The sequence below is a fragment of the Okeania sp. SIO1H4 genome, from assembly GCF_010672695.1.
GTDB classification, from domain to species: domain Bacteria; phylum Cyanobacteriota; class Cyanobacteriia; order Cyanobacteriales; family Microcoleaceae; genus Okeania; species Okeania hirsuta.
On sequence record NZ_JAAHGB010000042.1, the window covers coordinates 1 to 41,675 of the forward strand.

Below are 41,675 nucleotides of genomic sequence, written 5' to 3' on the forward strand. Positions count from 1 at the left end.
AGAAATTTAACTTTTAAATCCAGTTTTTTTTCCAATTTTCTTGTTCGAGTGGGTCAGACTCCCCATGTTGAGGTGGAGGAACACGTAACCGATCGGGTCATTTGTTTGAGATCTTCCCATCCTCGATGCCGACTTACCTGTTTTCCGGTCAGTTCACTTAACCAATCGGCTACTTTACGACCGTTCCACAATCCACCATCTGGTGATTTTTCACAGAGAACTTGCCACAGTTGGGCTTGCTGTAAATCTGTTAATATTGCCTCCTGCCCTTGGTTGTGACGGCGCCCGTCTCCCAAACTTTTTGTGCCCCATTTGTTGTAGCGTTTGACTAACTGATAAATCCAAGTTCTACTGTAACCAGTGACATGGGCCACTTATCATGGTGTTTTTCCTGTCACCAATAACCAAATTATTTGGTAATGGGTACCTTCGGTGACATTTGTCGCCTGGCGATCATGAACCAGTAACTCTTGAGCACTTAGGTAGTTGGCGATCGCAATCCTTTTGGCCATCAACTTTGAATACCTCTACTGTAATGATTTTGGCTTTATTATAAGTTATCATCCGAACATGATATTAGTGATAGCAAAGAATATTGTGAAATTCAATGAAATACAAACCATCATGCTACAGTTATTTGACAAAAGCTGAAAGTTGAGCCTGAGAGTAATATAGCAATTTTATCTGAAATACAAGTAATTATGGGTGTTGCTGAAACGCGTGTATGATATTAATCTTAATTATTTAGGAGTCAGGAGTCAGGAGTCAGGAGGGAAGAAAGAAGAAGAAAGAGTAGTAGAAGGAGAAAGTTTTTTGTTGACACTCTTATCCGTTAGCGTAGCTCCCCCAGAAGAGGGGGAACAGGACATCATATTTATTTCTTTTTTACTTAAGTCAAAGACTCTAAGTAATCCTGCACCTGACTACGACGCTTGGGTTGGCGCAGTTTCTGTAGAGCTTTTGCTTCAATTTGACGGACTCGTTCCCGAGATAGTTTCAAAGAACGACCAATTTCTGATAAAGAGTAAGGATTACCATCTCCTAAACCATAACGCATTGAAATTACCGACTTTTCTCTTTGAGTTAAATCTTCTAGTAGTCCTTTTAATGCTTGTACTAAAGATTCTCGCATCAACATTTCTTCTGGAGAAGCATCTTCAGTTTCTAGGAGTTCTCCTAACTCAGTATCCTTATCACTACCGACTTTAGTTTCCAGAGAAATTGAACGTGGAACTTTCAGTAACACTTCTCTTACTTGAGTTGGTGTCATTTTTAGTTCTTGGGCAATGTCCTCAAGTTTTGCTATACGTCCTTTTTCTTGAGAAATTTTTCGTTGTGCTTTTTTAATTTTGTTTAACTTTTCGGTAATATGGACAGGTAAGCGAATTGTACGACTTTGAGTAGCGATCGCTCTTGTAATTCCTTGACGAATCCACCAGTAAGCATAAGTGCTGAATCGATACCCTCGTCTTGGGTCAAATTTTTCAACTGCCCTTTCTAAACCCAAAGTTCCTTCTTGGATTAAATCTAAAAGCTCTAGACCACGATTCTGGTACTTTTTTGCTACTGACACTACTAAACGCAAGTTAGCATTAATCATGTGGTCTTTGGCTTTAATACCATTACTTTGAGCTTGCTCCAGTTCTTTGACAGTTAAACCTGCTAATTCTGCCCAACGAAGTTTTCCGGCAGTCAGAGCAGGTTTTAGTTCTACTACAGGTATATCTGCTGCTTTTGCCCACCGTTCTAAAGATGGCCTATGTCCTAACTGAGCTGTCAGACGATTACGAATCTCAATCAACTGAACATAACACTGAATTACGCCTTCTTCTTCTTTAGCTGATTCATTGAGTAACTCCCATAACTCTACATAGCGCTTGACTTTTTGAGCTTCAGAGACTTCTTGATCTCTTTCTAGTAAGTCAACTCGACCAATTTCTTGGAGATACAAACGTACTAAATCAGTTGTGCTACGATTAGTGCTTTTTTGAGCATTCTCTGTTTCTCCATCTTCCATTTCTAATTCATTGGTTTCTGGTTTATCAATGATTTGCTCTATATCTTCAGAAATATTAGTCTGTAAATTATTGTCTTGCAGTTTTTCTTCAGATTCTTCAGTGTAACGATAAGTAGCTGACATAGCGATCATCTCAGTTGCTCCAAGTGACAAAAGGCTGTACTTAGTGGACAGTCTATGGATAAAATGCCTTATTCTGAGGAATATTGGCATTTGCTCTAGATTTTGTTTCCTGATGAGTATTGACAATTATAGACTGAATGAACTTAGGCAATCGCTTATATTAAATATTACGTTAAATATATTAGCGATGACCTTAAGAGTACATTTGCCTGTGTGTTTTTGCTCCAGGTAACTTTTCTAGGCTTGATTTTTAGTATACGGAGACTTCTGCTATAGAAAGGTGACTATAGTCAGAAGTTATATTAATGTTCATCACTATTACTGGTTGTTTCCGATCACTTCGGGAAGTTTCTGACTTTGGAAGTTAAATTCTTATAGATCGTTATTTTTATTTTTTGCTGGTTACACTTTACTCTTGACTCAGCTTAATTTTTATAAAGCTTGTAACTTAATTTATGTGTAGTGTACTCAATATAGTTACTAATCAATTTCTAGCTATTAAGTTAGTTCAGACACAATAATAGGTGATCGGTATCACATTTTAGCAGTGATCATTTTTGCTATCAGGGGTGATGGGTGATGTACTTTAGAAGTGATTATAGCTTTCCTGAGTAGCAAAAATGAGGCAAAATCTAAAGTCTACTCCTTACTTTTAGCCTTTGGATGATTTTTCATTAATTCTTTTACCTGTTCAGCATGATATGAGCTACGAGTCAAGGGGGAAGCAACAACTTGTAAAAAACCCAATGAATAGCCTATTTCTCTCCATCGATCAAACTGTTCTGGCTTGACAAAACTAGATACTGGTAGGTGCTTAGGACTTGGTTGCAAGTATTGTCCAATAGTTAAAATGTCACAGTCAACGCTCCGTAAGTCCTCCATTACTGTTTGGACTTCTACTTCAGTTTCTCCCAGACCTACCATAATACCAGATTTTGTGTATACTTCTGGGGCAAATTCTCGCGATCGCCTGAAGAGTTCTAATGTACGATGATAGTCACCTTGAGGGCGAACTCTACGATACAGTCGCTTAACAGTTTCGGTATTATGATTAAGTACTTCTGGCTTTGTTTGAAGAATTATTTCCAGAGCTTGCCAATTACCACATAAGTCTGGTATTAGGACTTCTATGCTTGTTTGAGGTGAAATTTCTCTAACTTGGGAAATACATTTGGCAAATTGAGTAGCGCCCCCATCTTTCAAGTCATCTCTATTAACAGAGGTAATAACTACATGATTGAGCTTTAACCTTTTAACTGCTTCTGCCAGTCGCTCTGGTTCAGTCGTATCTAAAGGCTGAGGCTTTTTCTCAAAATCTATATCGCAGTAGGGACAAGCACGGGTACAAGCAGGTCCCATAATTAGGAAAGTTGCTGTACCAGCATTAAAACACTCACCTATATTTGGACAGGAAGCCTCTTCGCAGACCGTATTGAGATTCAAGTCTCGCAAAATTTCCTTGACATTACCAACTCTTTGCCATTGAGGGGCTTTTACTCGTAACCAGTTCGGCTTAACTACCACTTCTTCCTCTGCTGTGATTTTTACCTTAAGTTTAGTTTAACAAATGTCGCATAATAGCCACAAGAGGTTTAAGTAAGTTTTTCGGTAAATTCCTGAGTTTAGGAAGTAGCGAAAGATTGACAATCAAGTTTATATAAATAGGTATAAATCATTGTATAATAATATGTAACCCCAACCTTCTAAGACCACACTACAATAACAAAAGTAAGCCTGTTTTTATTCCTAATCCTGTTCAAGTTCCTACTGTGTCAAATAAATCTACAAATATTAAAACAAAAATAATGGTGATTAGCTCCCAGATGTTAGTTTTTATGGCTCTTCTAGACTAAATATGAAAAATTACTAGCAAAAATGCCAACGACTGTAAAGTTCTTTTTCTAAAGTTGTCAAAGTTAGTTAACCCATAACCTCTCCTTTTAATTAACTTGATTTTTTGATTAATTCCTTCTACTGTTCCTTGGGTTGTCCGGTGATCAAAATATCCTAAAATCTCATCAATCCATCTTCTGATTGTTTGACAACTTTTCGGAAAATCTTTATAACATGATTGAGTCTATTCCACCATCTTCCACAAAGCTTCATTGCCTGTTATTTGACTTTCAAATATGTCTCTTTTCTTCTGTTTTTTGTGATACATAGACATTCATTTATGAGCGACTTTTTCCACTTCCTTTAACTTCTCTTTCTCTGTTTAATTCAGCTTCTATTTTTTATTTAATAAGGGATACTTAATCAAGGTTATTCCTGGTATTTTTAGCTCTCTTTGTTTTTGATTTTTAAACTTTTGTGCCTCGATTTTTTCTATTTTTATTCTGGTATCTAACTCTTCATTTATTTGTTTCATTACATGAAACCTATCCACTACTATTTGTGCATTGGGTATTCATTCTTCCACTACACTTTTATATGGCTTCCATAAATCTATGCTCACTTCTTCTATTTGGTTTAATCTCTCTGAACCCAAGCTCCGCAAGTATTCTCCTATGACTTCCTTATTTCTTTTCTCCAATAATCCTATGGGTTTTTTCAATTCTAAGTCTACTCAAACTGCTGGATAATTCTTCCCTCCTTTTAAATCAGTTATTTCATCAATACCCAACCTGTTTAACTTTGAAGGTTTTTCCTTTAATAAATCCTCTCCTAATTCTTTAAGTATGGTTTCTATTTCTGCTGGAGTCATTCTATTTCTTTTTCCAGTATTAATGACATCCGTTTCCCATGGTTCTGTCACGACTTTTTGAGCTAATCTTTTCCTATAAGTTCTTCTTTTTTTGACAAAGTTTAATTCCTAACTAAAAACTTTTTTACAGTTTTTACATCTAAATTGACGGCGATTAACAAGTAGAAAAACATCAAAGCTACTCAAGGAAATATCTCTGACTCTATATCGATGAGATTGATGGATTTTATCTGTAGTCTTTTGACAATGAGGACAAGTTGTAGTTTGGACTTTATTTTCTCATTCAATCAGTAATTCATTTTCAGTAATAAAATGATAATTAGTTGCTTTAAAGCCTTCAAATTTAATGATTTGAGTGATCAAAAAGAGAAGGGAGTTAGATGGCATATTATTAAAATTTCATTTTTGTTGCTCAAATTCAATACATTTAATAGCATTAACATCTGTCATTAGTCAATATTTAGCAAGGGTTTGAGTATACTTGACTTTAAAATTACTAAGGAAAATGTAATTTTTTTATTCTTAAATTGTCATAACTACTCTAGAAGAGCCATTTTTATTATGCTTTCTAAACCAATAAATGCTTGACCAAATAAGTGTGTTGGCAACTGAGGAAAGCTAGCAATTCCTTGAGGTAAAGGTGAAATTCCTAATATCCAACTTAGTAATGCAGTTGCTAAAATTCCCCATAATAATGATCCAGTAATCCTGCGAGCTATGAATCCAGAAGTAATAATAATTCCAGCGATGGCTACTAATGTTTCTGGTTGATTTAGATTCCCTAAAGTTGTAGTTGTAGTTTCATCATAGACAATAATTTTGGTGTTTATTAGAGCTATATAAGCAATAAATAAGCCAATACCAACTGTTGTAGCTTGTTTAATACATTCAGGAATAGCATTAACTATTTGATTGCGAATTTTACTAATAGTTAAACAAATAAAAATTAAGCCTTCTATCAACACAGCAGCCAAGGCAATTTGCCAAGAAATTCCTAACTTCAACACTACTGAAAAAGCAAAATAAGCGTTTAACCCCATGCCTGGTGCTAAGGCAAATGGATAATTACCGTATATTCCCATAATTAGAGTAGCTAATGCTGCTGATATTGCTGTAGCAATTACTAATTCTCCAAATAAATCGCCGGAGCTCTGCAAAAAAATTGCTTTAGATAATATGTCAGGATTTACTACTAAAATATATGCCATTGTCACAAAGGTAGTTATTCCTGCTACACTCTCTGTGCGAAAGTTAGTTTTGAGCTGGTTAAATTGAAAAAATTTAGCAATAATTACTAATTTATTTAACTGGCCATTTTCTGGAGTCATGTTGCTACCTAACAATTGAGAATTTGGCTAGAGAAAGTATCTTTATTTGTATCTTTTGTCAAGTAAAAAAAGTTTTTTTCTACAATTCTAAATACCGTTTCTATTAACTGAGAATACTTTAATAGATAACTGTTTCAGTCTTTTGCAAAAAGTATTATACATACACTATATTTAGCAATATTTAGCAATTTTTGATTGATTTTTGCAAAAATACATAAATATTCGCTTCATTATCATTACTTTTTCAAATTTTATCCTTCATCATAAAAAAAATTGATTTTGTTAAAACCATGCTGTATAATTATTTATATATTTCTAATTTATTTAGAATTGTTGCAGCAATTTTTTGTCGATAGATTCTAGGCATTAGTAAGCCTTCGTTAACGAAGTCAGAAGTCAGATATGGGAGCTATCAGATTGGTAAAGTCCAGAAGTTATTTTTGTAAGGGGGATTGTGATCAACCTTCTAAAAAAAATTCGCCTTAAAAGGCAGGGTTTTAGACCAAATTATTTTGATAAATCAGTAATTTTTTTTGATTTTTTTCACATTCCTTGCCATAAAAATTGTTTTTTAAAATTCATATATCAAAAAAATATTGAATTATAGGTTGTTTTAAGAAGGCTTATGCAAAATAAGATTTTTCTGTAATTTCTATCTAACACATCAGCGTTGCAGAGCAAAGGAATTTTAAACTTATAGTTATAGGGTGCATCACAGATTCTTAAGTCCTATTTGATTTTCATAGCTAAACATTTAAAATGACTAAAGAACTAAAACCTTTTTAGTGTTTCTACAAAATAGGACTAATATGTAAGTTTTTTTTCTGGCTTATACAAAATTTAAAGGTAAATTTAACATGACAAGTCAACTGGAATTACTACCCCAAAATTCAGCAAAAAAATCTACAACTTTCTCTTTAATAGCATTATTAATAGGATTATTAGCTGTATCCTTAGCCGCAATTTTTATTCGATTAAGCGAACGAGAATTAGGACCTGCTAGCACAGTATTAGATCGTTTTATTATCTCTGGTTTTGTATTGTATTTTTGGAGTAATTTCCAAGCTCAAAAAAATAAATCATCAACTAATAAAAATGAACAATATTCAACTTATACATTTAGTGATTGGACTTGGTTATTAGCTGGTGGTTTTACTTTTGCTCCTAGTTTACTTCTTTGGGCATGGTCTTTAACTCAAACTAATGTAGCGAACTCAACTATACTTCATAATATGATTCCCATCTTTACTGCTCTGGGAGGATGGATATTTTTAAGTCTTCGTTTTGACCGTAGATTTTTAATAGGAATGGCAATAACTATAGTCGGAGCAATTACCATTGGAGCAGATGATATACAAGTAGATTTAGAACATTTTACTGGCGACTTAGCAGCATTTGCATCTGCAATTTTATTTGGTGCTTACTACTTATTAATTGAAAAACTTCGCTCCAAATTTTCTGCAACAACTATCTTATTATGGACTTGTATAAGTGGTAGTTTATTTACTCTTCCTATTGCTTTATTCACGGAAGATCATATTTTACCTTTTTCTTGGGAAGGATGGTTATCAATTATTGGTTTAGCAGTAATTGCCCAAGTTTTAGGTCATGGGTTTGTTACTTATAGTCTCAAAACTTTTTCCTCTGGTTTTGTTGCTTTATGCTTTTTATTGGAACCTGTAATTACTGCTTTAATTGCTTGGGGATTATTCTCGGAACAACTTACTATAATTAGTTGGATAGGATTTTCTATAGTTTTATTAGGATTATATTTAGCTCAATCAAGTCCTTCAATTCAGAAAGCTAGTAATTGAAATAGCGGTCAGCGTTCAGCTATTAGCTATCAGCTTCTCAAGGTTTATAGTAAAGGATTAAAACTCCTATTAACACGCACCACTATATTTGAAAAATTAGTGGGGTGAGAGACCTAAACTCCTGGATTTTTAGCTGATAGCTAAATGCTGTTTGCGGAGTATTCCATAAGGAAAAGCTAATAGATAGTTAACAGATATCTGGTGAAAAATAACGTAGGGATGTTCAATGGAACGTCCCTACAAAGGTTGAAGAAAAAGTTGATTTATTTGGTGTTTGTGGAGATTTATAGTACATACATACTAATCCGTGCAAGATTTGTGAGAAAAACTGTAGGGGTTTGGTCTCCAAACCCAAGCTAAAATGGGATTTGGTAACCAAACCCCTAGAACAAAATGTTACAACCTATTTAAGATTGCTACAGCATATTCCAAGTATATGAAGTACAAATATTAATTATAAAACCTTTGTAGCACAGACATCTTGCCTATGATAGCTCTACCAAACCCTATCTGGAAATCCCCTGTAAATCAATAAATTTGTGATTTTAAATAATTAAATTAATCCCACTGTTAAATAAATCTTCAATAGTTTGTTTATCTCTAATAATGACTCCTAGTTCATCTCTATATGTTAAATTGGGGTCTGCTCTAAATGATAAAAAGTTAAAGCTGGTTACTATGGCAAATTTATCATCACAAATAATTTGTTTACGATGACTATTTTCAGTTTTGTCAAATAGGAGATTTTTGTGATTTGCCTTTAAATTCTCTAATTGTTTAATAGACTTATCATCATTTTGAGAATTTGAACCTTTAATTCCATAGATTATATAAACTTTTACTTTTCGTCTGAGGGTAGCTTCTAAATTTGATAAAAATTCTTTGTCTACTACATTTACTTTAATCGAAGGTGAAACTATCATTAATCTATTTTTTGCTTCTGTTAAAGCTTTAACTAAATATTCACGAATTTGATAAGTATGAACTACCTCTGAAATTCTAGTTTTATTTTGAACTTACTTGAGTTCTTTCTGAAGCTTTTTTTTCTTGTTTGACTGAATTATTTTTAGTTTCTACAAAATTATCAGGGTAATCAATAGAGTCAATTTTTGTAGTTAACTTTTCTACAGTTTGAATATCATCATCTTGAATATTAGGAATAACTTTGTTGACCGAATCTTGAGGTGGTTTCTCTTCTTCCATTTATTGAAAAATTGGCTCAAGTATTTTTTTCCCTTCAGCATACAATTGTTCTATAGTCTTCCGATATTCTGGTTGAATAAAACCTCTAGAAAAAATCTCATATTAAATTTCGCGATCGCTAGGATTACTTTTATACAAAACTAGCAAAACTTCATGGTATTGAGGATATATTTTTTCTATGTTATTAACTTGTACTAATTCTATGGGATTAGGATTATTGGGATCGGAATTTTGTAAAAGTTTTTCAATATCTGGGTAGTAATCAACTAAATCCTCTATATGACCTTTCCTTGGTTTTTTGATAATTTTATTTATCGCACTATTTTTATGAATTTTACTGTCAAAAATTTTCAGAGAAAAGGAGTTGGTTAATTTTCCATTTAGAGTGTCTAGATAAAAAGTCTGAGTTTCAGAAATAGGAGCTAAAATTGTTTGTTGTGCTAAAACATTCAAACCTGCTGCTGTTAACTTTAAGTTTTCTTCTTTTTTGACTAAATCTCGGGAAATTAATTCTGATAATACCTTTTCTATTTGAGAACTTTTCATACCAAGAAAACTCGAAAAACAAATAGGTAGATAAAATCAAACATAAATTTACTGTAGGGGTTTGCTAACTAAATCCCTTAACATTTATTTTTCCTACATTAGTTAATATAGACTGCAAAAAAAGTTAATTCTGACCCTAATCTTCAATTAATATAGTGTTTCTCAAACTTGTGAGGTATACCAAAAACATCCCATGTTCAGTGCGATCGCTTAAATTTAATAGCTGCTACTCCCTCGTAGGTCTGAGAAACGCTATATACTCAATTCTCTTCTTGTTAAATCAACGATACCAGTAATAGTTGCTTGCTTATCTGCCTAAGCTTTTTTCTTCTAGGGTTTTAGTGTGGAGTAAATGGATAAAGGAAAAATTTGTTCCTGTTTATTGGGACAACCAGGATTGGATACATCAGGTTCGACTCCACTACAAGCTTCAACAACCTGGACAATCTCAGGACCTTGATTTACTGAACTATAGGTTTGCTCAGGAGCTTCTGAAACTCTTTGCGCTGTATAATACACTTGAGGATCATTTGTTTCATCAGTAACGAGAATCGGACCAAGAACCCCGAGCGGTGTCCCACCAACAATATTTTGTAACGTAATAGTTAGCAATTTATCTTCTGTGAGAGCTTGTCCTTCTGCAAAGAAAAGAATACATTCAAAAGGTATATTTCCTACATTACGCAAGTAATGTTGACTCGCTGGGGATAGAGGTTTAATTGAGTAAAGTTACCCATAAACTATCCTAACCAATTTTTCATTCCACTCCTTATTTATAGCAATGAGCGCTGGTATATTTACAAATTGCAGGAGGGGCAAAATAGCTAAAAGTCTTATATTATCAGCAATTTATTCCCCCAGATGAGCTGTTGCCTGTTGCCTGTTGCCTGCGCACAGCGCTATAACTTCTGTAAATTTATGAAATTATGATAATTTTCTTGATTATCACCCAGAATACTTTCTAATAATTTTGACTCTCCATCTATCCAAATTGAAATTATTGACTTTTCTTTAACACCTAATAACAAAACAAATTTCTAGGTGGTGCTGCATTTTAATTATAGGGAATTTTTATTATTTTAGTTATGTTTCCTGATAGAAACATCTTGCTCCCTTGCTAGAAATTATTCATCTCTATTTACCATTATTTCTAAATATCTTTGAAGCGATCGCCACCCTATCATCCTAATCTAAATAACCTTTAAATTACCGTTAAATTAAGGTTTAAAGCATCTCCTTGGCTGGACTACGGCCTGTCGTCCTACAGGTATAAAAAAATAAAAAAATTTCCTTTTAAACAATCCTTATATTAAAGAAGAGGTAATTATTAATTATTAATTATTAATTGTTAACAATTTAACCTTGATTAAATTCTTCAATAATCCAATGAAAAGTTTCTATTACTTGCCGTAATGCTGCATCATCTTGTAATGTGGATAAACGTAGACTAGGCGCTCTAAATTCTTCTAAATTTTCTGGTAGAGCTAGACCGATCGAACTAAGTTTAGCTCTTAATTCCAACCATTTAGTGTTGTGATTAAATGGAGGTTGACCACTATATTTATTCGAGTAAATTTCTAGATGACCTGAAATATCAATACTAAATAACTCTAGACTCTTTTTTCCAGGTTGATTAACTATTGTAGTAAAACCACCATAAACATCTCCTGTCCCCCATTGAATTGAGGTTATGGGTTCTTGTTTTTTTGCCCATTCATGAATTTTTCTGAGTATTGCTGCCTCATCAGCACCCCATCTAGTTTGAAATTCTTGAAAGAAAGATACTTCGTCCCACCTTCTTCTTTCACGGGTTGTGCTTGATTTTTTCAGTTGTGCTTCAGTCGTTTGACCAATTACTCTTGGAACTAAAGTTCTTAAACCTTCTTGACTAACATACTGTTTAATTTCTAATGCTAAAACTTCTACTGGATCTATCTGCTCGTTCAGAAATTCTACTACTCTTCGTAATTCTGCCGGAATATTATCTGCCACAAATACTAAACGAATTTTATTTGCTTGTAAATTCGTTTTCACTTTTTGCCAAAACTTTTCTTCGTCAGCATCTAGACCCAGAAATTTTTCAAATACTTGTTCTGGATCGCGACCATGTTCCCGACAGTTGACTTCAAACTGAGCAATAATTGATTCCAGAGGCCAATAAACTCCTACATTAGCAGCATAATCAATCATTTGACCTACTACTTGTTGGCGAATTTCTTCTTCGTAAGCACCTTTAACTATTACTAACGTCGGAATTGCTTCTTGGTCAAGAAATAAATGAGATAATGCCCATTGTTGTGTGATATCTTCCTCTGTTGATATTGCTATTTCCCGTGATATTAATAACCATCTTCTGGGAGTAGCTCTGTCTATATCATCTCCTGCAATTAGGTTAGGATAAGTTTCTATAAATTCTTGTAGTTGATCTTCAGACTCATAAGCTTGTTCTGTCATTTCCACAAGTTGATCGTTGTCACGAATTAGGTAAATACCTCCGCCCATGAATATACCTCTATTTTTAAGTCAAAATTCCCAGTCAAAAGCAATATAACTTTTAATTTTTATCTATAGCGCTTTGCGCAGGCAACAGGCAACAGGCAACAGCTCATTTGGGGGAATAAAAAACCTATTTTATCAGACTTTTAGCTATTGGGTAGTTCCTGCAATTTGTAAATATACCAGCGCGTACTGCTATAAAAGTTATTCTAAGTATTGAAAATAGTACAGCTAATTTTTTTTATAGCAGTCGAAGGAAAGGTAAGAACATATCAAAAGCTGAAAACTCAGACAAAGTCAGATTTTTCCTTATGCCTTATGCCTTCTGCTATACTACTTAATTAATTTTTGTTAATAACTGTCTTGAAAATGTAAACTTTGATATTTAAAACTAATTTTGAAATTTTCAAAAAATTAATTTTAAACAATTGCTAATCTCTACATTTCTATAAATTCATTATTGATTCATTTATCACTCCTGTAAATACTTTTTCTGCTGGTCCAGTCATATAAACTTTTTGGTCTGTGGTTGACCATTCAATCTCCAAACAACCTCCAGGTAGTTCAACTGTAACTTTGTTCTCGCTTCTTTGAGTTAAAACCCCTGCCACTACTGATGCACAAGCACCCGTACCACAAGCTAATGTTGCACCCGCACCTCTTTCCCATACTCGCATTTTCACATAATTTGGGCTAATAACTTGAATAAATTCTGTATTAGTGCGTTCTGGAAATACGGAGTGATGCTCAAATTGAGGACCTACTATTTCTAGAGCTATATCAGCAACATTCTCTACAAAAGTTACACAGTGTGGGTTCCCCATATTTACACAGGTAACAGACCAAGACTTTCCTGCCACTTCTAAAGTTTGATTAACAATTTTCTCATCAGCATTACCTAGAGTTGTGGGTATTTCCGATGCCAATAGTTTTGGCTGTCCCATATCAACTTTTACTTGGCCATCAGGTTGTAATTCGATTCCGAGCAGACCTGCACCAGTATAAATTTTATATTTAGTTTTATTATCATTATCTATTTCAGCAATAAATTTAGCTAAACATCTAATCCCATTACCGCACATTTCTGACTCTGAACCATCAGAGTTAAATATCCGCATGGTATAATCTGCTTGCTCTTGTCTAGGCAGAGCAAAAATCACACCATTTGCACCAATACCAAAATTGCGATCGCACAATTTTATCGCCTGTTCTGGTGTTACTATAGGTTGCGGGAGGTGGCGATTATCTATCAAAATAAAATCGTTGCCCAGGCCATGATACTTGGTGAATGATACTGTCATGATGATGCTCCAGTAATTAAGTTGAAATTTACTTTTAAATGAAAAGATTACGTGGGAAATATATTGAATAATTATTATGTCTGATTTTGATACCAGTTTACCCAGTGTTCGCCAGATTCAAACTTATATCACAGAGAAGAAAGAAGTAGAGCTAAAACTAATTACTAACGACCTCCATGTAGGAAAAGTTTTCTGGCAAGACCCAAATTGTATTTGCCTCTTAGACCAGTATGATTTACCAATTATAATTTGGCGACAAGCTATTGTTTATCTCAAACCAAAAAACTAATCCTAATTTTTTCATCGAAGTTTTTCTACCTTATTATTTTAATTTAATCAGAAATAGACAATTCCAGAAAAGAGGGAGTAGGCAGTAGGGAGTAGGGAGCATAGATAAATCATCAAATCAATTATTTATCTACGATAATTAATTTTATTTTTTATTATTTGAGATGTCTAATAGAAAATTCCAGAATAATGATGTAACTACAAAATTTGTGGCAAAGTCACATAAGACAAATATAGCACTACCCGCAAATCAGAAGTTATAAGTCATCTCTAACGCTAGTTTGAATATTGAGGAATGTTCTAAACTTTGATTCGACTATAACTATTAGACATAGGAGTAGAAATTACACTTATAGATTATTTTTTGTGTATTTTTTCATAAATTTTCTTCCCTGTTGCCTATTCTATTGCCTACTTTTGCAAAAAGTCGATTCTTTTTCACCAGATGTCTATTGCTAAATTTCTGTAGTTTCATTCACTACTGTAGTTAACTTTTGTTTTTTAGGATATCCCTGAGTCTGCGGAATTTTCATTTGCCTTACTTGACTTAGTTAATGGAAACCACCACAGATCAACAACCGATCGCCCACTTGTAACTTCGTATTTCCTTGAGGCCATCGGATAAATTTCCCTTCTCGTCGAATTGCTTGAATTTCTACCCCATACTGACGACGTAAATTTGCTTGAGATATTTTTTTGCCCGTATAAGGACTAGACTCACCTAAGATTAACCATTGACAAGAGGTACTTTCTTTTGGCACAGCAATTTCTCCTTTTGCCAACTTATCAAAACTCTCTAATTCTGAAGGTTCCCCTACTAACAAAAGTCGATCACCAATATCTAATATTGCCTGACCTCCTGGATAGTCAATTTCTTCTCCTTGGGATCTTGTAACATCTTTTTATCACCCCCAATTATTCGTAACATTCTTTTTTTAAATGGGTATAATACCTAAAACCTACGACCTAAAACCTTCTTTAAATAGATTTCTCCTGAGATGATAGGATATTTTTAATTTGAACCTGCAAATATAATAATTTAGTCTTTAATTAATCGCAAAAATTTTAACTAAAAAAACTAATGTTTTGGTCTATCAAAATTAAACAGTTTATCCCTAGCTTAATTTTAGCTATAGTTACAACAATACTGGTAATAGCTAGCCCTGGATTCAGCCAAACTGTACAAATAACTCCTACTAACCCACAACTTGGAGATACTTTATCAGTTGTAATTCCGGAATCAATTAGAGGAGCAACTCCTACAGTTAGTATGGATGGAAAAACCTATCCTTTTTTCTCAATTGGACAAAATAAATTGAGGGCATTATTACCAACTACTCCTTTAGACCGACCAGGTACACGACAGCTTCAAATTAACACTGAAGCAGGTGTGCAGAATGTAAATGTAAATCTGCAAAGTCGCTCCTTTCCCACTCAATCTATTTGGTTGCCTCCTGGCAAAGATTCTCTCAAAGGAACAGACTTAGAATTTGACAGAGTGGGAGCATTTAAAAAACTTGTCACTCCAGAGAAATTTTGGAATGGTCCATTTATTCGACCTAACCAAGGTCCTGTAAGTACAATTTATGGGGTGCGACGGTATTATAATGGAGAGTTTGCTGAGAACTATTATCATCGTGGGGTAGATTATGCAGATTATAATGGCTCTCCCGTAGTAGCTCCTGCTGCTGGTCGTGTCGCTCTAGTGGGATTAGAATCTCAGGGTTTTGAAATTCATGGTAATACTGTTGGTATCGATCATGGTCAAGGGGTAACGAGCATTTTTATTCATTTGAGTCGTATCAATGTTAAAGAAGGTGATTTTGTCAAAGCTGGCCAGTTAATTGGTGCTGTAGGATCTACGGGGGCATCTACAGGTCCTCATCTACATTGGGGACTATATGTATCTGGTCAAGCTGTCGATCCTGTTCCTTGGCGATACGAAGGTATTGAATAAAACTTTTCTAATTAACACATCAAGACTCAGAAATTTTTTTCCACCGACTTACTTATATGTGATTTTTAAGTTTTTCTCTGAAAAGTAAGATGATAGTTGATCTTGACTTTGATTAACTTATAATTTTAATCTGATAAATATGTAGAAACCTTATTTAAAAATTATTTTCAGTAAACTTAGAATAAAACTTATGAGCATAGAAAAAATTGTTGAACAAGCTTTACAAGATGGTTATTTAACACCTTCTATGGAAGCAGAGGTAGGATTAATTTGTAACACGGCTTCTGAATTATCAATTGAGGAATATATGGCTCTTGATCGTTTAATGGGAGCTTTATTAACAGGAGAAGTTGTTGTTTTACCTCGTAAACAATTTATTAATGTTATGGAAGAACTAGTGCTGTCTGAGGCTATCGCACGAGTGACAGAGATTGAGGCCACTAGCGAAAAAACCCTTGATGTGGGAGATATTGCAGCTTATGCTTTAAATAGACTTCCTCCTTTATATGCTACTACAGAGGAGGGCGCTCAGTTTCAAAGGTCTAAAGCTAAAGATGAACTTCAAAATCTAATTTCTCAGCAGATAAATGAAGCTATTGCTCAAAATATAGATAGACAACCAATTAATTCTACACCTTTTGGTAGTTATCCTGATGTTGGTTCACAACTTAGTGAATTACTTAAATCTTATGCTCCACATTATGAACAATAATCTGATTTATAATTAAATTATCCTGACTAGATAGGTACATTAGGCTTGTTTGTTCTAAGAATAAAAAAATTATATAAACAAAAAAAATATTTATATTAGTAATTATGAAGTATTCTAAATTATTATTTGCTAGGTAAATATGTAGTTTTTTTTACATCAAAAATTGACAATTCTATATCATTATTTATTTTGTTTATGAACAAAGTGGACTAAATTTTAGAAATACCACCTATGAAATAATTAGAGTAGAGATGTTTGAAAACATCTTCTACTCAACAAATAAAATTGAAATAATAGCAAGGAGAATGTTTTGTATATCAGTACATAGTATCTTAGAAAATGAAAATACAGTCAAAATACTAAATATTCAATAATTCAATCTTTAGGTATTTATTATTAATTACTATTTTTTGAAGTATTACTAGGAGAAGTAGGTATATTTCCTTCTTCTAAGCTACGACGTTTATCTCTTTTTTTCCTCGCTGCCATCAGAGAATCTTCCATAGCATTACGAGCTTGAATTATTCTCTCTAAATTGCTACGATACATTTCGATATCTTTTAATAATTTTTCTTCTGGCAAGTTTAAAGCCTGGGAAATTTTCTTGATCGCTTCTGTACGCTGCGGTTGTTCCTTAACTAACTCTGTATCTGCTATTTCTAGTAAAGTGAATAAACCTATAGCAAATAAGCGATTATACTTAAATTTATAACCATCTGAAATAGCTCTTAAATTATCTTGCAAATGTTGAGCATCATCTCTATCTGCTGATAAGCAAATCCACGATATCATATCCTGTCCAGACATTTGGCTCGCTAAATCTTCTAATCCTTTAGCATCTGCACGGTATTTATCTGAGTCCTCTTCTTGTGCTTGAATCAGAGCATTAAAAATAGAAATTTTGTCCTGTTCAGGAGAGTATCCCTCCATAAAACGGTCAAAAGCTGTAACTATACCCAAAGCATAAAATGGATTATAGCTATAATCAGCATTGACGGAAATCAGGTGCATTTCCACTAACAGCTCTTCAACAACTCGATTGTATATGGAGTTAATTGGACGGGTGTGAGAATTATAAAAAGCTTTCTTAGTATCTGAGACAGTACGAATATTATTCACCTAGTGTTCTAATTCTATAATCCCATCCCTGTCAGATGTTGATTTCCTACTAGGCCAGCTTGAAAGCACATAGTACTGGAAAAGCAGGGTGGGTTTGACTTTATGAAATACCTACAGTAATAACTAAAATTTGACATATTCTCCGGCGGTCAGGCGCGAAGATTCTCCTGAGACCACAATTCTTGGCTTGCTGACGCAAGGCTACGTCAACAATGAGTTCACTTAAATCAGATACCTTGAGATACCTAATCCAGAGATAGTTCTCTTCCCAAGGGTTTGCTCTATTTCAATACCCTGTGGACTTATGCCCTACGGTACAGTTCAAACCTTAAAAAAAACTTTGGTTTTCTGGTACTTGTTGCTTAGAGCTTTTCCATGTACAAGCATTACTGTACAAAACTCCATAAATCTAGTTTTCAAGGTTAAGTCAGCTACTGATTTAAGTAGCTAGGCTTTTAGAGTGGTTAGATACTTTCCACTTTTTATAGAATAACACAAATTCGCCCTGAAAGTAGGAGGCTTTAAACCAAATTTTTCGGTAAAAAATAAAATTAAAATAGTTAACTTAGTTCTTACTGGTTTAATTGATCGTGACTGTATGGCACAGTTGAATATTCTATCAACTTAAGGGCCAAGTACTAATTATTTTAATCTTCTCGAAAACTACTACACAAATATTAGGCCAACTACCTTGTCTTTCCTATTAGTCCTATTAGGAATTGTGGTGACACAACCTGGTATAAACAAGGTAATTGTTTTCCATCACAAATTTGCTTGTAGCATATTGTGTATATATAGACTACATATATTTTACAACTTTGCTACAGTCAATGCTTTAAAAGTTGTCGCTTCCAACCTTTAAATTATGATAATTTAGTTAAAAATAGCACAAGTAAGGATTAAACATAAAACTATAATTAATTTTCTTTGATTTTAAAGTTGAAAATAGCCTTCAGCCTTCAAGATTACGGAATACTCTAAAACAATTGCAACTTAGAGTCTATTTTACCAAGCCTCCATAGCAATTTCAGTAGATAGTTTTTACTTACTGTTCATTTTATGTTTCACAAAATGCTAACCACTACATAGCTAGAAGCTATTTAAATTAATACTTGAGGTAATCTGTATAATTATTTTAATCAAAATTAAAAATCAATATGAACTTTTCTCCAGAGTTAATATCTTTAGCTAGATATCTTGCTGGCGAATTTGATAATTCTACCCAGGCGATCGCAGACCCCGCATGGTATGTTCAGCTTCGACTATGGCACAGACCTGTCCCTATTACTCTGTTTCCAGAACCTAGCATTGCTTTATTTGCCGAGCAAGCAAATATTCTCAAATTAGACCAACCATATCGACCTAGAGTTATGCAACTTCGACAATTATCAGATAGTCCCACATCCTCAGATAGTTCCACATCCTTACAAATTCAGTACTATTTACCAAAAGATGTGCCTTCTATTCTCGGGTCGGGGAAAAACCCAGAAATTCTTAAACAGCTTAAACCTAGCCAAATGAAGTTTTTACCTGGTTGCACTCTAGAAGTGATCAATCACAACCATGGCCAAGATAATGAATATTTTCAAGGTATTCTACCTCCTGATGCAGTTTGTGGCTTTACCTATCAAAGTCAATATTACCAAGTTGAACTAGGTTTTGAAGTTAACGCTCAAGAGTTTCTTAGTTATGACAAAGGTATAGATCCGCAAACAGGTAAAGGTACTTGGGGGGCTTTATTGGGGCAATATAAATTTATGAAAAGTCGTAGCTTTAGTTCAGAACTGATGTTATAAGTAGTGCAGTAATATTCTAATTTCTCAAAAAAGGCCACCAGTTTTTAATGATTGGCAGCCATTCAGATTATTAAGCTTAACTCTGAGTTCAACTTAAATATATATTTAACCAAATAACAAATCCATACCCACTGAATTTGCATTAATTGCAAGTAAGGTAGACCATAAGGCAAAAATAATACATTCTAAATAAGTGCAATTAAAATTCTGATTGGGGATTTTGAACTGATGCCAAGCTAGAACAAATTAATGTCTGCATTTAGTCATCAACAAAAAGTCAGTTTCTACAAAAACTATGATAACTTTTACTGACACCAATTCTAGAAGATTCAGTGGATTTACCATAAAACTTTTTGTTAAACAAAATTGTCAGCCTTTAATCCAAGGAAAATTCACCAATAGTTCTAAATAATAATGGTAAATAGGACTGAAAAACCCAACATACCCTTACTAAAATAATGACAATTTATGATGACTAATTGACAATCATCTTGTCAGCTATATACTTTTACTGTATTGTGACTGGTCTTGGTAATCCCATTTCAATCTAATTTGAATTTATTAAAGAAGTACTCTGCTGGACAGTTTGTTTAGATATAAAATTGATTAAGTTCTGCTTAAACTCAACACTGTTTAAGCTCTATTCCCTTCACGGACATCACGATAATCAAGAGCTTCTTGTTCTGTTTCAAAAATCTCAAACACAGAATCCATCATAGTTACTTCAAATACCAGTTTAGCTTCTGGATGAACACTACAAATTCGGAAACTACCCTTAACTTTGTCAGCATCTCGCATCCCTGCTACCAGAGATGTAAGTCCAGAACTATCAATAAAGTTAACCTGACCTAAATTGACCACTACATGACGACTTAGTTTGGATATACATTCCTGCAACTTGAGGCGAAACTGCCAAGCTGTTGTGATATCCAAGCGTCCAGTTGGTGCTAGGACGATTACTGTTGTGCCGTCCTGAGTTGTGTGGGTTTTTTGCTCAATATGAATCACTGACCCTTCCCTCGGGATGATATAAACTATGGTGTTTGCCCATATAACTGTAGTTTAACTCAGATAAATTAATGATTTGGTTTCCAGTTAGCCCAATCATGAGGCTTTAAAAATACTTCATATAGTTCAGCTTCTGGTGTATTGGGTTCTGGACTGTAGCCATATTCCCAACGAACCAAAGGTGGCAAAGACATCAAGATTGACTCTGTACGACCATTGGTTTGCAAACCAAAAATTGTACCTCTGTCATACACTAGATTAAATTCAACATAACGGCCACGTCGGTATAGCTGAAAGTTGCGTTCCCGATCGCCATATTCCATGGGTTGCCGTCGCTCTACTATTGTTTTATATGCTGGCAAGAATGATCTACCACAATTTTGTACAAATGTAAATAAGGATTCCCAATTACGAGATTCAGGAACTCCTAACTGCTGACTATAGATTGCTGCTGGTCCTTGACTATCTGGCCCTTTGTATAATTCCCCTTGACCATCTTGATAATCAAAGAAGATACCCCCTACACCTCGCATTTCTTGACGATGCTTTAAGTAAAAATACTCGTCACACCATCTTTTAAATACAGGATAATACTCTTTATGGCTTTTGTCACAGGCTGCTTTAATAGTTTGATGAAAGTGATTTGCGTCTTCTGCATAGGGATAGTAAGGTGTTAAATCTATACCTCCACCAAACCACCATACAGGTCCTGCTTCAAAATAGCGATAATTAAGATGCACTGTTGGTACATAAGGATTTTCAGGGTGCAGTACCATTGAAGTGCCGGTCGCATAAAAACCATGACCTTCGGCTTCTGGTCTTTGTGCTAGTATGCTTGGTGGTAGTTTATCTCCCCACACTTCTGAAAAGTTAACTCCTCCCTGTTCAAAAACCGCACCGTCTCTAATTACACGAGACCTTCCTCCACCACCACCTGGGCGTTCCCAACGGTCTTCTTTAAATTTGCCTATTCCATCTAGTTGCTCCAGTCCTTGACAAATTTCATCTTGTATATCCTGCATAAATTTACTGACTCGACCTTGGGTACTACCCAGTGATAGAGATAGAGGTGTTGTTTTTTGAGTTTCAGTGGAAGCTGTCATAGGTACAATATGTGTTTCAAATTGGCTAAAAATTATATGTATCTTTCCAGACTTTTTATCCTACCATGCTATCGATCGTCTAGTAAAATTTTCCTGTTTTTTCCAGTTTTTTTTGAGTAAATCAACCTATCTTGTCATCAGAAGATGTCAAATACTCAACTATAATTCTTAATTATTGAATTACTCTTGCCTATTGATTTACATCTAAACTATATGATTATGATATTGCAGACGATAAATTATTGATGGCTTAAAAAAGATTTTGTAGCTAGTTATTATTGATTCTTTTACTAATTACTAAATTTAATTTTTTATCTCATTGGCAATCATTTCTCTAGACGACCTAAATTACATTAATTCTTAGGTTAAGATTCATTACTTTTATTAAAATATCAAATTAATAATTAATTTAATTATTAGTAATTAAGTGAAGGATAAATTTAACATTATCTTGCAAATAACAGATATAATTTAATAAAAATTTAATTTTTGAAGGATGTTATATGTCCACTATACCTGAGACTCAATCTATTTTAGATGTTTTACGACCAGTACAAGACCCCGAACTGCAAAAGAGTTTGGTAGAACTGAATATGATTCGCAATATTAAAGTTAATGATGGACAAGTTGAGTTTACTTTAGTATTGACAACTCCAGCTTGTCCATTACGAGAATTTATTGTCGAAGACTGTCAAAAAGCTGTCAAGCAACTTCCCGGGGTGAAGGAAGTTATAGTAGATGTCACAGCAGAGACTCCTCAGCAGAAAACTATACCCGACCGCCAAGGTATTGATGGAGTGAAAAATATTATTGCTGTTTCTAGTGGTAAAGGTGGAGTGGGTAAAAGCACAGTAGCAGTGAATGTAGCTGTGGCATTAGCTCAAATGGGCGCTAAAGTGGGTTTGATTGATGCTGATATTTATGGCCCTAACGACCCAACGATGTTAGGTCTAGCAGATGCTAAAGTTATGGTACAAGCAGGACAGTCTGGAGAAGTCCTGGAACCAGCTTTTAATCATGGAGTAAAGTTGGTTTCTATGGCTTTTTTAATTGATAAAGATCAACCTGTAATTTGGCGTGGTCCGATGTTGAATGGAATTATCCGACAATTTTTGTACCAAGTGCAATGGGGTGATTTAGATTATTTATTGGTAGACTTGCCTCCTGGTACTGGTGATGCTCAATTAACATTAGCTCAAGCTGTGCCTATGTCTGGAGTGGTAATTGTGACAACTCCTCAAACAGTGGCGTTATTAGACTCTCGCAAAGGTCTAAAAATGTTTCAGCAGTTAGGGGTTTCTGTATTAGGAATAGTTGAAAATATGAGTTATTTTGTCCCTCCAGATATGCCAGAGAAAAAGTATGACATTTTTGGTTCTGGTGGTGGTAAAAGAACAGCGGAGGAATTAGGTGTACCACTACTTGGAGGTGTTCCTTTGGAAATGCCTGTCAGAGAAGGTGGAGATAGTGGAGTTCCTATTGTAGTTGGCGCTCCTAACTCTAGTTCAGCTCAAGAGTTGAAAGCGATCGCTCAAAAAATTGCTGGTAGAGTTTCTGTTGTAGCTTTGGCATAAAATAAGATTTATAGATGCCAAAAATATTACAATAGAAAAGCTTTTATTTTCCTAAAATTAAGAAAATTTTTGATAGGAGTAGAAAACAATGATTTTACCTGGTGTAGCAGTTAAAGTTAAAAATATTAGTGATACTTATTATGGATTTCAAGGACAAGTTCAACGAGTAAGTGACGGTAAAGCTGCTGTATTATTTGAAGGTGGAAATTGGGATAAGTTAGTAACATTTAGACTCTCAGAATTAGAGTTAGTAGATGCTACGGCAGGTCGCAAGAAAAAATAATTTAGCTAGTAAATAATAGATTTTTTTCATTACTGAACAATTTAGGTTGAAAGTCTTTTATTTGCAAGAATAAATCAAGAGCAAAACAAATTATATAACTTGAAGGAGAGGTAATTATTAATTGTAGAAAAACATCAAGAATGGTATGATATTTTGGATGAAATCTTAATTATTTACCACCTACAACCTTCTTCAATACTTTGGGATAAGTTAGTAACATTTAGACTCTCATAATTAGAGTTACAGCACTTTTCATATTGATGAATTACATCGCCACAATCAAAATCCTGTAGGGAAGTTCCATGGAATGTCACTACAGTGACCGAAATGAAAACCGCTGTAGTAGATGCAACGGCAGGTGGCAAGAAAAAATAATTGGTGTTAGCTTAAATGTAATGAGAATTAGACATCTACTCCACCCATAGGGAGTAGGAAGTAGGCAGCTTTGCTGTAGGGAACCCACCCCTCGCCCCTCCCCCTCCCTAGAGGGGAAAGAATTGATAATTTCTTTGGGATATAGATATTGATTTTTGATTCTTGGAGATGTCTATGAGCTGAAGGTAAAATTGAAAAACTGATGTTTTGCGCCCAAAGTTAATCTCAAAATCATTACCACTCAGCAACGCCAAATAATTTAGTTAGTAAATACTAAGTTGTTTTTCATTACTTAATAATTCAGGTTTAAAGTCTTTTATTTCCTGTGGAAATCAAGAAAAAAATTCTGTTTTCCAATTCTATAAATTTTAAGGAGAGGTAATTATTAATTGTAGAAAAACATCAAGATGAGTTTTTGGGTTAAATCTTAATCATCTACCACCTAAAACCTACAAGTTACCACCTACAACCTACCACCTTCTTATATACTTATGCGTCTTCCTTTACCCCAATTTGCTAATACAAATCGTCAGAACAATTACATAGCTGAAGTAATAGAAACAGCAACAACAGAATTTTTGGCTCAATGTTTAGAACCAGATGAGCTAGATTTTCCGATGATGCCTGCTTTTGGTACTTGGGTAAAATCGGAGGATGAACAATCAGGAAATCAGATTTATGGAGTGGTTTATTATGCAACTACCTTGCCTATTGATTCAGTACATAGGGCAAGAGCTTTGGGAATGTCTTTAACTCAATTACGAGAAGAACAACCACAAATTTTTGCTATGTTGAAGACAGAATTTAGGGTAGCAATAGTAGGTTTTAAGTCTCAAGAAGAATTAAATGGTTCTACAGCAGAAAATGGCAGAATTTACCAATATCTTCCACCCCGTCCACCTCAAATTCATCAAGCAGTTTATTTATGTGAACCAGAAGAAATAGTTAGGTTTAGTGAAAAATTAGATTTTTTGCGGACTTTATTACAGTTATTTAATGCTCCTGTTGATGCTTTAGTAGCTGCTACTATTAGAGAAATTTATCAACTGAGAAAAGCCGACCGTAATTGGTTAGTTCAGGCAGGTAGAAATATGAGTGTTTTGTTGAGAGATGATTATGACCGCTTAAAAATAATATTAGGGCAAATACATCCTTAATAGCTGATTTATCCAGTAAATAATTAAGAGGCTGGATGATTGGCAAGATAAGGTTTTTTTCAGCAATTAAAAATTAACAATTCCCTCTTATTAAAAGGGAGAGGATTAACGCCATTGGAAGAAAATATTTTTTCCCTATGATAGGAGCTTGGAAAAATGAATAATTAATAATTATTAATTATTCAAGCAGTTATATTTAGGGGAATTCTAACTTAATTAAAGGCGAGGTTAAATCAGGGTTTGAGCTAAGTTGACGAATCAAATTTATAACTCAAAAATGATGATTAAACGAAAAGTATTTTACATATCTTTGTTTCTACTGTATCTAGTATTAGCAATTATAATAGTTCCTATGATTGTTCCCTTAAAGGAGGAATTTCAACTCAATTTTGATGAAGGACTTCAATTAATGAGGGCTTCACTTTATATGCAAGGCTACTCACCGCAGACAGAAATTTGGAGCGATCAGCCTTTCTTTTTCCCAGCCCTGCTTTCATTATGGTTTAGTATAGTTGGAAAATCTGTTTTTTCAGCACGCCTTTTGACTGTAACTTTTTCAGCATTACTAATATGGTTTTTCTTTGAAACTATTCGTATTTCTTTAGGAATGTTCCCCGCTCTTATTGGAGCAATATCATTGGCTGCTTCATCAGGGTTTATCAGATTTAGTAGTGCTGTTATGATCGGAATTCCTTCATTATCTTTAGCCGTAATTTCTATCTACTTTTTATTTATTTACAAAAAGAGTCAGCAAAAATATTTATTGATTATTTCCGGTGTTCTTTTTGCATTGTCTTTAAAAATTAAATTTTTTACAGTTTTTTTAATCCCAATTATTTTACTTGTTCTATTTGATGTCAATAAAATTAATGTTGAATCAAATCAGAAGCCAAGAAGTAAATTGATGTACCCTTTACTACTTTGGATAATAAGTTTAGTTGTTATTTTCTTGATTGTTTCATTATTATTTAATGAGTTAAGCTATGAACAGCTTTTTGGTACTCATTTTGGAGAAGAAATTCAAGCTGCATTTACCATGAAAAATGGTTTTGAAAAGCTAAGTAAAGTCATCATCAATAAAGATTACGATCTATTTTCTTTAGCTATTTTCGGTATATTAGTAGTTTTTGTGAGGCATAGATGGGAAGGTATATTTCCAGTTGCATGGCTAGGAACAGGAACATTGCTTCTTTTAAATCATAGACCAGTATGGCCACATCATTATTGTCTCATTGCTATTCCTATGGCTTGGTTGGCCGCTTATGCATCTGTTCCATTCTTTGACCTTTTTCAGCAACGAGAATTTAGATTAGGAAATTATTTTTGGGCAAGTATTTCATTGATTTTAATGATATTTGCATTATTAACATTAAAACCTAAAGTTTCAAAAGATATTCCTAGTCTTCAAAAAAACTATGAACCACAATTTGCAGTTATAAATCGTCTAATAGAGCATAAAGATTCAACAAAATGGCTATTTACAGATGTTCCAATTTATGGTTTTTATGCAGATTTACTTGTTCCTCCAGAAATTGCGGTGTTCTCTACTAAGCGCATAAAGACAGGCCAACTGACTCAAGATGAAGTATATGAATTACTTGTAAAATATCGCCCTGAACAAATTTTAATCGGTAGATTTAAGGGTTTTATATATACATCTAGTGATGTTGACTCATATATAAACAAATTCTATTCAAAAAGCAATGATATTTCTGCTGTCGATCACTATATTTTAAAGTCTTTAAAATAAGCTTTTTAATTTGCCAAGCAACCATTAATTTTTTTTCAGATTGGAATGTTAGTAGTATTGGTAGGGATATATATGACATCAAATTCGGTGGAATTGGACATAAAAAAATATCCAATTGTCATTTCAGTTATCAGTTATTAGTTACCGAATAGTTACCGAAAAATTCTGGTCTAAAGCCTCTCCTTTAAAGGAGAAACAAGAAAAAATTTTCATGATTAGTCAATCCTATCCGTTTCCAAAGAGAGGTAATTATTAATTATTAATTATTAATTATTAATTGTTGAACAGTACCTCTACAATAAGGAGGCTTGAAATATAGAATATTCTCTTTTTTTATCCCCTTGAAAAGGGAGACTTGAAGTAAGCATTCAGCATTCAGCATTCAGCATTCAGCTTTATTACCTTTAAAGGAGAAAAAAGCAATTTTATCAAAGCTTCAGAGTACGAATATCTGGCTGAGAATGTAGTAGAAATTAAATGAATGCTTGCTTCATTCATTAGACATCTCCAATAATAAAAAATCAAATCAATTATCGCAAAGCAATTATCAATCTACTCCCTACTTCCTACTCCCTATGCATGGAGGAGATGTCTATTAAAAAGCTGATAGCTGACCGCTAATAACTGAATGCTTACGACTTGAGACTAAAGTTTTTCGGTCATAACTACGCTCATCAAAGTGATTATCTCTACTTCTGACTCCTGACTCCTAAAGACTTAACCATTCCATAACCGTTTAACGGGATTTGATATGATACACTAGAAAAGTTGTCTAAAATCGCACATCTGGGTAGTCGGGTGTTCTACAGATTAAGAATCTATGAGAATGCACCTGGATGGAGGATTAAACCCGAATAGGAGATTATAATTATGCCAGTTGTTAGTTTGGCTCAATTGTTAGAGTCAGGAGTCCACTTTGGGCATCAGACCCGTCGCTGGAATCCAAGAATGTCCCAGTATATTTTTACAGAGCGTAACGGCGTTCATATTATTGACCTTGTTCAAACAGCTCAATTAATGGAAGAAGCTTACGACTATATTAGAACTGCCTCTGAACAAGGAAAGAAATTCTTATTTGTTGGTACAAAGCGTCAAGCTGCTGGTATTATCGCTCAAGAGGCCAGTAGATGTGGAGCTTATTATATTAACCAACGTTGGTTAGGTGGGATGCTCACTAACTGGACTACTATTAAAACTCGGGTAGAAAGACTCAAAGATCTAGAGCGTCGTGAAGCAAATGGGGCACTAGATTTACTCCCGAAAAAAGAAGCTTCGGTTCTCCGTCGTGAAATGGCTAAGTTACAAAAATATCTGGGGGGTATTAAAAATATGCGTCGCTTGCCAGATGGAGTTGTCATGGTAGACCAGCGACGAGAGTATAATGCTGTTCAAGAATGTCAGAAGTTGGATATTCCTATAGTTTCTTTGTTGGATACGAATTGTGACCCGACTCAAGTTGATATTCCAATTCCAGCTAATGATGATGCTATCCGCTCAATCAAACTTATAGTAGGTAAGTTGGCTGATGCTATCTATGAAGGTCGTCATGGTCAACTAGAAACTCTGGATCAAGAAGATTATGATAGCTATGAAGAATATGAAGAAGATTATGATTATGATGGAGCGGAAGAAGAATTTAATGTAAGTGATGATCAGGAAGAGTCATCAGCAGAAAATAATGAAGAAGAATAAAAAATTCTAGGTAAGCATTCAGCCGTCAGTTATTAGCTATCAGCTATTAATTTTGAGTATGCGTAAAAGCAACCTTTAAAATTGAAAAATAATAAAAAGTTACTGCCATGGGTTCCAGGACAAAAACCTTAGAAGTAATGAATATAGTCATTTTAAATAAGAATGAAATACTTTTTCGGCGGAAACCCTTTCACCGCAAAAAATACTTCTCTTAATCTAAACTAAAATGACTATAATTACGAATTGCTGATAGCTGACTGCTGATAGCTGAATGCTTTAATATTATTGAGTAGTTGAGGTGGGGTTTTTAGGGATAAAATACAACGTAAATTATTTCTAAAAAGCCTACTTTAAATTAAGGCACTAAAGTAGGATTAATTCCTAAATATTAAAATTGTAGTCAAGTTAAATTGAGGAATAAAAAATATGCCAGAAATATCTGCAAAGTTAGTTCAAGAATTGCGTAAAGCAACAGGCGCAGGCATGATGGACTGCAAAAAAGCTCTCGAGCAAAATAATGGCGATATTACTAAGGCTACAGAATGGCTAAGACAAAAAGGTATTGCTTCTGCAGGAAAACTTGAGGGTAAAGTAGCAGCAGAAGGACTGGTTGAAAGTTATATTCATACAGGTAGCAGAATTGGCGTTTTAGTAGAAGTAAATTGTCAGACAGATTTTGTTGCCCGGAATGAAGCATTCAAACATTTAGTGAAAAGTATTGCTATGCAAATAGCAGCTTGTCCACAGGTAGAATATATTTCAGTAGATGAGATTCCTACGGAATTTGTGGAGAGTGAAAAATCTATAGAAATGGGTAGAGAAGACCTTAGTAAAAAGCCGGAAAATATTAGGGAAAAAATAGTTCAGGGAAGAATAGAAAAGCGACTCAAAGAATTAACATTAATGGATCAACCTTATATTAAAGACCAAAATGTCACAGTGGCAGAGTTGGTTAAGGAAACTAGCGCTCAGTTAGGTGAAAAAGTACAAGTACGTCGTTTTACACGATTTGTTTTGGGAGAGGGTATTGAGAAAAAAGAGGAGAATTTTGCTGAAGAAGTAGCAGCACAAATGGCAAAGGAATAATTGATAAATAATCATAATTAAAAATTAAGAATAGCGTAAGCATTTCCTGTGGAATGCTGCGCAAACAGCTATTAGCTTTCAAGAGGGGGTTTAAATGAACATAGAATTTAAAGTCAGCTTTTATAGTAAAATTTACCCTGCCTCAATTAGTAAAGCTTTTATCTAAAACACGCAAGCAATAGCTGTTTGCGTAGCATCCCGTAGAGAAATGCTGATAGCTGACGGCTGAATGCTTACAAAATAGCAGAGATAATCTGTTTATTTTTAATTTTTAATTGTTGATAGATAGAAAATAATTCACTATGGTGGGAGCAGCAAGGCAAGTAGAGGAAAAATTGAAAGAAATAGAAGTAGCGATCGCTGAAATTGCCAAAGAATTTTATGGTACTTATGAAGGTTATTTCAAAGTATTAGGTCAAGGGATAGGCCAACAATTAATTTTTGCTAGTTATCATATATGTACTCAAGGATATCCAGAAGCTTTTCTTAATTTATCATTTCCTCAGCGACAAAAAATGCAGTCAGAGTTGCGAGAAATAGCAAAATTACCAGTTAGAGAATTAGAAGAATTATTAGAACAAAATCCAGAAGAACAGCAAAATTTAGATGGGACTTCAGCACCAGAATTAATGATAAGTCTTTTGAGTGAAGAAGATGGGGAGCAGCAAGAAGTAACATCCCCACTAAAAGACCAAAAGACAAACATAGAATTTGATTCTGCTGTATTATTTCCAACTCAAACATCTGATAATGAAGAGCAAAAATTGGCAGATCAGATAGAAGAAAATTTGAATAAAATTGAAACAGAAGAAATAGAAAATTCCCCAGAAAATATTATTGATAAATTAGATAATTTAGATACATTAATATCTTGGCAAGAGAATATAGAAAGGCAAATACCTGAAATCCTCAAAAAAATTTCTCATCAGGCAAATTGCATCCTTAAAAATGCAGAAATACTACCGAAAAAAATACCGAAAAAAGTTTTAGAAGCTGCGACCAAAATGGAATCAGGTGATACTCCTTTAGGTGGAAAACCTAATTTATTAAATTTATTAATTGAAGCAGAAGATCCAGAAGAGGAAAAAAATTCTAGAGTTACTAAAGTTATAGCAGTAAATCTCAGATTATCTGAAATAGAATTTACTGATATTAATGTTACTGCCTGGCGTAATAAAATTCGTAACCTTGATCGAAGACTTAACCAATTGCAGCGAGAATATCGTAAAAAGCAACGTGAACGAGCTGTAATAGAGGCAGAGTCAGCATGGCGTTCTAGTTGGTATGAAGAATAATTGGTATTGCTGAAGCACGTGTATGATATTCATCTTCATTACTTAGGAGTCAACCCACCCCTAACCCCTCCCAGGAGGGGAAGAACCAAGTCAGGAGGGAAGAAAGAAGAAGTAAAGAGGAGTAGAAGGACGAAGGTTTTTTGGTCATTTCAGTGGAACGGAGTTCTATAAATAATTTTTTTTCTTTTTTATCCTTGATTTAATTAAGCTTTAAACCTTAGTTATTCGATAAAATTTGTGGTAAATATAGTAGTTGCTATTACTGTATTTGATATATCAAAAGCTTAAAATTCAGACAATGCAATATTTTTCTTTCCTAGATAACTAATCCCCTAGATAAGTAATTTCTGCTATACATTAAGATTATATGGGCTAAAAATTTTCACACTAAAGTAATTTGAGGACAGAATTTATGCTAATTATTATGGATTAATTATACAAAAAGGTAATTGGAAAATCATGCCTAAAAGTAGTTTTTTTCTTAATTTTTTCTTGCTTATTCATTAATTTGGTAGATAACTAATTTTATGTGAGGTGGCAGAGAATTAGTTATTAGGTGTTATACCATTTTGAAAAAAGAATGTGACGAATAATAAGCATGATTAAAAGACTTTAAAGGAGATGTCCCTTGGAGAAAAAAGAGAATTTCCTAGGTCAAAAATGGTATTGAAGCCATTCCCATACGACTTCTGACTCCTGACTTCCCCTCCTGGGAGGGGTTAGGGGTGGGTTGACTCCTAAGAAATATCCTAGCTATTTGTAGCAAAAGTTTATCATCCTTGGTATTAAATATTAGACATCTCCAATAATAAAAAACCAAATTAATTATCGTAGATAAATCATCAATTCTTTCCCCCCTACTCTCTACTCCCTCTTTTCCGGAGATGTCTATTGGTTGTTATACGAATTTTATGTGAAATGGCACAGAATTATGAAATTTATTAACTTGTCTATCTCAATCTACAGTCAACTCTGATTAAAATATTATTCTACAGCGTATTTCATATTAGTAAGGTACACCAGTCGCGGGCAAGATGCTCACACGACAAACACTTGACCATTCTTATGTGTACCTCATTTATCTGCAATCTGCTGTATATATTATAGGTAGATAAATGGATTTCTTCAAAGAAAGCAAAATAAAAGAAGTCAAAAAACTGAATGCTGATATTTATTTAAGTGTGAATTTCTATAAATGAGCGACTAAGAAAATATTATAGAAACAATATGCTATGAATAACGAAAGAGAAAATATCGACTGGGAAAGACTACAAAAAGCTTTGTCAGTAGAAGTACAATATGGATTTCCAAATATCCAGGGAAAACAATATATATTTAATGAATAAATTCATTAAATATATAAATGGATTTCCTCAAAGAAAGCAAAATAAAAGAAGTCAAAAAACTGAATGCTGATATTTATTTAAGTGTGAATTTCTATAAATGAGCGACTAAGAAAATATTACAGAAATAATATGTCATGAATAACGAAAGAGAAAATATAGACTGGGAAAGACTACAAAAAGCTTTGTCAGTAGAAGTACAATATGGATTTCAAAATATCCAGGGAAAACAATATATATTTAATGACTTTTTAAGTATCAGTTTGAGCAAGTCACCAATAATATTAAAAGGTTATCAAAATCAATTTCAGGAGATATCTAATCAATTTGTCAGCTATCCAGAAATGACCAGAGAAGAGCGACAAAAATTACTAGAAATAACTAAATATTTTTTACAAAAAATGCAATATATTTCTGAAGGTGTAAAACCAGAAGAAACAATAAAAAAAGAGAGAGTTAAATCAGAAGAAAAAAGTCAAAAAACACTAAAAAGCAACTCCGTTACTTCTCAAAAATACAGCGATAAACTTGATGTAGAACAACCATTAACAGAAGTCAAAGATATTAGCAAAAGAAACAGCGATCGCCTAGCGACATTAGGATTATATACAGTTAGAGAATTACTTTATTATTACCCAAGAGACCATATAGATTATGCTCGTCAAGTACATATTCGCGACCTAGAACCTGGAGAAACTGTCACAATAATTGGCAAAGTTAAACGATTTAACTGTTTTTCTAGCCCGAAAAATAAGAAATTAACCATTCTTGAACTTACTCTCACAGATGCTACAGGTCAAATCAAAATAAGTCGCTTTTTTGCCGGACCTAGATTTAGTAATAAAGGTTGGCAAATGCAGCAGAAAAAAATCTATCCAGTCGGTGCAACAGTAGCTGCTTCAGGTTTAGTTAAAGAAAACAAATATGGAAAAAATTTAGATAACCCAGAAATAGAAGTTCTTGATAGTGAAGGGGGTAAAATTGAATCAATGAAAGTTGGTCGTTTAGTACCAGTTTATCCCTTAACAGATGGAGTAGGAGCAGATGTTGTTAGAAGAGCAATATTTACAGTTTTACCAACAGCAGAACAATTATCAGATACATTGCCTGAAGCATTACTAAATCAATATCAATTAATAGATTTAAAAAATGCGATTAAAAATATTCACTTTCCTATAGATCGAGATTGTTTAGCAGCAGCTCGTCGTCGCTTAGTTTTTGATGAATTTTTCTACCTACAATTAGGATTATTGAAACGTCGGCAACTACAAAAAAAAGTAGAAACAGGAATAGCTTTACCAACTACAGGAAAATTAATCGAGCAATTCTATAAATTACTTCCATTTGCATTAACTAATGCTCAAAAAAGAGTAGTTAATGAAATACTCAATGACCTACAAAAACCTGAATCAATGAAAAGATTAGTACAAGGAGATGTAGGAGCAGGAAAAACTGTAGTAGCAGTTGTGGCGATGTTAGCAGCAATTCAAGCAGGTTATCAAGCTGCTTTAATGGCACCAACAGAAGTATTAGCAGAACAACATTATAAAAAATTAGTTGCTTGGTTTAATCTTTTACATTTGCCAGTTGAACTATTAACTGGTTCGACAAAGGTAGCAAAACGTCGAGAAATTCACTCTCAACTTGAGACTGGAGAATTACCAGTATTAGTCGGCACTCATGCTCTAATTCAAGAAGCAGTAAATTTTCACAAATTAGGTTTAGTAGTAATAGATGAACAACATAGATTTGGTGTTCAACAAAGAGCAAAATTACAACAAAAAGGTGAATCTCCGCACTTTTTGGCAATGACAGCTACCCCAATTCCGAGAACTTTAGCTCTGACATTACATGGAGATTTGGATGTTAGTCAAATAGATGAATTACCACCAGGAAGACAACCAATTCAAACAACTACTTTAACTGGAAGACAACGTAAAAAAGCTTACGATTTAATCCGCCGAGAAATAGTTCAAGGTAGACAAGTTTATGTTGTTTTACCCTTAGTTGAAGAGTCAGAAAAATTGGATGTAAAATCTGCAGTTGAAGAACATCAAAAGTTAGCAGAAAAAGTTTTCCCAGAATTTAAAATAGGTTTACTTCATGGCAGAATGACAAGTGTAGAAAAAGACCAAACAATTAGTGCATTTCGGGATAATCAAACTCAGATTTTAGTATCTACAACTGTGGTGGAAGTAGGAGTAGATGTGCCGAATGCCACAGTAATGTTGATTGAAAATGCAGAAAGGTTTGGTTTATCTCAGTTACATCAGTTGCGGGGGCGAGTGGGTCGTGGTGTCCATCGGTCTTATTGTTTGTTGATGAGGGGTGCGGGTTCCACTGATGCTACTGAACGTTTGAAAGTGTTGGAGCAGTCTCAGGATGGATTTTTTATTGCGGAGATGGATATGCGTTTGCGGGGACCTGGTCAGGTTTTGGGAACGAAGCAGTCTGGGTTGCCGGATTTTGCTTTGGCGAGTTTGGTTGAGGACCAGGAGGTTTTGGAGTTGGCGCGGGGTGCTGCTTTTCGGGTGATGGAGAAGGATGAAAGTTTGAATAGTTGGCCTCTTTTGAGGAGGGAGTTGGAATGGCGGTATCAGAAAATGATGGGGGGGTCGATTTTAAATTGATTTTTAATATTTATAATAGATTAATCCTAGAATTTTCAGGAGGTATTATAGAGATATGCAAAGATGTCCAAAATGTAATTCTGAAAAGTTAATGCACAATGTCAGGATAATTGATAGGGGGCACAATGGCAGCATAACACCTTTAGAAGTTGAAGTATTCAAAAAACCAGACGCTATATTTTTAAACGGTCACACAGAGAGGCTCTTGAGGCAACTATTTGTGGAGAATGTGGCCATACAGAATTGACAGTAACGAATCCAGATGAGCTATATCAAGCTTATCTTGAATCTCTAAGGAACTCAATCTAGATCATAATTTTGTGTTAGACAAACAAACAGGAGTGTGTCAGTCCAGTAGGGTGCGTTAATGAAATGTAACGCACCATTTTAGCAGTATGGGAAGGTCCAGTAGAAGTAACGCGCCATTTGAGAAGATTATTATGTACTTAAATTAGTAGAAAACCTTTCAGAAGTTGTCAGTTTTCCGAGTCCAGTAGGGTGGGTTTCGGTGCGTTACGCTTCGCTAACACACCCTACTAGACTGACACAGCTAAAACTGTGCATTAGCTTTTAACTTGAAAATTCTTACTTTTGAATGCATGACTTTTGACTTTTGAATTGAATCTAATGCACCATTTAAGCTGTGTCAGTCCACTACTAGCGCGTCAAGCTTGAAATAGTGTTTTAGGAAAATTCTCCAAACCTTAGTCAGAGCAAGAATTATACTCAAAAATTTAATACACCATTTTCAGCTTGACACGACACTACTTTTTCTTCTGAAGATGTTGAGCGATCGCTCCAGACAAACAAACAGAAACTAATTATTAATTCAAAATCAAAAATTTATTCATCACTATTTTTCCATACGCAATAGTAGAATCTCAAAAATCACTGAAAGACTCAACTCAGACCAACTGACTTTTCCTTCTCTAGATGTTGAGCGATCGCTCTAGACAAACAAACAGGAGTTAATTGATTAATTTAAAATCAAAAATTTATTTACTACTATTTTTCTATACGCAATAGTAGAATCTCAAGCGCTCCAGACAAACAAACAGAAACTAATTATTAATTCAAAATCAAAAATTTATTCATCACTATTTTTCTATACGCAATAGTAGAATCTCAAAAATCACCGAAAGACTCAGTTGAGACCAACCTACTTTTCCTCCTCTAGATATGGAGCGATCGCTCCAGACAAATAAACAGAAACTAATTATTAATTCAAAATCAAAAATTTATTCATCACTATTTTTCTATACGCAATAGTAGAATCTCAAAAATCACCGAAAGACTCAGTTGAGACCAACCTACTTTTCCTCCTCTAGATATGGAGCGATCGCTCCAGACAAATAAACAGAAACTAATTATTAATTCAAAATCAAAAATTTATTCATCACTATTTTTCTATACGCAATAGTAGAATCTCAAAAGTCTGGAAATAGTTAACTAGGAGCAACCTACTTTTCCTTCTCTAGATATGGAGCGATCGCTCTAGACAGACAAACAGAAACTAATTATTAATTCAAAATCAAAAATTTATTCATAACTATTTTTTCATACGCAATAGTAGAATCTCAAAAGTCTGGAAATAGTTAACTAGGAGCAACCTACTCTTCCTTCTCCAGATGTTGAGCGATCGCTCTAGACAGACAAACAGAAACTAATTATTAATTCAAAATCAAAAATTTATTCATAACTATTTTTTCATACGCAATAGTAGAATCTCAAAAGTCTAGAAAGACTCAACTCAAAGCAACCTACTTTCCCTTCTCTAGATATGGAGCGATCGCTCCAGACAAATCAAAACAGAGAAATAGGCTGTAATTTAAAGATTTATAGATGATAGGAAATTTATTTTGCGACTACTTGTATAACCAACTAAATAAATCTGCAATAGATAATTGCCAATCTGTTAATAAATTGAGAACTGGTAAATTATCAGAATTATACCTAATTTCTGGTTGTTGGTTAGGTTGAAAAATCACTACAGATTCATCTTCAGAATCTATTAACCAACCTAACTGAGTACCATTATTGAGACAGAAAAGAATTTTATTAATTAATTGATTAGAACTTTGGTCTGGCGAGAGAATTTCTATTACCCAATCTGGTGCTATTTCAAATCTATTTTCAATTCTACCATTTGCTTTTGTGGGAATACGTTGCCATGCAAAAACTGAAATATCTGGAACTATGGAACGTCCGTTAAAAGTACATCTTAATTCTGGGAATGCCATTACTAACTTTTGTGGTTCACCTGCTTGATTAATAGCTGACGATAGACAAATTTGAATTCTACTATGTTCTCCTTGTGGCATTGGTTTTTGATAAATTTGATTGTTAAAATATTCACTTGCTGGTTTTGTTTCTGGCAATTGTAAAAACTCTTCGAGAGTAACTTGTTGGGGTGAATTAACAGTAGTTAACATAATTATTTTGCCTCAATTTAAGCTTAACTATTTAAGGAAGAGGGAAGAGGGAAGAAGTAATAAGGGGTAAATATTGAAAAAAAGGGGTAGACGATAGAAATAACTATCTAAAATGAACTATAGTCGCTATTTTTTTTAGCATATCCGATCGATATCTACCTTTTTGTAGTATTCTTTTTTTTAATTGGTATAATTCACTAGAAAATAAAAGACGAATACCTATAATAGCGAATCCAATTTTAGCAATAATTATTACTATATTTGTGCTCAAGTCTCATTCTTGAACACGAGCTTGTTTCAACATATCAATAAGAGTATGATGAGCATCTTCAGCATCCTTTAAAGTATGGTCAAATTCAATCCTTATCGGTAAACTTTCCCCAGTAAATTCAGCAGTTAAGTTCATACCTTGAGCATCAATAGAAAGCATCTTTGCTGCTGTAGCATTGGCAGAACTACCAAATTTTTGAGCATAAAGAAGTACAGCATCTGCATGGTCTTCATTCATATGGGAACAAATGCGAGCACTAATTTCTGAAGTAAATGAATTAGTCATATTTTCAAATCTTTTTATGAGTATTATTTTTAAATATAAAACAAGCTCAAAAACTTAATCTAAAAAAACTAGGTAAGAGAACTATAGATTGAGCTATAAACATCTAGAAAAATCTTAATATCAACCATATTCCCAGATGAAAGTAAAATGCATAAGGTACGAAAAATTAGGATTTGAGATTGCTTTCCGTTCCGGACTGCTACGCAAACCCTGTCGGTTGCAATGATGGAGATACATTGTACTGCATAAGTCCTAATAATTTTATTCTAACTTCTGAGTGCTTAGTTAATTTTCTGCCTCCTGTCTCATGTATTTTGACTTATGTTTCATGACTCCTATCTTCGATATTCATCACCACAGTCACCAATAATTTTAAACAAATTCCGTGACTCCCTACTTAAATTATCAATTTGCTGATAATCTTCTACATCTAAATTGAAATGAAACACCCGAGAATTATCTTGCAAATTTTCTGAAATACTCAGCGTTGCTCCGACAATAGCACCTGCCACAGAAGGCTGTTCTAAAATATAGCGAACTGCCACATTTGAAATACTAACTTTGTGTTTATCAGCAATTTTTTTTAGCAGATTTAATAATTTTTGAAATAAACTCCAACCACCCCAAGTATCAACCATCTTTTTATACTTTTTCAAACTAACAGTATTGAGGTCTTTTGGATGAGGTTCTGAAGAATCTAAATACTAAATATTTTTCTGAGAGCAAACCACCGCATAATGTACCATAAGCCAAAAGCTGAATATTATGCTCTTGGCAAAACTGTACCATTTCTATTAAAGGACGACGATCTACTAGAGAAAATTGAACTTGATTAGAGACTATCTTAATTCCACTTTCAATAATAATTTTCAAATGTTCAGTATCAAAATTAGTTAAAGCCAAATGCTTAATTTTTCCCTCCGACTGAAGCTCCGACATATAATTAAGAGCATCCAAATAACTTTTATTTTGAATAATGGCTCATAATTTAAACTTAAAAGTAGTTGCTGAAGGAGTAGAAACTCAATCCGAATTAGACTTTCTTCGTAAATATGACTGTGACAAAATTCAAGGCTATTTCTTCAGTGCTCCATTACCCACATCCAAGTTTGAAAATTTATTAAAAACTAATCAACTATCAAAATTCCCTAGCATTTAAAGACAAAGAAGAAAGAAGAAGGAAGGAGGAAGGAGGAAGGAGGAATAAGGAAGAAGAAATCATAGAAATATGTGGTTTTTAGGATGAGAGACCAGCTCATTATTAAAGAGTAATACCATGCATCAAAAAAGAGTTACGAATAATCAGCACCATAGCGCATAGTTTCATATAAAGTCTATTTGACGAAAAAGATAATTTACAACATTAAAAATGGCATTAAATCTATTCATTCAGAATTGCTGAATTCAGAATTGCTGAATTATTACGAAATACCCTAGATATTTGTAGCAAACATTTATCAATTTGGTATAAAATCACCTGAAAGTAGAAGGGAAAGAGCAAAGCTGAAGAAGTCATAAATCACACTATAATTGTGGAAAGCCACCAGCCAAAACCTAAACCTAATCCAGAAATAATAGCTAAAATCAAAAAAGTAGAAAATCCATTAAACAACTCTATCAACTTTTCTCCCGCAACCATTTGAGCAACTACTCCTGCCACAATACCAATAGCTACCCATAACCCAACAATAATATTAGGCCCAGCACTAGCCAAAGCGATCGCCACAGCTTTAGACCGAGTAGAATTCCAAGCTGCAGACCAAGCTCCAACCCAAGCTCCCACAATAAACCCAAGCATACTGCCAACACCAGTACCAGTCTTCAAACCAATCACAGCATCTACTATTGTCCCAAAAATAAATCCAGCAGCAGCCCAAATAATAGAACCAACAATCACCAATAATACATTTTCAGCCCCATTACCAGCCAAAAATCCTCCCAAAGCAATTACTCCATCAATAGTCACCACAGCAGCAACTGTCCTGGCCTTAGGTTCAGTGCCAGCAATTAACCCTAGACTACATCCAACCATGGCCCATGCCAAAGCAGTGATTATACCTCCCACAGAATTTCCAGCTATCCAACCTGCTCCCCCTCCAGCACCCAATAAAGCGATCACCCAACATCTTTGAGAACCCGTTCCTTCAATTGCCAAAACAGTCATTCCCATCCATGCCACGCCCTCAACCACGGCCCAACTCCAGACAGGAGCTTTGTAAATAACTAATACCCAGGCAGTCAAAGCATAAAACAGGAAAGTGGCAATTAAACTACCCCAAGGAATACTGAAAGTTGCTGAATGTGGTTGATGAGTGTGGACAGAGAACTGTTGAAAATGATTATTAGCGTTAGAATTTTCTGGCCTTTGAGGAGAGGGGGAAGGTTGAGGAGAAGGTGGACGACGAGGTGATGAGTATTGTGTTTGACTGGGAGTTTTTCGTTTCGGAATAGTTTGTGGTTGAGAATCATTCAAAAAATACCGTAATTTTCCGTAAGCTTCATTAATCTCTTTGAGACGAATTTGAGCTTTTGCTTGGAGACGAGTATTTTGGGCAAAGCGGTCTGGGTGCCAGACAAAGGCTAAATCTCGGTAAGCTTGTTTCACTTGATCTAGAGAGGCACCAGGCTCAAGTTCTAAAATTTTATAGTATTGATTTATCTCATCCACATTAGAAAAATAATCAGTAATTAGGACAATTAGGAATTTAGTGGTGTGACGTTATCGAAAGCCTTATTTTTTGAGGTTGGTATTATATGACAGGGAAAAGGCCGCCGAGAAGAGTGGGAAAAACATTTCCTCTTTGATTCATCATTACTCTATGTAGTAACCAACTCAATATTTGATACATGAAACAAAACTCATAGACAATTAGTTCCATTTTGACTTTAAAGTAAGAAAAATGCCATATTACTCTTATGAGTCTATCTGAAAATGTTGCAATTCATCTCCCATTATCATCTTCGATTTAGCGGGAGGTGAATTGCAACCAGAAAATATATTCATTGCGACAGGTGAAAGATTTGTCTTTGTGTTATAACTGCACCTTTAAATTCAGAAAAAAATAAACGGATACTTGATTACTCTAACTTACCAATACAAGCTTAAACCGACTAAACATCAAGAAGTAGAAATTAATCAGATTCTTGATGTTTGCAAAAGCGTGTATAATTCGCACTAAGAGAGCGGAAAAACTGGCTAAGTTCAAAAAAATCACCAATTAATAGTTGTTCAATTGTTGCTGAATATATTATTTCTGGTGATGCAGCTTATCCTAATTATCATCATCAAGCAAAAAACTTAACAATAGCGAAGAAAACTAAGACTAACTTTAATTTAGTAAATGCCCAAGTTTTACAACAAACTTTAAAGACTTTAGATCGAGCTTTTTCTGATATGAAATCTCAAGGAAAAAGTTATCCAAGGTTTAAGAAAAAACTGAGAAGTTTTATTTTTCCAGCAATGCTGAAAAATTGCTTAGGCAATATATAGAGTTAAACTGCCTCAGGTAGGTTGGATGTAAGATTAAACAAAGTAGGCCATATCCAGATTTTTTTCAAGCTAAACAAGCTAGGATAGTCAAAAAAGCTAGTGGTTATTATTTGATGATTAGTTTTACTTCATCAGAGTTAGTATCAATTGTTGCTGAATATATTATTTCTGGTGATGCAGCTTATCCTAATTATAATCATCAAGCAAAAAACTTAACAATAGCGAAGAAAACTAAGACTAACTTTAATTTAGTAAATGCCCAAGTTTTACAACAAACTTTAAAGACTTTAGATCGAGCTTTTTCTGATATGAAATCTCAAGGAAAAAGTTATCCAAGGTTTAAGAAAAAACTGAGAAGTTTTATTTTTCCAGCAATGCTGAAAAATTGCTTAGGCAATATATAGAGTTAAACTGCCTCAGGTAGGTTGGATGTAAGATTAAACAAAGTAGGCCATATCCAGATTTTTTTCAAGCTAAACAAGCTAGGATAGTCAAAA

General features: G+C 34.1%; 38 protein-coding genes and 4 pseudogenes. 18 read left to right on the forward strand and 24 right to left on the reverse strand.

Annotation, left to right across the window (positions count from 1 at the left end; all coding sequences use genetic code 11):
- Positions 1 to 53: 53 nt before the first annotated feature.
- The 9 genes and pseudogenes from F6K06_RS22340 to F6K06_RS22370 all read right to left on the reverse strand — a co-directional run bounded on the left by F6K06_RS22340 (position 54) and on the right by F6K06_RS22370 (position 6,172).
- Positions 54 to 374, reverse strand: a complete 321-nt coding sequence (locus F6K06_RS22340; protein ID WP_124155462.1) for a helix-turn-helix domain-containing protein — start codon at positions 372 to 374, stop codon at positions 54 to 56.
- 3 nt (positions 375 to 377) lie between these two features.
- Positions 378 to 512, reverse strand: coding sequence for a hypothetical protein (locus F6K06_RS22345; RefSeq protein WP_287245101.1), 135 nt, complete (start codon positions 510 to 512; stop codon positions 378 to 380).
- A 377-nt stretch (positions 513 to 889) separates the two neighbouring features.
- Entirely contained in the window at positions 890 to 2,140 is a 1,251-nt protein-coding gene (sigC, locus tag F6K06_RS22350) for an RNA polymerase sigma factor SigC (RefSeq protein WP_124145754.1), read from the reverse strand.
- 639 nt (positions 2,141 to 2,779) lie between these two features.
- Complete coding sequence (gene lipA, locus F6K06_RS22355; protein WP_124145742.1) at positions 2,780 to 3,682, reverse strand: lipoyl synthase; 903 nt, start codon at positions 3,680 to 3,682, stop codon at positions 2,780 to 2,782.
- 307 nt (positions 3,683 to 3,989) lie between these two features.
- A pseudogene (locus F6K06_RS34150) lies at positions 3,990 to 4,199 on the reverse strand (transposase); the annotation flags it as partial.
- Positions 4,200 to 4,367: 168 nt separating this feature from the next.
- Positions 4,368 to 4,694 (reverse strand): annotated as a pseudogene (locus F6K06_RS22360) (transposase).
- Between the two features lie 12 nt (positions 4,695 to 4,706).
- On the reverse strand, positions 4,707 to 4,895 hold the full coding sequence (locus F6K06_RS22365; protein WP_205127422.1) for a hypothetical protein: 189 nt from the start codon (positions 4,893 to 4,895) through the stop codon (positions 4,707 to 4,709).
- A gap of 57 nt (positions 4,896 to 4,952) precedes the next feature.
- Positions 4,953 to 5,096, reverse strand: a pseudogene (locus F6K06_RS34155) (transposase family protein); the annotation flags it as partial.
- A gap of 284 nt (positions 5,097 to 5,380) precedes the next feature.
- Complete coding sequence (locus F6K06_RS22370) at positions 5,381 to 6,172, reverse strand: NCS2 family permease (RefSeq protein WP_124154306.1); 792 nt, start codon at positions 6,170 to 6,172, stop codon at positions 5,381 to 5,383.
- 857 nt (positions 6,173 to 7,029) lie between these two features.
- Between F6K06_RS22370 and F6K06_RS22375 the strand changes: the two genes are divergently transcribed.
- A complete protein-coding gene (locus F6K06_RS22375; RefSeq protein WP_124145740.1) occupies positions 7,030 to 7,986 on the forward strand; it encodes a DMT family transporter in 957 nt (318 codons plus the stop codon).
- 545 nt (positions 7,987 to 8,531) lie between these two features.
- On the opposite strand, the gene F6K06_RS22380 is transcribed toward F6K06_RS22375, so the two are convergent.
- The 7 genes from F6K06_RS22380 to dapF form a co-directional block, all read right to left on the reverse strand.
- Positions 8,532 to 8,984, reverse strand: a complete 453-nt coding sequence (locus F6K06_RS22380; RefSeq protein ID WP_339379431.1) for a phospholipase D-like domain-containing protein — start codon at positions 8,982 to 8,984, stop codon at positions 8,532 to 8,534.
- A 7-nt stretch (positions 8,985 to 8,991) separates the two neighbouring features.
- On the reverse strand, positions 8,992 to 9,189 hold the full coding sequence (locus F6K06_RS22385; RefSeq protein WP_205127420.1) for a hypothetical protein: 198 nt from the start codon (positions 9,187 to 9,189) through the stop codon (positions 8,992 to 8,994).
- Between the two features lie 102 nt (positions 9,190 to 9,291).
- Positions 9,292 to 9,735 carry a hypothetical protein gene (locus tag F6K06_RS22390; RefSeq protein ID WP_205127419.1) on the reverse strand — a complete coding sequence of 148 codons (444 nt, stop codon included), beginning with the start codon at positions 9,733 to 9,735 and terminating at the stop codon, positions 9,292 to 9,294.
- A gap of 330 nt (positions 9,736 to 10,065) precedes the next feature.
- Positions 10,066 to 10,422, reverse strand: a complete 357-nt coding sequence (locus tag F6K06_RS22395) for a hypothetical protein (protein ID WP_124145739.1) — start codon at positions 10,420 to 10,422, stop codon at positions 10,066 to 10,068.
- A 212-nt stretch (positions 10,423 to 10,634) separates the two neighbouring features.
- The gene (locus F6K06_RS22400; RefSeq protein WP_275670397.1) at positions 10,635 to 10,763 is read right to left on the reverse strand and encodes a hypothetical protein; all 129 of its coding nucleotides are present in this window, start codon (positions 10,761 to 10,763) and stop codon (positions 10,635 to 10,637) included.
- A gap of 328 nt (positions 10,764 to 11,091) precedes the next feature.
- Positions 11,092 to 12,237: a hypothetical protein gene (locus F6K06_RS22405; protein WP_124145738.1), complete on the reverse strand. Its 1,146-nt coding sequence runs from the start codon at positions 12,235 to 12,237 to the stop codon at positions 11,092 to 11,094.
- 440 nt (positions 12,238 to 12,677) lie between these two features.
- The gene (dapF, locus tag F6K06_RS22410; protein WP_124145737.1) at positions 12,678 to 13,532 is read right to left on the reverse strand and encodes a diaminopimelate epimerase; all 855 of its coding nucleotides are present in this window, start codon (positions 13,530 to 13,532) and stop codon (positions 12,678 to 12,680) included.
- Positions 13,533 to 13,608: 76 nt separating this feature from the next.
- Between dapF and F6K06_RS22415 the strand changes: the two genes are divergently transcribed.
- Positions 13,609 to 13,821: an RNA-binding protein hfq gene (locus F6K06_RS22415; RefSeq protein WP_124145736.1), complete on the forward strand. Its 213-nt coding sequence runs from the start codon at positions 13,609 to 13,611 to the stop codon at positions 13,819 to 13,821.
- A 550-nt stretch (positions 13,822 to 14,371) separates the two neighbouring features.
- Here F6K06_RS22415 and F6K06_RS22420 read toward each other — a convergent pair.
- Positions 14,372 to 14,644 (reverse strand): cation:proton antiporter regulatory subunit, encoded by a 273-nt coding sequence (locus F6K06_RS22420; protein WP_240039022.1) that lies wholly within the window; start codon positions 14,642 to 14,644, stop codon positions 14,372 to 14,374.
- A 257-nt stretch (positions 14,645 to 14,901) separates the two neighbouring features.
- On the opposite strand from F6K06_RS22420, the gene F6K06_RS22425 reads away from it, so the two are divergent.
- Both F6K06_RS22425 and F6K06_RS22430 read left to right on the forward strand, forming a co-directional pair.
- Entirely contained in the window at positions 14,902 to 15,777 is an 876-nt protein-coding gene (locus tag F6K06_RS22425; protein WP_124145734.1) for a M23 family metallopeptidase, read from the forward strand.
- 190 nt (positions 15,778 to 15,967) lie between these two features.
- On the forward strand, positions 15,968 to 16,489 hold the full coding sequence (locus F6K06_RS22430; RefSeq protein ID WP_124145733.1) for a late competence development ComFB family protein: 522 nt from the start codon (positions 15,968 to 15,970) through the stop codon (positions 16,487 to 16,489).
- Between the two features lie 396 nt (positions 16,490 to 16,885).
- Here F6K06_RS22430 and psb29 read toward each other — a convergent pair whose 3' ends face one another.
- Positions 16,886 to 17,608, reverse strand: a complete 723-nt coding sequence (psb29, locus tag F6K06_RS22435) for a photosystem II biogenesis protein Psp29 (protein WP_124145732.1) — start codon at positions 17,606 to 17,608, stop codon at positions 16,886 to 16,888.
- Positions 17,609 to 18,765: 1,157 nt separating this feature from the next.
- Between psb29 and F6K06_RS22440 the strand changes: the two genes are divergently transcribed.
- Positions 18,766 to 19,404, forward strand: coding sequence for a chromophore lyase CpcT/CpeT (locus F6K06_RS22440; RefSeq protein WP_124154307.1), 639 nt, complete (start codon positions 18,766 to 18,768; stop codon positions 19,402 to 19,404).
- 633 nt (positions 19,405 to 20,037) lie between these two features.
- Here F6K06_RS22440 and F6K06_RS22445 read toward each other — a convergent pair.
- Both F6K06_RS22445 and hemF read right to left on the reverse strand, forming a co-directional pair.
- The gene (locus tag F6K06_RS22445; protein WP_124145730.1) at positions 20,038 to 20,412 is read right to left on the reverse strand and encodes an STAS domain-containing protein; all 375 of its coding nucleotides are present in this window, start codon (positions 20,410 to 20,412) and stop codon (positions 20,038 to 20,040) included.
- A 68-nt stretch (positions 20,413 to 20,480) separates the two neighbouring features.
- Positions 20,481 to 21,515: an oxygen-dependent coproporphyrinogen oxidase gene (gene hemF, locus F6K06_RS22450; RefSeq protein ID WP_124154308.1), complete on the reverse strand. Its 1,035-nt coding sequence runs from the start codon at positions 21,513 to 21,515 to the stop codon at positions 20,481 to 20,483.
- A gap of 503 nt (positions 21,516 to 22,018) precedes the next feature.
- On the opposite strand from hemF, the gene F6K06_RS22455 reads away from it, so the two are divergent.
- From F6K06_RS22455 to F6K06_RS22500, 10 genes are all read left to right on the forward strand, one after another.
- Positions 22,019 to 23,089 (forward strand): Mrp/NBP35 family ATP-binding protein, encoded by a 1,071-nt coding sequence (locus F6K06_RS22455; RefSeq protein WP_287243262.1) that lies wholly within the window; start codon positions 22,019 to 22,021, stop codon positions 23,087 to 23,089.
- 88 nt (positions 23,090 to 23,177) lie between these two features.
- Entirely contained in the window at positions 23,178 to 23,372 is a 195-nt protein-coding gene (locus tag F6K06_RS22460; RefSeq protein WP_124145727.1) for an NAD(P)H dehydrogenase subunit NdhS, read from the forward strand.
- 866 nt (positions 23,373 to 24,238) lie between these two features.
- Positions 24,239 to 24,904 carry an HAS-barrel domain-containing protein gene (locus tag F6K06_RS22465; protein WP_124145726.1) on the forward strand — a complete coding sequence of 222 codons (666 nt, stop codon included), beginning with the start codon at positions 24,239 to 24,241 and terminating at the stop codon, positions 24,902 to 24,904.
- 277 nt (positions 24,905 to 25,181) lie between these two features.
- Positions 25,182 to 26,654, forward strand: coding sequence for a glycosyltransferase family 39 protein (locus F6K06_RS22470; RefSeq protein ID WP_124154311.1), 1,473 nt, complete (start codon positions 25,182 to 25,184; stop codon positions 26,652 to 26,654).
- A gap of 870 nt (positions 26,655 to 27,524) precedes the next feature.
- Positions 27,525 to 28,346: a 30S ribosomal protein S2 gene (gene rpsB / locus F6K06_RS22475; protein WP_124145725.1), complete on the forward strand. Its 822-nt coding sequence runs from the start codon at positions 27,525 to 27,527 to the stop codon at positions 28,344 to 28,346.
- Between the two features lie 426 nt (positions 28,347 to 28,772).
- Positions 28,773 to 29,432: a translation elongation factor Ts gene (tsf, locus tag F6K06_RS22480; RefSeq protein WP_124145724.1), complete on the forward strand. Its 660-nt coding sequence runs from the start codon at positions 28,773 to 28,775 to the stop codon at positions 29,430 to 29,432.
- Between the two features lie 302 nt (positions 29,433 to 29,734).
- Positions 29,735 to 30,727 carry a hypothetical protein gene (locus tag F6K06_RS22485; RefSeq protein ID WP_287243265.1) on the forward strand — a complete coding sequence of 331 codons (993 nt, stop codon included), beginning with the start codon at positions 29,735 to 29,737 and terminating at the stop codon, positions 30,725 to 30,727.
- A gap of 6 nt (positions 30,728 to 30,733) precedes the next feature.
- On the forward strand, positions 30,734 to 30,898 hold the full coding sequence (locus tag F6K06_RS22490; RefSeq protein ID WP_287286931.1) for a hypothetical protein: 165 nt from the start codon (positions 30,734 to 30,736) through the stop codon (positions 30,896 to 30,898).
- A gap of 1,309 nt (positions 30,899 to 32,207) precedes the next feature.
- The gene (gene recG / locus F6K06_RS22495; RefSeq protein ID WP_287243267.1) at positions 32,208 to 34,700 is read left to right on the forward strand and encodes an ATP-dependent DNA helicase RecG; all 2,493 of its coding nucleotides are present in this window, start codon (positions 32,208 to 32,210) and stop codon (positions 34,698 to 34,700) included.
- A gap of 55 nt (positions 34,701 to 34,755) precedes the next feature.
- On the forward strand, positions 34,756 to 34,947 hold the full coding sequence (locus F6K06_RS22500) for a hypothetical protein (RefSeq protein WP_124145721.1): 192 nt from the start codon (positions 34,756 to 34,758) through the stop codon (positions 34,945 to 34,947).
- Between the two features lie 1,618 nt (positions 34,948 to 36,565).
- Here the strand turns inward: F6K06_RS22500 and F6K06_RS22505 are convergent.
- The 3 genes and pseudogenes from F6K06_RS22505 to F6K06_RS22515 all read right to left on the reverse strand — a co-directional run.
- On the reverse strand, positions 36,566 to 37,132 hold the full coding sequence (locus F6K06_RS22505; protein ID WP_192901147.1) for a Uma2 family endonuclease: 567 nt from the start codon (positions 37,130 to 37,132) through the stop codon (positions 36,566 to 36,568).
- A gap of 274 nt (positions 37,133 to 37,406) precedes the next feature.
- Positions 37,407 to 37,688, reverse strand: a complete 282-nt coding sequence (locus tag F6K06_RS22510; protein ID WP_124145719.1) for a DUF2470 domain-containing protein — start codon at positions 37,686 to 37,688, stop codon at positions 37,407 to 37,409.
- Between the two features lie 335 nt (positions 37,689 to 38,023).
- Positions 38,024 to 38,660 (reverse strand): annotated as a pseudogene (locus F6K06_RS22515) (aldo/keto reductase); the annotation flags it as partial.
- A 4-nt stretch (positions 38,661 to 38,664) separates the two neighbouring features.
- Between F6K06_RS22515 and F6K06_RS22520 the strand changes: the two are divergent.
- The gene (locus F6K06_RS22520; protein ID WP_124145718.1) at positions 38,665 to 38,847 is read left to right on the forward strand and encodes an EAL domain-containing protein; all 183 of its coding nucleotides are present in this window, start codon (positions 38,665 to 38,667) and stop codon (positions 38,845 to 38,847) included.
- A 360-nt stretch (positions 38,848 to 39,207) separates the two neighbouring features.
- Here F6K06_RS22520 and F6K06_RS22525 read toward each other — a convergent pair whose 3' ends face one another.
- Positions 39,208 to 40,356, reverse strand: a complete 1,149-nt coding sequence (locus tag F6K06_RS22525) for a J domain-containing protein (RefSeq protein WP_124145717.1) — start codon at positions 40,354 to 40,356, stop codon at positions 39,208 to 39,210.
- A 406-nt stretch (positions 40,357 to 40,762) separates the two neighbouring features.
- On the opposite strand from F6K06_RS22525, the gene F6K06_RS34160 reads away from it, so the two are divergent.
- Together F6K06_RS34160 and F6K06_RS22530 are read left to right on the forward strand one after the other, a co-directional pair.
- Positions 40,763 to 40,867, forward strand: coding sequence for a helix-turn-helix domain-containing protein (locus F6K06_RS34160; RefSeq protein WP_161564595.1), 105 nt, complete (start codon positions 40,763 to 40,765; stop codon positions 40,865 to 40,867).
- A gap of 424 nt (positions 40,868 to 41,291) precedes the next feature.
- Positions 41,292 to 41,582, forward strand: a complete 291-nt coding sequence (locus tag F6K06_RS22530; protein WP_287243270.1) for a hypothetical protein — start codon at positions 41,292 to 41,294, stop codon at positions 41,580 to 41,582.
- Positions 41,583 to 41,675: the final 93 nt, after the last annotated feature.

Coding starts and splice junctions, on each gene's coding strand:
- F6K06_RS22455 (WP_287243262.1), top strand. CDS start 22,019: ATGTCCACTATACCTGAGACTCAATCTATTTTAGATGTTTTACGACCA.
- hemF (WP_124154308.1), bottom strand. CDS start 21,515: ATGACAGCTTCCACTGAAACTCAAAAAACAACACCTCTATCTCTATCA.
- sigC (WP_124145754.1), bottom strand. CDS start 2,140: ATGTCAGCTACTTATCGTTACACTGAAGAATCTGAAGAAAAACTGCAA.
- F6K06_RS22470 (WP_124154311.1), top strand. CDS start 25,182: ATGATGATTAAACGAAAAGTATTTTACATATCTTTGTTTCTACTGTAT.
- F6K06_RS22485 (WP_287243265.1), top strand. CDS start 29,735: ATGGTGGGAGCAGCAAGGCAAGTAGAGGAAAAATTGAAAGAAATAGAA.
- F6K06_RS22370 (WP_124154306.1), bottom strand. CDS start 6,172: ATGACTCCAGAAAATGGCCAGTTAAATAAATTAGTAATTATTGCTAAA.
- F6K06_RS22505 (WP_192901147.1), bottom strand. CDS start 37,132: ATGTTAACTACTGTTAATTCACCCCAACAAGTTACTCTCGAAGAGTTT.
- F6K06_RS22405 (WP_124145738.1), bottom strand. CDS start 12,237: ATGGGCGGAGGTATTTACCTAATTCGTGACAACGATCAACTTGTGGAA.
- F6K06_RS22415 (WP_124145736.1), top strand. CDS start 13,609: ATGTCTGATTTTGATACCAGTTTACCCAGTGTTCGCCAGATTCAAACT.
- F6K06_RS22425 (WP_124145734.1), top strand. CDS start 14,902: ATGTTTTGGTCTATCAAAATTAAACAGTTTATCCCTAGCTTAATTTTA.
- F6K06_RS22510 (WP_124145719.1), bottom strand. CDS start 37,688: ATGACTAATTCATTTACTTCAGAAATTAGTGCTCGCATTTGTTCCCAT.
- recG (WP_287243267.1), top strand. CDS start 32,208: ATGAATAACGAAAGAGAAAATATAGACTGGGAAAGACTACAAAAAGCT.
- tsf (WP_124145724.1), top strand. CDS start 28,773: ATGCCAGAAATATCTGCAAAGTTAGTTCAAGAATTGCGTAAAGCAACA.
- F6K06_RS22440 (WP_124154307.1), top strand. CDS start 18,766: ATGAACTTTTCTCCAGAGTTAATATCTTTAGCTAGATATCTTGCTGGC.
- F6K06_RS22530 (WP_287243270.1), top strand. CDS start 41,292: ATGATTAGTTTTACTTCATCAGAGTTAGTATCAATTGTTGCTGAATAT.
- F6K06_RS22385 (WP_205127420.1), bottom strand. CDS start 9,189: ATGGAAGAAGAGAAACCACCTCAAGATTCGGTCAACAAAGTTATTCCT.
- F6K06_RS22375 (WP_124145740.1), top strand. CDS start 7,030: ATGACAAGTCAACTGGAATTACTACCCCAAAATTCAGCAAAAAAATCT.
- F6K06_RS22465 (WP_124145726.1), top strand. CDS start 24,239: ATGCGTCTTCCTTTACCCCAATTTGCTAATACAAATCGTCAGAACAAT.
- F6K06_RS22345 (WP_287245101.1), bottom strand. CDS start 512: ATGGCCAAAAGGATTGCGATCGCCAACTACCTAAGTGCTCAAGAGTTA.
- F6K06_RS22390 (WP_205127419.1), bottom strand. CDS start 9,735: ATGAAAAGTTCTCAAATAGAAAAGGTATTATCAGAATTAATTTCCCGA.
- dapF (WP_124145737.1), bottom strand. CDS start 13,532: ATGACAGTATCATTCACCAAGTATCATGGCCTGGGCAACGATTTTATT.
- F6K06_RS22460 (WP_124145727.1), top strand. CDS start 23,178: ATGATTTTACCTGGTGTAGCAGTTAAAGTTAAAAATATTAGTGATACT.
- rpsB (WP_124145725.1), top strand. CDS start 27,525: ATGCCAGTTGTTAGTTTGGCTCAATTGTTAGAGTCAGGAGTCCACTTT.
- F6K06_RS22520 (WP_124145718.1), top strand. CDS start 38,665: ATGGCTCATAATTTAAACTTAAAAGTAGTTGCTGAAGGAGTAGAAACT.
- F6K06_RS22430 (WP_124145733.1), top strand. CDS start 15,968: ATGAGCATAGAAAAAATTGTTGAACAAGCTTTACAAGATGGTTATTTA.
- F6K06_RS22500 (WP_124145721.1), top strand. CDS start 34,756: ATGCAAAGATGTCCAAAATGTAATTCTGAAAAGTTAATGCACAATGTC.